The sequence below is a fragment of the Streptomyces incarnatus genome, from assembly GCF_001027185.1.
GTDB classification, from domain to species: domain Bacteria; phylum Actinomycetota; class Actinomycetes; order Streptomycetales; family Streptomycetaceae; genus Streptomyces; species Streptomyces puniciscabiei.
The window spans coordinates 7,467,180-7,522,126 of the sequence record NZ_CP011497.1 but is presented as its reverse complement, the minus strand read 5'-3'; the positions used below and the strand labels follow the sequence as shown (position 1 = coordinate 7,522,126).

Below are 54,947 nucleotides of genomic sequence, written 5' to 3'. Positions count from 1 at the left end.
TTTCCGGCCGAACGTCGTCGTCGCGGGCACCGAGGCCTGGGCCGAGGACCACTGGTCACGGCTCTCCATGGGTGAGGTGGTCTTCCGCGTCGCGAAGGCGAGCGGACGCTGCGTCGTCACCACCGTCGACCAGGACACCGCCATGCGCGGCAGGGAACCCCTGCACACCCTGGCACGTCACCGCAGGGCCGGCTCGAGGCTGCTCTTCGGCCAGAACCTCGTGCCCCTCACGCGCGGCACGATCAGGGTCGGCGACCCGGTGCGGGTGCTGGAGTAGGGCGCGACGAGAGTACGGCGGCCGGGGAACCAGGGGCGGGTCCCGCTCGTTGGGAGGGCATGAGAGATGCGTGAGAAGCCGCGTGCGTGACCGTCCGCGGTGGACGTGATGTCGCTCTCTCTTGCTCCGGGCCGCGGATGCGCTCCCGCGGCAGGGGATATGACGGAGCGGAAGGGGGGTGGGAGATGGGGGCAATCAGTGGCCTGTGGCGCTGGCGGCACAATCCGCTGCGCCGCCCGACCGACCTGGCCGAGGCGTGGGTCGCCCTCGTGGCGCTGGTGCTGATCGCCGTGGCCGCGCCCGTGGCCGGCTGCCTGGTCGGCGCCGCCGCCCACGACTCGCTGCAGCGGTCCGTGCGCGAACAGCGGCACACGCGCCATCTCGTCACGGCCACGGTGATGCGCGACCTGGGCGAGGCCCCGCGGGAGACCGACCCCGACACCACCCCGGCGCGCGAGATCCGCAGGCGCGTCCTCGCGGACTGGACCGCACCGGACGGCACCCACCGGCACGGCCCGGCCCTGGCGGACCTCAAGTCCCCGCACACCGGTGCCCACTTCGGACTCTGGACGGACCCGCACGGCCGAATAACGACCCGCCCGCTGGACTCCCCCACCGCCACGACACACGCGGTGCTCGCCGGAATGGGCGCGGCCCTGCTGACCGCGGGCCTGGTCGAAGGCGGCAGGCGGCTGACGGTGTGGCGCATGGTCCACGGCCGGTACGCACGCTGGGACCAGGCCTGGGACCGGGCGGGCCCGGACTGGGGCAAGGCGGGCACCGGCTGCTGACGGCCTTCCGGCTCTGGTCAGTCCACCGTGCACGCACACGCTACGGTGGACCGGCCGAAGCGCATTCGGCGACAACCCGCGGGTGAGCGAACCGCAGGGGCGCGCGCAGGTTTTCGGGAGCGCGGACGCGCACCAGCCCCAGAGGCTGAGCACGGTCGTGGTCCCGGCACCGGCGGCAGGTCCCCCGTGGCAGCGAGCCATCAGTACGACGAGGTGGGGGCACAGCAACGCCATGGCACAGGGCACGGTCCAGGTGACGCACACCGGTACGTCGCGGTGGCGGCGCCGCACAGGCGAGTACGCGTCGCTCGCCGCCGCCCTGGAGGCCGCCACCGACGGCGACGTCCTCACCATCGCCCCGGGCACCTACCGGGAAAACCTCGTGGTCCAGCGGGCGGTGACGCTGCGTGGCCCCGAGGGCTCCCCCGGCTCGGTGCGGATCGCGCCCGTGGACGGTGTGCCGCTCACCGTACGCGCCTCGGCCGTGGTGCAGGACCTGCACGTGGAGGGCCAGGACGCGGCGGCACCCGCGCTGCTGGTCGAGGAGGGCACGCCCGAGCTGATGGACGTGCGGATCGTGACCCGGTCCGCCGCGGGCATCGAGGTGCGCGGTGGCGCCCGCCCGACCGTGCGCCGCTGCACCGTCGACAACCCGGCCGGCATCGGCATCGCCGTACTCGACGGCGGGGGCGGAGTGTTCGAGGAGTGCGAGGTCGTCGCGGCCGGGCAGGCGGGCGTGGCGGTCCGCGGCGGTGCGCATCCGCGCCTGGAGCGCTGCCGGCTGCACCACGCGTCGGGCACCGGGGTGACCGTGACGGGCGAGAACTCCGCGCTGGAGGCGGTGGGTTGTGAGATCTACGAGGTCCGCGGCTCCGGCGTGCAGGTGACCCAGCGGGCCACGGCGCAGCTGACCGACTGCGATGTGCACCGCACCACGGCCGACGGCGTCACCCTGGACACGGACGCCGTGCTCACGCTCGCCGACTGCCACCTGCACGACATCCCGGAGAACGCCGTCGACCTGCGCTCCCGTTCGGTGCTCACGCTGACCCGGACGACGGTCCGTCAGTTCGGCCGCAACGGCCTGTCGGTGTGGGATCCGGGGACCCGGGTGGACGCCCACCAGTGCGAGATCTTCGACAGCACCGGCGACTATCCGGCGGTGTGGGTCAGCGACGGCGCCACCGCCGTCCTCGACTCCTGCCGGGTGCACGACGTGCCGGACGCGCTGTTCGTGCTGGACCGCGGTTCGCGCGCGGACGTCGTGGACAGCGATCTGTCCCAGGTGCGCAACACGGCGGTGTCGGTGAGCGACGGGGCGACCGCGCAGCTCGACGACTGCCGGATCCGGGAGGCGGCGACCGGAGCGTGGTTCCGCGACCACGGCAGCGGCGGCACGCTGAACAACTGCACCCTGGACGGCACCCAGACCGGCGTGATCGTCACCAAGGGAGCCGACCCGACCATCGAGCGCTGCACGGTCGACTCCCCCGCCGAGGCCGGGTTCTACGTCTCGGCCGGCGGCCGCGGCAGCTTCCTGAACTGCCGGGTCAGCGGCAGCGGCGGCTACGGCTTCCATGTGATCGACGGCTGCCGGGCGACCCTGCGCAAGTGCCGTACGGAGCGCTGTGCACGCGGCGGTTACGAGTTCGCCGAGGCGGGCCCGGACGCCGCGTCCGGCACGGGTCCGGTCGTGGAGGACTGCACCAGCGACGAGAGCGGCGGCATGCGGCCGCCCGCGGTCCGCGAGTCCGCCGTGCAGACCGTGTCGCACTCCCCCGGGCTGCTCGGCTCGATCCCCGGGCAGCGCAGCACGGAGCAGGAGCCGCTGATCGCCGCAGCCCAGCCGGCGAAGCCGGTGCGGACGTCGAAGGACGTGCTCGGGGAACTCGACGCGCTGGTGGGCCTGGACAGCGTCAAGCGCGAGGTGCGGGCGCTGACCGACATGATCGAGGTGGGCCGGCGCCGGCAGCAGGCGGGGCTGAAGGCCGCCTCGGTCAAGCGGCATCTGGTCTTCACCGGCTCCCCCGGCACCGGCAAGACGACGGTCGCCCGCCTCTACGGCGAGATCCTCGCCTCCCTCGGCGTGCTGGAGAAGGGCCACCTGGTGGAGGTGTCCCGGGTGGACCTGGTGGGCGAGCACATCGGTTCGACGGCGATCCGTACCCAGGAGGCGTTCGAGAAGGCGCGCGGCGGTGTGCTGTTCATCGACGAGGCGTACGCGCTCTCCCCGGAGGACGCCGGGCGCGACTTCGGCAAGGAGGCCATCGACACGCTGGTGAAGCTGATGGAGGACCACCGGGACGCGGTGGTGGTGATCGTCGCCGGCTACACGGCGGAGATGGAGCGCTTCCTGTCCGTCAACCCCGGTGTGGCCTCCCGCTTCTCCCGCACCATCACCTTCGGCGACTACGGCCCCGAGGAGCTGCTCAGGATCGTGGAACAGCAGGCCGACGAGCACGAGTACCGGCTGACGCCGGGCGCCTGCGAGGCGCTGCTGAAGTACTTCACGGCGATCCCGAAGGGCCCGGCGTTCGGCAACGGCCGCACCGCCCGGCAGACCTTCGAGGCGATGGTGGAGCGGCACGCGAGCCGCGTCGCCCAGCTGGCGGACCCGAGCACCGACGACCTGACCCTGCTGTTCGCCGAGGACCTGCCGGAGCTGCCCTGAGCGTCCGGCCGCACACACTTCCTGGAGGATTTCGGTCATGAAGGCCCTGGCGACGCTCGCCCGGCTCTACGTGGACGACCTGGACGAGGCGCTGCCCGCCCTGCGCGCGCTGACGGGCCAGGACGTCCGCACCCGCTTCTCGCACGCGGGCGTGGAGGTCGCGAGCATCGGCGGCTTCCTGCTCGTCGCGGGCGACGAACGGGCGCTCGCCCCGTTCCGTGAGGTGCAGAGCACGGTGCTCGTCGACGACCTGGACGGGCTGCAGGCGCTCCTGACGGCCCATGGCGGGACGATCGTCGACGGCCCGAACAAGGTGCCCACGGGCCGCAACGCGACCGTGCGGCACGCGGGCGGAGTCGTCATCGAGTACGTCGAGCACTCGGCCTAGCCGGGCCTCACCGCGGGGCCCGGCGCTGCGGTCGTGGTCCAGGAAGCTCCGGACGCAGGCGGCTCAGCAGACGGGCCCGCTCGCGGGCGAAGGCGGGGTCCGCCTGGTAGTCGCAGTGGCCGAGGACGGGCGCCGGGAGCGGATGCTCGGGAGTGCGGCCGTAGGCGAGCGGGTCCCGCAGGGGGCCGTGGTCGACCTCGGGCGTGCCGTCGGCGGGGACGCGGACGGGGCCGCCGATGGGGTCGGTGCCGCGGTAGAGGTTGCCCCAGCAGGCGACGTCGCGGTGCAGGGCGGCGAGCGCGGGCGGCCCGAAGTGGGCCGGGAACCAGCGGCCGTACAGGCGTTCCAGCGGGCAGCCGTAGGTCAGCAGCGCGATCCGGCCGCGGACGGACGGGGGCAGCTGCCAGGCGGCGGCCGCGGCCAGGACACTGCCCTGGGAGTGCCCGGAGAGAACCAGGCGGCCCCCGGTGCGCCGGGTCCAGGTGGCCATGCGCCAGGTCAGGTCGGGCACCGCGCGCTCGGCGTAGCACGGTGGCGCGAAGGGATGCGCGGCGCGCGGCCAGAAGGTGCCGACGTCCCAGAGGATGCCGATCGTGCGCCGCGCCGAGGCGTCCTTGTAGGCGCGCCTGCCCCAGGTCACGAAGAGCACGAAACCGAGGCCGACCAGCCAGGACCCCAGCGCCTGCGAGGTCTCGGCGACGGCCTGTACGGCGTCGGGGGTGCGGCGGGCGGCCGCGTCGGGGGTCTTGCCGGTGGCCAGCGCGCCGGCCAGCGCCGCGGCGCCGAGCAGCAGGGTGGTCGCGGTGAGCACGGCGACGACGAGGGGTGCCCGGTCGGTGAGCGTGGCCATGGCGCGGGCGCGGGCGATGTCGCGGGTACGGCCGGGATCCTCCGGTTCGCCGGGGTGTTCGTGGCGGATCCGGTCGCGTTCGGCGCGGGCCAGCCGGGCGGTGCCGAGGCCTAGCCGGGCGGCGAGGAGCAGCAGGACCGCGAGGACCGGCGGGACGGTGGACGCCTGCCAGGTGAGCAGGACCGGCGGCCCGGGGAGCGCGGCGTGGGTGCCGTCGAGCCAGCCGGCGACGCGCTGGGCGACCCCGCCGGACAGCACGCCGCCCAGCGCGCAGGCGAGCAGTACGACGGCCGGTCCGCCCTGGCCGCGCATACAGGCACGCGGATCGGGGCTGCGGCGGTGGAGGCACCCGGCCACGACGGCGAGCGCGACCACCAGCAGCCCCTGAGCCGGCATGAGGGCGCCGAAGGCCAAGTCGCCCGGCAGCCGCCCGGTGGACCGCCAGCCGGGCCGGGCCCAGCCGGCGTAGACCACGGTGAGCACCAGCAGGGCGAGCGCGCCGAGCGGCAGCAGGCGTACGAGGTGCCGGTCGAGCCGCTCGTCGAGGCGGTTCTCGGTGCGGCCACGGCGGCAGACGACACCCACGGCCACCGCGGCCCAGGCCGCCAGGGCCGAAGTGAGCAGCCGGCCCAGGACGTCCAGGGCGGCGGGTCCGCCGTGCCGGTGGTCGAAGCCGGCCGCCGGGGCCGCGACGGCGACGGCGACGGTCAGCAGGGCCGCGGCGGTGTGCGCGGCACGCAGCCGGGCCACGAGCCGGCGCCCGTACCAGAAGCCGGGCCTGGTCAGCGCGCTGCCGCCGGGGTCCGGCCCGGGGTCGTGGGAGAACGGCCGGTGGGACTCGTACGCGCTCCAGGTCCGGCGGGAGAGGTACCAGAGCAGGACCGTCAGCGCGGTCGGCACCAGTGCGGCGAGCGCGAGCCGGCGACCGGGCGGGCTCCACCAGGTGGCGTGCCCGCCGGGGGCCGTGAACGCCGGGGGCGTGAGGAAGGCCGGCCAGGAGTGGCGCCGGGCGCAGGACGGGACGCCGGCGCACTGCCAGGCCACCAGGTCCAGGGCGACCTCGCAGGCGGCGGCCACCAGCAGCACGGTCAGGCTGAGGGCGGCCAGCCGCACGAGGAGGCCGTACAGGCGGGCCGTGCGGTGCCGGCCGGCCGCGGCGGGGCGCATCCAGTGGGCGAGGTTGACCACCATGAACGGCAGCAGCAACAGCCACAGGGCGCGGCTGCTGTCACCGGAGGTGAGGTTGCACCAGACATACGCCTCCTGGACCGGCCCGTGCCGCGGATCCTTCCCGGCCCCTGCGTCCTCGGCGCGCCGGAAGACAGCCGCCGTGTCGTCGCCGGTGACCCGGACGGTGTGCGGGTCGCCGAGCATCTGCCCGGGAGTGGTCCCGCCCACCCCGTGCACCAGTAGCTCCAGCTCGGCGTCCCTCCGCCGCGCGCTGCGGCGTGCCTGTGCGCGGTCCACTCGCACCCCCGTGACGCACCCGAAGGACTGTGTCGATGCGGGCTTCAGGATCTCCGGTCAGGGGGCGGTGTGCATCACTCGTCATGGAATATCCCCTGTCCGGGTGACGGTGGCCGGGGCGGCCGGGCGGGACGTGGCATGTGCGCGTCGTGACAGGTAGTGGCGCAACCGGTGCCGACCCGTGAAAAGATGGGACGCCCGCGCATCTCCGGCCGGCCGGAATCTCCTGGTCGGGGCCGGCGCGCCGGGCGTGTCGGACGGTTGGCGGCGAAAGGACCGGAGCGTACGTGAGCGAGAATCAGAACCTCCTCGCCGAGCAGCGCCGCGCCCTGATCCTGGACGAGGTTCGGCGCCGGGGCGGTGTGCGGGTCAACGAACTGACCCGCAAGCTCGGCGTGTCGGACATGACCGTGCGCCGTGACCTGGACGCCCTCGCCCGCCAGGGCGTGCTGGAGAAGGTGCACGGCGGCGCGGTGCCGGTGGTCGAGGCCAGCACGCACGAGCCCGGCTTCGAGGCGAAGTCGGGTCTGGAGCTGACCGCCAAGGAGGACATCGCGCGCGCCGCCGCCAAGCTGGTCAGCCCGGGCACGGCGATCGCCCTGTCCGGCGGTACGACGACGTACGCGCTCGCCCAGCAACTGCTGGAGGTGCCCGACCTGACCGTGGTGACGAACTCGGTGCGGGTCGCGGACGTCTTCCACGCCGCCCAGCGCACCTCGGGCCAGCGGCAGGGCGCGGCCACGGTGGTGCTGACCGGCGGTGTGCGCACCCCGTCGGACTCGCTGGTGGGGCCGGTGGCCGACCAGGCGATCGCCGCCCTCCACTTCGATCTGCTGTTCCTCGGCGTGCACGGCATATCGGTCGAGGCCGGTCTGTCCACGCCGAACCTCGCCGAGGCGGAGACGAACCGGCGGCTGGTGCACTCCGCGCGCCGGGTCGTGGTGGTCGCCGACCACACCAAGTGGGGCACGGTGGGCCTGAGTTCCTTCGCCGCGCTGGAGCAGGTGGACACGCTGGTGACCGACGCGGGCCTGCCCGCCGAGGCCCGCGCGGAGATCTCCGAGCACCTGCGGGTGGTCGTGGCGGGCGAGCCCGGAGAGGACGACGCAGACATCTGACGCCATGTCAGCTATGGTGGGCCGCCCGGTCGACCGCCCCGCGGGAGGGGCACAAGGGGGTTACGTCCATGACTCGTCGGCTGCGCCCGGTGGACCTCGGCTTCGTCGGGGCCGCGCCCGTACGTCTGGTCTTCGCCCGGGAGGTCTCCGCCTCCCCCGAGCAGGTCTTTCACTCGCTCGCGGAGGACGTGCCCGGCTGGGCCCAGTGGTTCTCGGCGGTGACGCTCGCCCGGGCCACCGACGGCGGCGCCGGGCGGGAGATCCGGCTCAGGGGCGGGACCCGGTTCGCGGAGACGGTGCTCGCGGCGAAGGCACCCGAGCTGTACGCCTACCGCGTCGACGCCACCAACGCGCCGGGCCTGCGCGCCCTGGTCGAGGAGTGGCGCCTTGCTCCTCAGGGCACCGGCACCCGGGTGCAGTGGACCTTCGCCGCCGACGGTGCGGCGCCGTTGCGGTTCGTCCTGGGTCTCGCCCGGCCCGGCCTCGGGCGCGCCTTCCGCGACGCGGTGACGGCCCTGGACCGGCGTCTGGCGGGGCGCTGATCAGCCGGCCCCGTGGGCATGGTGCGTCTCGGTCATGACCGCTGCCATCAGTTCCGCGTCCAGCACGGAGACGTCGGCCAGGCGCGAGGCCGCGGACAGCGAGTTGAGCAGGGTCTTGGTGACCCGCAGCGCCGCCCGGGGCCGGCGGACGACGGGCCTGGCCCAGGCGGCGACGGCCGCGTCCAGCTCCGCCGCGGGGACGACCTTCTGCAGGATGGACAGGGACTGCGCCTCCGCCGCGGTGATGGCCCGGCCGGTCAGGACGATCTCGCGGACCCGGGCGGCGCCGACCTCGCTGATCAGGCGGGGCAGCAGGCCGCCCCACGCGGTGGGCAGCCCGAGCGCGAGTTCGGGCAGCCGGAAGGTCGCGTCCTCGGACCCGACCCGCAGATCACAGGCGAGCGCGAGGGCGAAGCCCGCCCCGACGGCCTTGCCGTGGACACGCGCGATGGTGACGGCCGGGTTCGCGGTCAGGGCCTCGCAGACGCGTCGCGCCTTGGCCCCCGACATGCGGATGCCGCCGCCCGTGGGGTCGTGGGCGAGTTGCCGGGCGGACTCGCCGCGGTCCCCGCCGAGGCAGAAGTCGTCGCCGCTGCCGGTCAGCACGAGCACCCGGACGGCCGGGTCCTGGTCCTGGAGGACCGCCCAGAGGTCGTCGAGCAGCGCGTCGGTGACGGTGTTGCCGTGCTCGGGGGTGTTCAGCTCGACGGTGAGGACGGGGCCCTCCCGGTGGGTGCGCAGGGTCCGCCGCAGGGCGCCGGCCGGGAGGGTGGTGAGGGGGAGGGCGGTCATGTCGTCACTTTCAGCGAGGTGATGCGCCGGAAGACCATCCGGTTCGCATAGGTCGGGCCCGCGGACGGCCGCAGGGTGGGGAATCGTTCCAGCAGACGGGTGAGCAGGAGGCGGGCCTCCAGACGGGCCAGGCCCGCGCCGAGGCAGTAGTGGACGCCGCCGCCGAAGGTGAGGTGGGCGCCCTTGCGGCGGATGTCGAAGAGGTGCGGGTCGGGGTTGCGGCGGGGGTCGTGGTTGGCGGCGCCGTACAGCACGTGGACGGTGGTGTCCCGGGCGATGGGCACGCCGGCGAGGACGGTGTCGTCGGCGGCGAAGCGGGAGTTGAGGTGGATCGGCGGGTCGTAGCGCAGTGCCTCGTCGATCGCGTCGTCGACGTGCTCGGGGTGCCGGCGCAGCCAGCCGGCCCGGGCGGGGTCCTGGGTCAGGAACCACACGGCGTTGGTCAGCAGGGTCGCCGTGGTCTCCAGGGAGGCGATGGTGAGGAACATCGTCAGGTCGTAGAGCATCTGGTCGGCCGCCGCGCGGTCGCCCGGGTACTGGGCGTCCCAGTAGCGGATCCAGCCGCTGAGGACATCGTTGCCAGGGTGGGCGCGCCGGTGGGCGACGAGACCGGTGAAGTAGGCCCGCATCTCCACGGTGGCCCGTGCCGACACCGCGAGTTCGCTCTTGGTGGGGATCAGTTCCTGGGCGTGCACCTGCCGGTGGGTGAAGTCCAGGATGTGCGGGTAGTCCCCGGCCGGGATGGCGAGCCAGTGGCCGACGGTGTGGATGGGCAGCCGGTCGCCGACCGTGGCGACGAAGTCGGCCTCGCCGTGGGCGCGCAGCTGTGCGTCGAGACGGTCCAGGAGCTCGGTGACATGGGCGGCGATCCGGGGCCGCATGGCCTCGAGGGTGCCGCGGTCGAAGAGGTTGCCCAGGGCCCGGCGCCGGAAGGTGTGCTCGGGCGGGTTGAGGCGGGACAGCGTCCGTGTCATCTCCTGGGTCGCCGGGTCCTGCCAGCGCGCCGTGCCGGGCCGGCGCTGCTGCCAGGCGAAGTCCGGCACGAGCCAGTTCCGGTCGCGCAGGACCTGGTTGCAGGCGTCGAATCCGGTCACGAAGTACCCGCCCCAGGGAGCCCGCACCACGTCACCCAGTGCCCGCAGTTCGTCCCAGACGGGCACGGGGTCGGCCTGGCCCTCGGCGGAGCGGAGGCGACGGAGGAGGGGGATGACGGCTCGGCGGTCGGTGGGGGTGGTACCGCGTATGACGCCAACGGCGGTCACGCGAAGCTCCTTTGTGGCTGGGCGCTACCGTTACCGCCGGAACCTACCCTTCCTCTCTCCGTCGCCATGCGCCTGAGAGTGTTGCTCCCGTCACATGCCGCACATGAGACGCTCACAACTCGACGCTCACACGCGGAAGATGTCCAGGAAGGTGCTCCAGAAGCCCTTCTTCCTGACCGGTTCCTGACGGGCCGCGGTGACCGGTGCGGTGGGCAGCGGCTGCTCCCCCGCGGCGGGGACGGTACGGCTCTGCAGCGCGGCGGCGACATGGGTGGCCGGTGCCGGGCTGAAGGCCACGGGCAGCGCGACCAGCGCCCGGTGGAACGGGCCCGGCCGCCAGTCCAGGTCCTTCTCGGGGACGGTCAGCACCAGGTCGGGCAGGGCGTTGAGCAGCTTCTCGATCGCGGTGACGGCGATGACCTGCGCCGGGTCCTTGGCCGGGCAGGCGTGCGGACCGGCTCCCCAGGCCAGGTGGGCGCCCGTGCTGTGCTTGCGGCGGGCCTCGGCCAGCGCGGGGTCGGTGTTGGCGGCGGCGAAGCTGATGACGACCGGCGTGCCCGCCTCGGCCACCACTCCCCCGAGGTCCACGTCCTGGACCGGGTAGTGCGTGGCGTAGTTGGCGATGGGCGTCTGGTTCCACAGCACGTGGTCGATCGCCTCCTGGATCAGCAGCCCGGAGTCGCGTCCGCTGGTGTCGGGGGACAGTAGCAGGAGCAGGGCGTTGCCGATCAGGTTGCGCTCGGGTTCCACACCGGCGCCCATCAGCATGACCAGCTGGTCCTTGAGCTCCTCGTCGGTCAGTCCCGCGGGGTGCTGGATCAGCCAGGAGGTGACGTCGTCGCCGGGCCGGCGGCGCTTGAGGGCGATCAGCTCCATGAGGCAGGCCGTGAGCTCCTCGTTGGCGCGCAGGGCGTCCTTGCCGTCGAAGATCGCCGACATGGCGCCGGTGAGGGTGTCACCGATGTCCGCCGGGCAGCCGAACAGCTTGTTGAACAGCAGCAGCGGCAGCAGCTTGGCGTAGTCGTTGAGGAGGTCGGCACGGCCGCGCTCGCAGAACTGGTCGATGAGGTAGTCGGCGATGGGCTCGACGTCACGGCGGATGCGGGTGATGTTGAGCCGGGCGAGGCTGTCCGTGACGGCCTTGCGCAGCCTGAGGTGCACGGCGCCGTCGGTGAACAGGCAGTTGGGCCGGTACGCCATCATCGGCAGCACCGGGTTGTCCAGCCCGATCCGCCCTTCCGCCAGGGCCTTCCAGCGGCGGGAGTCCCGGGCGAAGAGGGTGGTGTTCTGCAGCACGCGCAGGGCCGTCTCGTGCCCGACGACCAGCGTGGCGTCGACGCCGGGTGCGAGTTCGACCGGTCCGGCCGGACCGTGGGCGCGCAACCGGTCGTAGACCTCGTGGGGGTCGGCGGCGAACGCGGCGTCGTGCATGGGGCATCTGGCGGGGGCGGGGACTGACTGGCGGTCCATGGGGTTCCTTCTGCTGGCTCCGGGCCGCGGATCCGGGGAGGCGGGCCGGGGGTGGGGTCCGGGGGGAGATGTCCGGGGGTGTGGTCCGGGGATGGTCGGGTCAGGCGGCTCGGGTGAGCAGGTGGCGGACGAGCTCGATCAGCGCGTGGGCGGAGGACTGCCGGTCGCGGGCGTCGCAGTAGACGACGGGGGTGTCCGGGAGCAGGTCGAGGGCCTCGCGCACCTCCGCCTCCTCGTAGACCTTGTCCGGGTGGAAGCCGTTGACCGCGATGGCGTACTCGAGGCCGTAGCGCTCGACGAGGTCGATGACGGGGAAGGTCTCCTCCAGCCGGGCCGGGTCGACCAGGAGCAGTGCGCCCAGCGCGCCGCGGGCCATGTCCTCCCACAGCTGCATGAAACGCTGCTGTCCCGGGGTGCCGAACAGGTACAGCACGAGGTCGTCGCCGAGCGTCAGCCGGCCGAAGTCCAGGGCCACGGTGGTGGTGCTCTTGTCCGCCACGCCCCCGAGGTCGTCCACGTGGACAGACGCCTGCGTCATCTTCTCCTCGGTGCGCAGCGGGGTGATCTCCGACAGCGAGCCGATGAACGTCGTCTTGCCCACGGCGAAATGCCCGACGACAAGGATCTTGGCGGCGTTGGTCACCGCGCTGGAGACGTAGATGGATCCAGGGGCCGTCTCAGCCGATGAGGGATTGGAGTCCATTCAGAACCTTCTCGAGGGTCGCTCTGTCAACGTTCTGAGCCCGGGGCGGCTCGGCGCGGCGCAGGAGGTGGCCCTGCTCGAATAAATCGGTCAGCAGCAACCGGGCCACCCCCACCGGCAGTCCCACATGGCCCGCGACCTCGGCGACCGACAGGTAGCCGCCCGCGCACAGCCGCCAGATCGCCATCACCTCGGGGCCGGCCCCCAGCGGCGGGGTCCGCTCGGGAGCCAGGGTGACCAGCGTGTGCAGCGCCAGGTCGTCCGAGGCCGGCAGGGTCCGTCCGCCGGTGATGACGTACGAGCGGACGAACTCGCTGGTGACGGAGGCTCCCTCGCCGGGCGTGGTCATACGCCCACGCCGTTGTCGGAGCGCGGAGCCACGCTCATCGCCTTACTCAGTGCGGCCACCGTCTTCTGCATGCGGAAGGACATGGCCTCCATGTCGACGTCCAGCGCGGCCGAGACGGCGAGGTACGAGCCCTGGCCGGCGGCGATCAGGAAGATCCAGCCGCCGTCGTACTCCAGCAGCGTCTGCTTCCAGATGCCGTGTCCCGCTCCCACGAATCCCGCGACGGCCCGGCTCAGCGACTGCATCGAGCTCATCGCGGCGGCGTTCGTCTCGGCGTCGTCGCGTCCGATGTCGTCCGAGCGCTGCAGCAGCAGGCCGTCTCCCGAGACGAGGATCGCGTGCCGGGCTCCGCGCACCTCGAGCACGTCGTTCAGCACCCAGGACAGGTCGGTCTTCACTGGTTGTCAGGTCCTTCCGTGGTGTTCGTGGTCCGCCCGAGCTGAGTACCGCGCGCGAACGCCCCGATCCGCGACGCCGTCACCTCGCTGACCGGTTCGAACGTCCCCTCCTGGCCGTCGGTGCCGGGGGACGGGACCACGGTGACGGGGCGCTCCCGGCGCCGGCGTTTGGGCAGACCTCCCGAGGTCGTTCCCACCACGTGCGAGGGGCCCACGACCGGGACGGGCGCCAGTCGCTGGGGGGCGGCCTCCGGGGCCGCGGCGTCCTGGGCGCCGGCCGCCGGGGAAGGAGTGTCGGCCGAGAGCAGACTTTCGGGCACACGAATCACTGCACGCACTCCGCCGTAGGGGGAAACGGAACCGACGGAGACGGCGAAGCCGTAGCGGGCGGCGAGCATGCCGCACACGGCGAAGCCGAACCGCGGCGGATCGCCGAGCCCGGTGATGTCGACGGGACCGTCGACGGACAGCAGGGCCGCCGCCCGGTCCTTGGTCTCCTGGTCCATGCCCAGTCCGGCGTCGTCGACGATGAAGCACACACCGGTGGGCACGGCCTGGATGTTGATCTCGACCCGCGTTCCGGGTGCGCTGTAGTTCGTCGCGTTGTCCAGCAGTTCGGCCAGCACGACGGCCACCGGCTCGACCGCCTTGCCGACGAGGGAGACGTTGACCTGCGAGTGGACGCCGACCCGGTCGAAGTCCTTGATCCTGCCCTGGGCGCTGCGGGCGACGTCGTAGACGGTGGCGGCGCCCTCGCGCCGGCCCAGCCATCCGCCGCACAGCACGGAGATGCCCTTGGCGCGGCGGCCGAACTGGCTGCCGGTGTGGTCGACCGTCATCAGGTCGGCGAGCACGTCCGTGGTGTCGCCGTACTTCTTCAGCAGGCTGTCCAGGAGCACCTGCTGTTCCTCGGCGAGCGACTGGAGTGTGCCCATGGCGGACTTCAGCACCGCCTTGGTGGCCGCCTCCGCGTCGGCGCGCACGTCCGCGAGGTCACGCTGGTGCTGTGCGGTCAGCGCGGCGATGTGCGTGTGGAGCTGCCCGACGTCGCCGCGGGCCTGCCCCAGTCCTGCCTCCAGGTCCTTCCTCGTTCTTCGGAGCGCCATGTTGGTTCTCCGGGCCCGCAGCACTGCGACTACCGCAGCGACGAGCACCACCAGCAAGATCCACAGCAGTGGATCCGTGGTCAATGACGTCATGAGACTCTCTTCAAGTCGCATCGCGCCAGGAGCGTGCGAGCGCGATGGTGCCTTTGAGACTGTCCCCCCGTACGTGTTGTTGACACGCCGTCAGCCCACCGAAAAGTGGGATGATCTTATCAGTCACACAGGCACAACACGCTTGCCCAGAACCTCAATTGAGACGTCACCAAACCCTCACAACCCCGTCACCCGGGCGTTGGGCACCGGCCGCCGAAGGGGCCGGGTACCGGCTCAGTCCGGCCACACCCCCGAGGCCAGCAGGGTGTCGATCGCCGCGGTGTACGGCGCGATGTCCAGGCCCTGCTCGGCGAGCCAGGCGTCGGAGTAGTACTTGTCGAGGTAGCGGTCGCCCGGGTCGCACAGCAGGGTGACGACGCTGCCCCGGCGGCCCTCGGCCACCATCTCGGAGACGATCTTCAGCGCGCTCCACAGCCCGGTGCCCGTGGAGCCGCCCGCCTTGCGGCCGATGGCCCGCTCCAGGGCGCGTACGGCGGCGACGCTGGCCGCGTCCGGGACCTTCATCATCCGGTCGATGGCCCCGGGCACGAAGCTGGGCTCCATGCGCGGCCGGCCGATGCCCTCGATCCGGGAGCCGCAGTCGCAGGTGACGTCCGGATCGCCGGAGGTCCAGCCCTCGAAGAAGCAGGAGTTGTCCGGGTCGGCGACGCAGATGCGGGTGTCGTACTGCATGTAGTGCACGTAGCGCGCGAGGGTCGCGGAGGTGCCGCCGGTGCCGGCCGTGGCGACGATCCACGTCGGCTCCGGGAAGCGCTCCAACTCCAGCTGGCGGAAGATGGATTCGGCGATGTTGTTGTTGCCGCGCCAGTCGGTGGCCCGCTCGGCGTAGGTGAACTGGTCCATGTAGTGGCCGCCGGTCTCCACCGCGAGGCGGGCGGACTCCTCGTACATCTTCCGGGAGTCGTCCACGAAGTGGCACTGTCCGCCGTGGAACTCGATCAGGCGGATCTTCTCGGCGCTGGTCGTGCGCGGCATGACCGCGATGAAGGGCACGCCGATCAGCTTGGCGAAGTAGGCCTCGGAGACGGCCGTCGAGCCGCTGGAGGCCTCGATGACGGGACGGCCGGGACGGATCCAGCCATTGCAGAGGCCGTAGAGGAAGAGGGAGCGGGCGAGGCGGTGCTTGAGGCTTCCGGTGGGGTGCGTCGACTCGTCCTTGAGGTAGAGGTCGATGCCCCAGTGCTCGGGGAGGGGGAAGCGCAGCAGATGCGTGTCCGCCGAGCGGTTCGCGTCGGCCTGGACCTTGCGGACGGCCTCTTTCAGCCAGTCACGGTAGGCGGCGTCGCTGCGGTCGACGTCGAGGGTGGCGCCGGTCCTGCTCTGGTGGGTGGTGCTCACGGCGGTGCTCCTTACGCTGGGCGCCGACGACGCCTCGCGAGGCCGGCCCCTTGAGCATAGGCATCTTTCACACCGCTTCCCACCTGCATAAACGCATCTTTGAGCCACCCAAAGCGGCACTGGGGCACAGGCGTACGAGGCATGCGGGGGCGCATTGGCGGGAGTGCTCCGGGCGGGTTCGGCGGGCGCCTCGCGTGTACTGGTGCTCCCGGCCGCATCGGGGCAGACTGCACGCGACGGGACGATCGTCCCGAACCCAGGCGCACACTGGACCGGGAGCGGGCGCACACTGGATCGCGGAAGCACACGGGCAAGGGGGCGGCCAACGATGGCGGAGCCGGAGTTCACAGCCACGGGCGTGCGGATCGGCAAGCGGCTGCGTTCGCTCACCCGGGCCGGTCAGGTCCGGATCAACGACGGCAGGCTGGAGTTGCTCACCAGCTACGGCAGCGAGATCGACAGCGCCCCCGTGCAGGCGGTGCGCGCGTCCCGCCCGTGGTTCCGGCCGGACGACAAGGCGCTGGCCGACCTCAACGGCAAGCGGTACCTGCTGACACTGGGCGAGCGGGATCCCGCTCCGGGCGAGCCGGGTCCGCCCGCGGCACGCCGGTTCATCGAGGCGGTGCGCCGGGCCGCCGGGCGCGGCGGCTGACCGTCGTACGGCCGCCGGCCGGGGCGGAGCCGGTCGCGTTACTCCGAGCAGCGGTCCGTCGCGGCGAGTTGCGGGACCGCATCCGCTGCGTCACGCTGGTCTCACGTCACTCTGGGTTTACCGGCGATAACGCTGCGAACCAGCCCGCCGGCCATGCAGCAGGCGGACGTTTGGACGCAAGCACCCTGCTGGATCCGTTGTTCTCCGTGTTCTTCCGGTCCCGTCGGACCTCTACATCGGGGAGTCGCAGCCGTGATCAGTCACCCAAGCAGGCACTGCACGGTGGAGCTCCAAGCCCTGCCGTCGCGGATCGGCCAGGTCCGCAGAATCGTATCTGCGCAGTTGCGCTACTGGCACATGGACGCGTTGATAGACCGAGCCGCGCTCGGTGTGACGGAGCTGCTCAGCAACGTCCACCGGCATGCCAGGCCCGACAAGTCGTGCACGGTCGAGCTCGAGCTGGCGCCGGACCGGCTCACGGTCTCGGTGCGCGACAACGATCCACGGCTTCCGGTGCCGGCCGACGTCGCCGACCTGCCGGACGGCGGTCCGCTGGCCACCTGCGGGCGGGGGCTGGCGATGGTGGCGGCGGTGAGCGAGAGCTGGGGCGCCCGGCCGGACGGCGAGAACGGCAAGGTCGTCTGGTTCACGCTGACCGCCCCGGCGGTGGTACGGCCGTATCCGGCCCATGTCCCGCGCCGTGCCGCGGCGGTACGGCCCGCGCCGGAGCCGGTCCGGGTCGGGACGGCGGCCAAGGCACCGGCGGGGACACGGGTCGGTGCCGGGGTCACGTTGACCGCCGAGGCTCCCGCCGCGGCGGCTCCGGTGGCGAACGCGACCACCGTGGCGACCGCGTCGCCCGCTCCCGCCGGCGCCGGCCCCCAGACTCCCGCCCGGTCAACCGTTCCCGGCTGACCGGGCGGTGACCCTGCCCGCGCCGGGGGCGACGACGACTCGCCCACCGGCGCCGGCAGGGTGCGGAGCGCTGGCGCCGGCCGCGGTGGGGTCACTCCCCCGGCACCGACCGGGTGCCGCTGCGCCCACCCGCGCCGCCCCAGCGGCACGACTGCCCGCAGCGGCGGCGGAACCTGGCAGCCGACGGCACCGCAGCGCCCCAGAGGGGCGCGGGGAACTGCGCGATCAGCCCCCACGCACCCGCACCCGCGCACGGCCTCACTCGGCCCACCCCCGTAGGCGCCCCGGCCAACGCGACGCAGTCACTCCGTCGCGATGGCCCGCAGCACGTCCAGCCGTGCCGCACGGCCGGCCGGGCGGAGGCCCGCCAGTGCGCCGGCGGTGAGGCCGACGAGGGCGACCACCGCAAGCCGGGCGGGCGGCAGGGCGAAGGCGAAGGCGGTGTCGCTCGCGCCGTCGGAGGCCTTGACCAGCACCCAGCCGAGGAAGGCGCCGAGTCCGAGACCGCCGGCCGTACCGAACCCGGCGACCAGGACCGACTCCCAGCGGACCATGGCCCGCAGCTGGCCGCGGGTCTGGCCGACGGCCCGCAGCAGGCCCAGTTCCCGGGTGCGTTCGTGCAGCGCGAGGGTCAGTGTGTTGGCGATGCCGAGCAGGGCGATGACCACCGCGAGGGCGAGCAGCGCGTAGACGAGGGTCAGCATCATGTCGATGCCGGCCGCCGAGGACTGCGCGTACTCGTCCCGGGTCTGCACGGACGGGTTGCCGTACCGCGCGGCGACCCTCTTCACCGCCGCCTTGCCCGCGTCCGTGCTCACCCCGCGCTTGAAGGTGACGGCGATCAGCGAGTCGGCGTCCTGGGTGCGGTGCGGGGCCCAGGCGGCGCGGGTGATGACGTAGTCGCCGGCGAGGTCCGACCGGCCGTACACGGCACGGACGGTGAAGTCGTCCCTCCGGCCGTCGGTGAAGGTCAGCCTGGCCGTGTCGCCGGTGCTCGCGGGTGAGGGCGATGCCGTCGGTGCCGAGGTCGCGCAGCGAGCCGGTGACCATGCCGAGGTCGAAGGTGCGGGCGAGCGCGACCGGGTCCGTGACGGTCAACGCCCTTCCCCGGCCGTCGACTTCGGCGACCCCGCGCCCCAGGCCCACGGCCGTGTCCACCTGGGGCAGCCGCTGGAGTGCGGGGGCGAGCCGGGGGCTGAGTCCACTGCCGCCCGCGCCGAAGGAGGGACTGCTGACGGCGACGTCGCCGGCGAAGGACCGGGACACCGTGCGGTCCATCGTGGCCTTCAGCGAGGCCCCGAAGACGGTGAACAGCGCCACGACGGCCACACCGATCATCAGCGCGCTCGCGGTGGCCGCCGTCCGCTTCGGGCTGCGCAGGGCGTTGCGCCGGGCCAGCGAGCCGGTGACCCCGCGCAGCCGGTCCAGGGGCCCGCCGAGCAGCCGTACGGCCGTGGTGGCGGCGACCGGGCCGAGCACGACGAACGCCGCCAGGGCGAGCACCGCGCCCACTCCCGCCAGCCACACGGACGGGGAGACCAGGACGCCGGTCAGGGTCGCGGCGAGCGCCGGCGCGCCGAGGCCACCCCCGGCGATCGCACGGACGCGGGAGGCACCGGAGGCGTCGACGGCCGTCTCGCGCAGGGCGGCGAGCGGTGCCGTCCGTCCGGCGCGCCGGGCCGGCAGGAGCGCGGAGCCCAGGCAGACCACGATCCCCACCGCGAGCGGCAGCACCATCGACATCGTCTTGATCACCAGGGCGCCGTCGGGGAACGGGAATCCGATCGCCGGGAACAGCGCCTGGAGCCCTGCGGCGATGCCGATGCCGCCCGCGAGTCCGGTGAGGGACGCGGTGACCGCGACCAGGCAGGCCTCGGCGAGGGCGGCGGCGGTCACCTGGCGGCGGGCCGCGCCGAGGGCACGCAACAGGGCGTTCTCACGGGTGCGTTGGGCGACCACGATGGCGAACGTGTTGTGGATGGAGAAGGTGGCGACGAGCAGGGCGACACCGGAGAACACGAGCAGGAAGGTGGTGAAGACGGTCAGGAACTGGCTGGAGATCATGTCGGTGTTCTCCTGAGCCGCCTGCTGTCCGGTGATGGCCTCGACTCCCTCGGGCAGCACCGGAGTCAGGCGCCGGACCAACTCCCGCTGGCTGACTCCGCGTTCGGCCCGCACCACGATGGACGCCGCCCGGCCGGGCCGGGCGGTGAGGTACTTCTCGGCGTCGGCCCGGGTCATGCCGGTGAACGTCACCTGGGCCATGCCGTCCTGCCCGCCGAAGGTGGCGAGGCCGACGACGGTGACCCTGACCGGATCCGGGGTGCGCAGGGTCGTGGTGTCACCGATCTTCAGACCGCCCTTCTCGGCGGCACCCCGGTTGACCACGACCTCGCCCGGCCTGGCCGGAGCCCGGCCTGCGGCGAGCCGGTACGGGTTGAGCCGCGCGTCGGTGATCCAGTTGCCGGCGACGGTGGGCGGTCCCTGGCCGCCGACCGGCTTGCCGTCGGAGCCGACCAGCTGGCCGGCGCCCTGGATGTCCGGTACCGCCGCGGCCACACCGGGCACCCGCTCGACGGTCTTCACCAGCGAGGTGTCCACCGGGCGCCGTACGCCCTGGGCCTCGCCGGGTGTGGTGATGGCGTCGGCGCCGCGTACGACGGCGTCCGTGCCGCTGGTGGCCTCGCCGAACATGCTGCCGAAGCTCGCGCGCAGTGTGTCGCCCACGACGAGGGTGCCGGTGAGGAAGGCGACGCCGAGGAACACCGCGAGGAAGGTGCCGGTGAACCGGCGCCGGTGCGCGCGCAGGGAGGTGAGGCCGAGCCGGAGCGAGGCGCTCATGTCCGCACCTCGAAGGCCTTCATGCGGTCCAGGACCCGGTCCGCGGTCGGCGACTCCATCCGGTCGACCAGCCGTCCGTCGGCGAGGAAGAGCACCTCGTCGGCGTGCGCGGCGGCCACCGGGTCGTGGGTGACCATGACGACCGTGCGGTCCATCCGCCGCACCGCCCGGCCGAGGAGCCCGAGGACCTCGGCGCCGGAGCGGGAGTCGAGGTTTCCGGTCGGCTCGTCGGCGAAGACCACGTCGGGCCGCGCGGCGAACGCCCGGGCCACGGCGACGCGTTGCTGCTGGCCGCCGGAGAGTTCCGAGGGCCGGTGGTGCAGCCGGTCGCGCAGGCCGACGACGTCGACGAGGGCATCGATCCACTCCCGGTCACCGCGCCGTCCGGCCAGGTCCAGGGGCAGCGTGATGTTCTCCGCGACGGTCAGCGTCGGCACCAGGTTGAACGCCTGGAACACGAAGCCGATCCGGTCGCGGCGCAGCAGGGTCAGGCGCCGGTCGTCCAGCGCGCCGAGTTCCGTGTCGCCGATCCAGGCGGCGCCGGAGGTGAGCGTGTCGAGGCCGGCCGCGCAGTGCATGAGGGTGGACTTGCCGGAGCCCGAGGGGCCCATGATGGCCGTGAAGCGTCCGGCGGGAAAGGAGACGTCGACGCCGTCCAGGGCGCGTACGGCGGTGTCGCCACCGCCGTACACCTTCACCGCGCCCACCACACGGGCCGCGGCCCGCAGTGCGGTCGTGGTCATGCCGCGCCTCCCTTGCCCGTACGGCCGAACCGCTCCTCCAGGACGGACAGACGGCGCCAGTACTCGTCCTCGTCGATCTCACCGGAGGCGAAGCGGCGGCCGAGGACCGCGAGCGGGGAGTCACCCGCGGGGCGTCCGCCGTCCATGGGCCGCCAGGGGCCGCCGCGGCCGCGCCACCCGGTGCGGCGCAGGAACGTGACGGCGCCGGCCACCACGGCCGCCCAGATCAGCGGGAAGAACAGGATCCACGGGCCGGGACCGCCGTCCCAGTCGGCCAGGGTCTGCATCTCGGGTCATCTCCCTTGTCGGTTTCTCTCTGCCGGGATGTCACGAGAGTCCCTTCGGGAGGGGGTCCGGGTCGTCGTGCGGCCGGCGGCAGTGCGGGTACCTCGCGGGGAGTACGGCGGGGGCGGCGGGCTGCTCCCCGGGGACCGCGGGCGGCTTCCGGGCGGCTCGCGGGCGGCTTCGGGGCGAGTCGCGAGCGGCTTCGGGAGGCTGGCGATTGTAACTACTAGTATGTACAGTGACTGCATGAGCACCTCGGAACGACTGATCGAGTCCACGCGTGAGCTGCTGTGGGAGCGCGGCTACGTGGGCACGAGCCCCAAGGCGATCCTGGAGCGCGCGGGTGCCGGCCAGGGCAGCATGTACCACCACTTCAAGGGCAAGCCGGAGCTCGCCCTGGCGGCGATCCGGCGCACGGCCGAGGAACTGCGCGCCACCGCGGAGCGGGTCCTGGGCGGTCCGGGCACCCCGTACGAGCGCATCGAGGCGTATCTGCTGCGCGAGCGTGACGTGCTGCGCGGCTGCCCGATCGGGCGGCTGACCATGGACCCGGACATCATCGCCAGCGACGAGCTGCGCGCACCGGTGGACGAGACGATCGCGTGGATCCGGGAGCGGATCGCCGGGATCGTCGAAGAGGGCAAGGTACAGGGGCAGTTCGCACCCTCGCTGGACGGCGAGGAGATCGGCGCGGCCGTCCTCGCCACCCTGCAGGGCGGCTATGTCCTCGCCCGCGCCGCCGGCTCCCCCGCCGCCTTCGACGCCGGGGTGCGCGGTCTGCTCTCCCTGCTCGCACCCCGAACTCCCGGACAGGAGAACTGAGTCACGTGCACATCACCAGACGGCGTCCCGACACCCGGCAGGGCCCGGCGGAGAACTTCACCGGCACGGTCTGGCTGGACGAGCTGGCCGCGCCCCCCGCGCCCTCCCGGCTGCGCTTGTTCAACGTCCACTTCGCCCCGGGCGCCCACACGGCCTGGCACCGGCACCCGCACGGCCAGGTGCTGCACGTGCTGGAGGGCGAGGGGCTGGTGCAGCGCAGGGGCGGTGCGGTGGAGGCGATCCGCGCGGGCGACACGGTGTGGATCGAGCCGGACGAATGGCACTGGCACGGCGCCGCGCCCCGCACCTTCATGACCCACCTCGCGGTCGTGGAGGCCGCCGAGGACGGCACGACCACCGAGTGGCACGCGCACGTGGACGACTACCCCGCCTGAGAAGGGACACACGACATGCACGCCATGCAGTACGAGTACACCCTGCCCGCGGACTACGACATGGGCGTCATCCGCTCCCGCGTCGCCGGTGTCGCGCACCTGCTGGACGACTGGGACGGCCTGGGCATCAAGACGTACGTGCTGCGCGAGCGCGGGGTGCACGGCTCGCCGGCGAACCAGTACGGGCCGTTCTACCTCTGGAACACCATGGAGGGCATGAACAGCTTCCTGTGGGGAGGTGCCTTCCAGAGGCCGGTCGACGACTTCGGGCGGCCGGCGATCCGGCAGTGGACCGGCCTGGCGTTCGAGGAGGGCGCCGCCGGCGGGTCCGCACCCGCCTTCGCCGTGCGCCGACGGCAACCGGTGCCCGAGGGCGTGGAGTTGGCCGCCTTCATGGCGGACGCGGCCGCCGAGACCGGGCGGCTGGCGGCGGAGGACGGCGCGGTCCTCGCGGCGGCGGCCGTGGACACGCGCGCGTGGGAGCTGGTCCACTTCTCGCTCTGGGAGCACGACACGCCCAAGGCCGACGGCGACCTCTACCAGGTGCTGCACCTGTCCGCGCCCGGCCGCGCCCGGCTCCCGCGCGGGCGGCAGTGGTGAGCCAGGTCCGTACGGTCCTCGGTGACATCCCGCCCGAGGAGCTGGGCGTGTGCGACGCGCACGACCATCTCTTCCTGCGCAGCCCGCGGTTGCCCGGCCAGGAGCTGGACGACCTGTCGGCCGCGCGGGCCGAGCTGGCCGCGTTCCGGGCGGCGGGCGGAGCGGCCGTCGTGCAGTGGACGCCGTACGGCATGGGACGGCGGGCGGCGGACCTGCCGGAGCTCTCCCGGGCCACCGGTGTACGGCTCGTGTGCGCCACGGGCCTGCACCAAGCCGCCCACTACGACCCCGAGTTGCTCGACAAGCTGCGCGGCGGCGGCCTCGCCGGGCTCTTCGTGTCCGAGCTGACCGACGGCATCGGTACGACCGGGGTGCGAGCCGGGCTGATCAAGGTCGCGGGCGGTTTCCACGCGCTCGACACGCACGCCCGCTGGACCATGACGGCGGCGGCCGAGGCACACCACGCCACGGGTGCGCCCATCGCCGTCCACCTGGAGATGGGCACCGCCGCGCTGGACGTGGTCGAGCTGCTGTGCGGCGAGTTGGGCGTCCCCGGGCACCGGGTGATCCTGGGCCATCTGAACCGCTTCCCCGACCCGGTGGTGCAGCGGCAGGCCGCCGAGTCCGGGTGCTGGCTGGCCTTCGACGGGCCCTCCCGCGCGCATCACGCCACGGACTGGCGGATGCCGGAAGCGGTACGGGCTCTGGCGGACGCCGGCTTCGCTGACCGGCTGCTGCTCGGCGGGGACACCGTGGTCGCCGGGTCCCGCTCGGTCGACGGCGGGCCCGGCATGCCGTATCTGCTGCGCAGGGCTTGGCCGCGGCTTGAGGTGGAGCTGGGTGCGGAGTTGGTGGCGCGGATGCTCATCGAACATCCTGGGCGGGCGTTTGCTGTCGACTGGCGGTAGGTGTCCTTCGCCCTTGAGGGGCGCGATCACGCCACGGAAATGCCGACGAATGGGCGGAGTTTCGCCGCCGAAGCCAGGGCCTCGTGCACCGGGTGTTCGGTGAAACGCGTCAAAAGACCCTGGTCCGAGGGGAGTTCCGACAGCGGATAGGCGATCTGCTCACATGCGGACTGAAAGCGCGGACCCCAGCGGCGGGCGCCGAGGCGGGCCGAGCGGGAGCAGTTGTCGACCATGTGGGCCACGTCGGTAACCCGGCAGCGGGCCGGAATGACCCTGATTTACCGCTTCTGCCGAGGCCCCCTCACATGTATTCCAACGCTGTGCGCGACGGTGATCGTTCCCGTTTCGGATGTGACTCTTCCCCCGCCGGCCGGGGCTTTTCGTGGCTGCCCTGAGCTCCGCATACTCGCCCGTCGGCGGTACTGACGACGGCGACGAACGACGGCCGGGAACCGGGGGTTTGATGAGAACGGAAGCAGCCAAGGGCGAGCGCCGGGAATCCTGGCTGGTCGCGCGCGGCATCATGCTGGAGCGAGGCCCTCGGCGCACGCTCGCCGCCGCCAGCTTCGTGAACATGCTCGGCAGCAGTGTGTTCACACTGACGGCCGCCCTCTACTTCACCCGCTGTGTGGGCCTGTCGGCGGCGCAGGTCGGTCTCGGCATGGGCGTCGGCGCGCTGGTGGGGCTCCTCGCCGGGGTTCCCGTGGGACGGATAGCGGACCGGCGCGGGCCGCGCGGGGTGTACCGGGCGACCCTGACGGCTCAGGCCGTCGCCATGGCGCTGCTGGTCCTCGTCCGTTCGTTCTGGCTCTACACGGCGCTGCTCTGCCTCACCGAACTCGCCGGCTCGGCCGCCCAGGCGGCCCGTGGGCCGCTCGTGCGCGGCCTGGGCGGACCGCGCCCCGCGCGGTTCCGGGCCTATCTGCGTGCCGCCGTCAACCTGGCCTCCACGCTCGGCGCCCTGCCGGCGGCGCTCGTCGTGCAGCTGGATTCTCGCCCGGGGTACGTGTGCCTCGTGCTGGGCAACGCCCTCAGCTACCTGGTCACCGCAGTGATCGTCGGCCGGCTGCCCGATCTGCCGCCGGTGCAGGCACCGTCGGGCACCGGCCGCCGGTCGGCGCTGCGGGACCACCGGTACCTGGTGATCACCGCGCTCAACGGCGTGCTGTCCATGAACGGCGCGGTCCTGGTCTTCGCCCTGCCGCTGTGGATCGTGGGTCACACCCACGCCCCGCGCTGGTTCGCCGGCACCAGCGTGCTGCTGAACACCGTCATGGTGATCCTGCTGCAGGTCAGGACCGGCCGGAGTGTCGACTCCGGCGCCCGGGCCGCACGCGCGTGGCGGCAGGCGGGCTTCGCGTTCCTGGCCGGGACGACCCTCATCGCCTGCGCCTCCGGAATGCCGGCCTGGTCCGCCGTCCTGCTGGTCCTGCTCGGCGTGGGCGTGCACACCCTGGGCGAACTCCGCCATGCCGCCGGTTCCTTCGAGCTGCGCTACGCCCTCGCTCCGGCGCACGCCCAGGGCCAGTACTCGGGCGTCTTCCTCTTCGGCAGCGGCCTGGCCGGCGTCGCGGCACCGTCCGTCCTGGCCTGGCTCTGTCTCGCCCGGGGCGAGCCGGGCTGGATATGCCTGGGCGCCGTGTTCTGCTGCGCGGGGCTCGTGGCGCCGTCGGCGGCCCGCTGGGCGCTGCGGTCCCGCCCGGACGAGCTGCCGGGCGGCGCTGCCGGGTGACGGAGAGGCCCCGCCGAGGAGGACGGTACCGCCGTCAGCGCAGCGCCCCGAGCGGGTCGTCCAGGACCGGCTGCCAGGCCAGTTCGGCGGCTCCGACCAGGCTGTTGTGGTCCAGGGTGCAGGGCAGGATGGGCACCCCGCCGCTCTGGCCCCACAGGCTGCGGTCGGCGACCACCGCGCGCAGCCGGCCGGGGTCGGCGTCCAGGAGGGTGCGGTGCAGGCCGCCGAGGATGATGCGGTCGGGGTTGAGGATGTTGACCAGTCCGGCCAGCCCCAGGCCCAGGCGGTCGATCAGGGCCTCGGCGGCCGCGCGGACGGCCGGGTCGTCGTACTGGGTGCGCAACAGGTCGTTGGCCTGCTGGAGCAACGACACCTCGGGGCCCGGCTCGCGGCCGGCCTCGACCAGCAGGGCCAGCGGGTCGGCCTCGACGTCCAGGCAGCCGCGGCTGCCGCAGTGACAGGGGCGGCCCTCCGGGTTGACCGTGAGGTGACCGACCTCCAGGGCGAGCCCCGAACTGCCGGTGTGCAGGCGGCCGTCCAGTACCAGAGCGCCGCCGACACCGCGGTGTCCGGTGGCCACGCACAGCAGGTCCCGGGCGCCCCGCCCCGCGCCGTGCCGGTGTTCGGCGAGGGCCGCGAGGTTGACGTCGTTGCCGGCGAAGGCGGGCCCGGTGATGCCCGCCGCGCGCACGCACTCGGCGAAGATCCGCCGGACCGGGGCTCCGACGGGCCAGGCCAGGTGGAGGGGGTTCAGGGCGAGACCATCGGGCTCGGCCACGGCGGACGGTACGGCGAGTCCGGCGCCCACGCACCGGCGTCCGGTCGCGCGCAGGAGTTCCGCGCCCGCCTCGACGACCGAGCCGAGCACCTTCGCCGGGTCGGCGTCGACGGTCTCGCAGCCGGGCGCGGTCGCCACGATCCGCCCGCCGAGTCCGACCAGGGCCGCTCGGAAGCCGTCGGAGTGGACCTGCGCGGCCAGCGCCACCGGGCCGTCCTCGGCGACCTGGAGCCGGTGCGAGGGGCGGCCCTGGGAGCCGGCCGCGGCGCCCGGCCGGGCGTCCACCCGGATCAGCCCGAGCGCCTCCAGCTCGGCGGCCACCGCCCCGGCGGTCGCCCGGGTGACCCCGAGTTCCGCCGTGAGCACGGCCCGGGTCGGCGCCCGCCCGGTGTGCACCAGCTCCAGCGCGGGCCCGAGCGCTCCGCGCCCCCGGTCCAGCCGCGCCCTCGAGGTGGTCCTCTCCCCTGCCGCCCGGGGATCCGCCTTGCCGCTCATGAGGGCGAGTCTCCCATGATCCGCAGATGATGCGGCCTACAGGCCGCTGACCCGAAGTGTGATGTTCAGCCGACCGGACAGGCCCAACTCGGTCGGTGCGGTGCGCCCGTACACCCGCGGAACCCCATGGAACGCGAGCCGCGACGGGCCGCCGAACACGAACAGGTCGCCGCTGCGCAGTTCGACGTCCGTGTAGGGCCTGGCCCGCGTCTCGGTGTTCCCGAACCGGAAGACACAGGTGTCGCCCAGGCTCAGCGACACCACCGGCGCGTCCGACCTCTCGTCGCTGTCACGGTGCATGCCCATGCGCGCGTCGCCGTCGTAGAAGTTGATCAGCGCGATGTCGTACGCGTACGGCTCCTGCGGGCCCAGCGCGGCGACGGCGGCCCGGCGGCCCAGCTCGCCGAGCCAGGCGGGGAACGGCTTCACGGGGGCGCCGTCGCCGTCGACGGCCGTGCGGGCGTAGCCGTACGGGTACCAGTGCCGGCCAGGGCACCCGGGATTGTCCCGTACCGCCCGCCCGCAGTTCGGGCACCTGCGGACAGGACCCCAGTGCCAGCCGAGGCACACCTGGCGGGCGGTCATGGTGCCGCCGCCCGGTGTGCGCACGGTGCGCAGTCCGGCCGGTGGGAGCGCCCACTGGCGGCAGGCGGCGAGCAGCTCGCGCTGCGCGTCGGCGTCCAGCCAGTCCGGGACGTGCACGGCGCCCGGCGCGACGCGAGCGCGCTCCCGGGGAAACAGCTCGTCCTCCATGCGCTCCATCGTGCCGCAGGCCCGTCCCACCGGCGCTGAGCTGCGGCTCCGCTAGCCTGGGAGGCACGATGAGCGACCGTATGACGACACCGTGGGGCGAGGTCGAGCTGTCCCGCTTCCCCGAGGATCCCCGCGACCGGCTGCGCGCCTGGGACGCCTCAGACGCGTACCTGCTGCGCCACCTGGCCGAGGAGGGGGTGCCGCTCGCGGGCGCGGTCGTGGTGCTCGGGGACCGCTGGGGCGCGCTGGCCACGGCGCTCGCGGAGCACCGGCCGACGCAGATCACCGACTCCTTCCTGAGCCAGGAGGCGACCCGGGCGAATCTGGCCCGGGCCGGTGTGCAGCCCGGTGCCGTGCGGTTGCTGACCACCCAGGATCCGCCGCCGCAGCGGGTGGACGTGCTGCTGGTGCGGGTGCCGAAGAGCCTGGCGCTGCTGGAGGACCAGCTGCTGCGGCTGGCGCCCGCCGTGCACGCCGGCACGGTGGTCGTCGGCACCGGGATGGTGAAGGAGATCCACACCTCCACGCTGCAGCTGTTCGAGCGGATCCTCGGCCCGACCCGGACCTCACTGGCCCGCCAGAAGGCCCGGCTGATCTTCTGCACCCCCGACCCGGCGCTGGAGCGGCCGGCGAACCCGTGGCCGTACGGCTACGACCTGCCGGACGGCATCGGGGCGGTCTCCGGCCGCCCGGTCGTCAACCACGCCGGCGTCTTCTGCGCCGACCGCCTCGACGTCGGCACCCGCTTCTTCCTCCAGCACCTGCCCGCCCCGGGCGCGGGCCGCGTGGTGGACCTCGGCTGCGGCAACGGCGTCGTCGGTACGGCGATGGCGCTCGCGGACCCGTCGGCCGAGGTGCTGTTCGTGGACGAGTCCTTCCAAGCGGTGGCCTCGGCGGAGGCGACCTACAAGGCCAACGGTGTGCCCGGGCACGCCGAGTTCCGGGTCGGGGACGGACTGGCCGGGGTGGCGCCGGGCAGTGTGGACCTGGTCCTGAACAACCCGCCGTTCCACTCCCACCAGGCGACGACCGACGCGACGGCGTGGCGCATGTTCACGGGGGCACGGCGCTCGCTCAGGCCGGGGGGTGAGCTGTGGGTGATCGGGAACCGGCACCTGGGCTACCACGTGAAGCTGAGGAGGTTGTTCGGGAACTGCGAACTGGTGGCCTCCGACCCGAAGTTCGTGGTGCTGAGGGCGGTCAGGAAGGGCTAGGGCGGTCAGGAGCCGGGCCGGTCAGGACAGGACCCCGATGATCCGGCGCACTTCGCAAGCCATCGCCTCCCGCCCCACGCTCAGGTACTTACGGGAGTCGACCGCCTCCGGGTGCGCCGCGAGGAAGTCGCGGATCGCGGCGGTCATGGCCACGTTGAGGGCCGTGCCGACGTTGACCTTGGCAATGCCGCCGGCCACCGCCGTGATCAGGCCGTCGTCCGGCACCCCGGAGGAGCCGTGCAGGACCAGCGGGACGGACAGCGCGGCGGACAGCCGCCCCAACAGGCCGTGATCGAGGGCGGCGGTGCGGGTGGTCATCGCGTGCACGCTGCCGACGGCGACGGCCAGCGCGTCGACACCGGTGCCCGCGACGAAGTCACGGGCCTGGTCGGGGTCAGTGCGGGCGCCGGGTGCGTGGGCGTCCAGCGCCGGCCTGCCGTCCTTGCCGCCGATCTGGCCCAACTCGGCCTCGATCCACAGCCCTTGGGCGTGGGCCCAGTCGGCGGCGGTCCGGGTGGCGGAGAGGTTCTCGGCGTACGGCAGCCGGGCCGCGTCGTACATCACCGAGCTGAACCCGGCGTCGGCCGCCTGGCGCAGCAGGTGGTCGCTCTGCACGTGGTCCAGGTGCAACGCGACGGGCACGGTGGCGCGTTCGGCCGCGGCGACGGCGGCCCTGGCGAGCGGCAGCAGCCGCCCGTAGCGGAACTTGACGGCGTTCTCGCTGACCTGGAGCACGACGGGCGCGCCGGCCGACTCGGCGCCGGCGATGACGGCCTCGACGTGCTCCAGGGTGATGATGTTGAACGCGGCGACGGCGGAGCGGGTCGCGGCGGCTGAGGTGACCAGCTCGCCGGTGGACGCAAGGGGCACGTGGGGTGTTCCTTCCGGGCGCGGCTCGGGGTTCAGGGGGCGAGGATCACCGAGCGGGTCAGATGGCGCGGCTGGTCGGGGTCGAGTCCGCGCGCGGCGGCGACGGCCACCGCGAGGCGCTGGACCCGGACGAGTTCGGCGAGCGGATCGAGGCCGCCCGCTATCCACAACCCGCCGGTGGTGCGGACCTGTGCGGCGAGCCCGTCCGGCGCCTCGCCGAGCATCCAGGTGGCCGTGCCCTCGGTGGTGATGCTGATCGGGCCGTGCCGGTACTCCATCGCCGGATACGCCTCCGTCCAGGACAGCGAGGCCTCCCGCATCTTCAGCCCGGCCTCGCTCGCGAGCCCGACGGTCCAGCCGCGCCCGAGGAAGGTGAACTGGGTGCAGGCGGTCAGCCCTTCGGGAAGAGGGGTGGAGAGGGCCGTGCGCGCATCGGTGACGACGGCGTCGGTGTGCAGGCCGAGATGGGTGCGCAGCAGGGTGAGCGCGGTGGTGGCGAACCGGGTCTGGACGACGGAGCGTTCGTCGGCGAAGTCCAGCACCACGAGGTCGTCGGCGGCCGACGCCACCGGGGTGTCCTGGTCGCCGGTGATGGCCGTGGTCCGGGTCCTTCCCCTCAACTCGCCCAGCAGCTCCAGCACTTCGGTGGTGGTGCCGGAGCGGGTGAGGGCCACCACCCGGTCGTAGACGCGCCCGTACGGATACTCGGAGGCCGCGAACGCGTCGGTCTCGCCCTGGCCCGCGCCCTCGCGCAGGGCGGCCACCGCCTGGGCCATGAAGTACGAGGTCCCGCACCCCACGATCGCGACCCGCTCCCCAGGCGCCGGCAGCGCGTGCCGGTACCGCCCCGCCTCCTGGGCCGCCCGTATCCAGCACTCCGGCTGGCTGTTCAGCTCGTTCTCGACATGGGTCATGCCCACCCCTCCCCTTGCTGCTTGTTCCTGCAAGATACTGCGCTATTTCGAGCATAATCAAGCATCTGTGCGCAGGGCGAGGTGCGCTAGGGTCACCGGGAACACTTCGGAACGGAGGCTGCGGATGTCCCGGGACGCCCGCTGGAAGGCGCTGCTGGAACTGCTCGTCGAGCGCGGCCGGCTGGACGTGGAGGAGGCGGCGGCCGAGCTGGAGGTGTCGGCGGCGACGATCCGCCGGGACTTCGACCAGCTCGCCGAGCAGCAGATGCTGGTGCGCACCCGGGGCGGCGCGGTGGTGCACGGGGTGTCGTACGAACTCCCGCTGCGCTACAAGACGGCCCGCCGCGCCTCGGAGAAGCAGCGCATCGCCAAGGCCGTGGCCGAACTCGTCGCGCCGGGCGAGGCGGTGGGGCTGACCGGCGGCACGACCACCACGGAGGTGGCCCGCGCCCTGGCTGTACGCGGCGATCTGTCCACCGGATCGCCCGCGCTGACCATCGTCACCAACGCGCTCAACATCGCCAACGAGCTCGCCGTGCGGCCCCAGTTCAAGATCGTGGTGACGGGCGGCGTGGCCCGCCCGCAGTCCTACGAGCTCATCGGCCCGCTCGCGGACGGGGTGCTCGGGCAGATCACGCTCGACGTGGCGGTGCTCGGGGTCGTCGCCTTCGACGTCACGCACGGCGCGGCGGCGCACGACGAGGCGGAGGCCGCGATCAACCGGCTGCTGTGCGAGCGCGCCGAGCGGGTGGTGGTCGCCGCCGACTCCAGCAAACTGGGCCAGCGGGCGTTCGCCCGGATCTGCGGGGCGGAGCTGGTCGGCACCCTCGTGACGGACACGGCGGTGGGACAGGAGACGGTACGCCGCTTCGAGGAGGCGGGCGTCCGGGTCCTCACGGTGTGACGACGGCACCGGCACGGGCGGGCGTGTGCGGGCCCCGGCTCGGGGAGGGCCTCGCAGGCGTGCACCAGGCGCGGCTCCGGCGCGTCCGTGGGGACACCGGCCCGAGCAGGTCCTCGCGGGCGACGGCGCGAGTGATCCATGCGGGTGCGGGCTCGGGCAAGCCCCTCGCTCCCCGCTCAGATGCCGCCGAGATCGGCCTTCACGAAGCCCGCGCCACGCTGGTCGTTGCAGCCCACCGGCGGCCGGTCGAGCGGGTCGGGCCAGGTCTGCTGGGCCTGGAGCGCCACGCTCACCAGGGTCAGCAGCAGGTCGACGTCGCTCGCCGCGTCCAGGCGCAGGGTCACCCACTGCGAGCCGGGCACGATCCTGATCGCGCCGGAGCCCCGGAGATCCTTGGCGAACCGCCGGATCGCCCGGTCGGTCAGCCGCAGGTCCACATCGCGGTCCGAGTGGAAGTGGGCGATCTCGCCCTGGGCCGAACTCACCGCCTGTCCAAGGCCGCAGCTCGGGACCGCCCGGCTCAGGTCGGGCCAGGTCGCCAGTTGCGCGAGCGCGCGCGAGGCCAACGTCATGGGCCCATCATGGACCGCTCACCCCTCGGCAACCAGCTCGTGAGCAAGCATTAACCGACCTGTATCCGGCCACGGAACGCGCAGAGACGCCCGCACGGAACCCCCAAAGCGGCACATTCTCCGCCGCGTTGATGCCGCCACCGGCGCCAGTCGGCTCAAGTCGATGCAGGTCAAGGCCACATGGCCGGCTCTCGGCCAAGCGCTCCTCGTTCACCCGGCCGCCGGGGCAGCCGAAGCGTGACAGGGAGCCGTCGTCGCCGAAGCGGGTGACGGCGCGGATCCGGCTGTCTCGCATCGTGAGAGCAACAAACCCATGGGAGGGTGCGATCCGGCCGCCGCGCTCACGCGGACAGCTCTCGCCCGCGGGCGCGGCGCGCGGGGATCCCGGCGGAACCGGCCGCCCGCGGGTGACGGGCGCCGCGGCAACCGGGCGGTCGCGGCACGCCTCCCGGCCCTCGAGCGGCTCACCGGACGTCATCGGTGCCCAGCCGGTGGCGCGCGGGCCTCAAGGCCGCTCTGCTCCCTACGGGGGCGTGGGCCGCGTCGCCGACCCGCGCCCTGCCCCGCGCCCCCTCGCCTCGACCGCACCGGCACGCTGCCGCACCCCTCCGGCATATCTCTTGCCCTGCCCCCGCGCACCCACCTAGCCTGACTTTGTGCCGCAAATAAACAAACCCCGTTCGCACAGCGTCGTGCCGGGTGGCAGCCGCGATCTCTCCGGGCTCCGCGCCGCGCTCACCGCCTTCTTCGCCCTCGACGGGTTCGTCTTCGCGGGCTGGGTGGTCCGGATCCCGGCCATCAAGCAGCAGACGAACGCCTCTGCCGGCGCCCTCGGTCTGGCTCTCCTGGGCGTCTCCGCGGGTGCTGTGATCACCATGACGCTGACCGGTCGGCTGTGCCACCGCTACGGCAGTCATCCGGTCACCGTGGTCTGCGCCGTCCTGCTCTCCCTCAGCGTCAGCCTGCCCCCGCTGACCCACTCCGCCCCCGCCCTCGGCGCCGTACTCCTGCTCTTCGGGGCCGCCTACGGGGGGATCAACGTCGCCTTCAACAGCGCCGCCGTCGATCTGGTGGCCGCGTTGCGGCGGCCGATCATGCCGTCGTTCCATGCCGCGTTCAGCCTCGGCGGCATGATCGGCGCCGGTCTCGGCGGACTGGTCGCCGGTGCGCTCTCGCCCACACGGCATCTGCTCGGCCTCACCCTGGTCGGGCTGCTCGTCACGGCCGTCGCCGGGCGCACCCTGCTGCGACAGGAGCCGCCCGCCCCGGCGCAGCGCACCCCCTCCCCGCACCAGGAGGCACCGCCCCCGGAGACACACCGTGCCGCGGCACGGCGGACCGGCGGCCGGGGACTGGTCGTCGTCTTCGGGCTGATCGCCCTGTGCACCGCCTACGGCGAAGGCGCCATGGCCGACTGGGGCGCGCTCCACCTCCAGCAGGACCTCGCGGCGTCGTCCGGTGCGGCGGCGGCCGGGTACGCGTGTTTCGCGCTGGCCATGACCGTGGGCCGGGCGACCGGCACGACCCTGCTGGAGCGCCTCGGCCGTGCCCGCACGGTGATCGCCGGCGGCACCGTGGCGGCGGTGGGCATGCTGCTCGGCTCGCTGGCGCCGTCCGCGTGGGCCGCGCTGACCGGCTTCGCCATCACCGGGCTCGGGCTCGCCAACCTCTTCCCGGTCGCCGTGGAGCGAGCGGGTGCGCTGACCGGTCCGTCCGGCGTGGCCGTCGCCTCGACGCTGGGCTACGGCGGCATGCTGCTCGGACCGCCCGCGATCGGGTTCATGGCCGACTGGTTCTCCCTGTCGGCCGCGCTCACCAGCGTCGCGGCGCTGGCCACCGTCGCCGCGGCCATCGGGGTGTGCACACGGCGGACGCTGGGCGCGTGAGGCGGCGGCCGAAGCGAGCCGGTCACCCGTCGCACCGGAAATGCCGATGGATCGGCGCCCTCCGTCCGGCACACTCACCCCATGAACACTGCCGACTTCCTTCAGATCCTGGACCGCGAGGGCCGGTTGCTCGCGGCGGCCGCCGCCGCGGCTGGGACCGATGCCAAGGTGCCGACCTGCCCGGAGTGGCAGGTGCGCGACCTGCTGCGGCACACCGGCGCGGTGCACCGGTGGGCCACGGCCCTCGTCGCCGACGGCCACCGGGAGCCCCGCCCCTTCGGCGACGCGCCGGACCTGGACGGCGACGAACTGGTGGACTGGTACCGGGACAGCCACCGCCTGCTGGTCGACACCCTGGCCGCCGCGCCCGCCGACCTGGAGTGCTGGACCTTCCACCCGGCGCCCAACCCGTCACCGCTGGCCTTCTGGACCCGCCGGCAGGCGCACGAGACGACCGTGCACCGGTACGACGCCGAGGCCGCGCGGGGTGGTACGGCGTCGCCGGTCGCAGCGGACTTCGCGGTGGACGGCATCGACGAGCTGCTGCGGGGCTTCCACGCCCGCCCGAAGAGCCGGCTGCGCACCGAGCAGCCGCGGGTGCTGCGGGTGCGGGCGCTGAGCGCGGGGCCGGACACCGGGCCGGAGGCGGTGTGGACCGTACGGCTCACGGCCGAGCCGCCGGTGACCGTACCGGACGCGGCCGGCGAGGCGGAGGCCGAACTGGCCGGGCCCGCCGACGAGTTGTATCTGGCCCTGTGGAACCGGAAGCCGGTGCCGAACGTGTCCGGCGACCCCTCACTCGCCGCCTTCTGGCGGGAGAACAGCGGGATCTGACGCCCGGCCGCCCCGCTTCGGTCAGCCGTCTTCGTCAGCCGTCTCCGTCAGTCGGCCTTTTGCAGCCGTCTTCGTCAGCCGACTTCGTCAGTCGGCCTCGGCCAGCATGCGGGTCAGTACCGCGCGCTGCACCGGCCGTACCTCGCCGTGCAGCGCGCGCCCCTTCGCCGTGAGCGCCACGCGCACCCCGCGCCGGTCCTCGGCGCACATGGCGCGCTCGACCAGGCCGTCCTTCTCCAGGCGCCCGATCAGCCGGGACAGCGCGCTCTGGCTGAGATGGACGCGCTCGGAGATCTCCTGCACGCGGTAGGCGCAGCCACCGTCCGCCGCCGCGCCCTCCGCCAGCAGGTCCAGGACCTCGAAGTCGCTGCCGCACAGGCCGTGTCCGTGCAGCGCCCGGTCCAGCTCGCACTGGGTGCGGGCGTGCAGGGACAGGATGTCCCGCCACTGCTCCACGAGCGCCCGCTCGGCCTTGTTCGACGCCATGGCCGCACCGTAGCAGAGAAACAAGATTATTGCATCGGAATTAAATGCATTTGCATTCGATGCGTATGCATGTAGTGTCGTCGGCATGACCTCTCCGCTCACCACCCCCGCGTCCCCGTCCTCGGCGGTTCGCTGGACCCCCCGGCTGTGGGGCACCCTGCTGGTGCTCTGCGCGGCGATGTTCCTGGACGCGCTGGACGTGTCGATGGTCGGCGTCGCGCTGCCGTCCATCGGCTCCGACCTGCACCTGTCCACCTCGACGCTGCAATGGATCGTCAGCGGCTACATCCTGGGCTACGGCGGCCTGCTGCTGCTCGGCGGCCGCACCGCCGACCTGCTCGGCCGGCGTCAGGTGTTCCTCGTCGCCCTCGGTGTCTTCGCGCTCGCCTCACTGCTCGGCGGACTCGTGGACTCCGGTCCGCTGCTCATCGCCAGCCGTTTCATCAAGGGCCTGAGCGCGGCCTTCACGGCTCCGGCCGGCCTGTCGATCATCACCACGACGTTCCCGGAGGGCCCGCTGCGCAACCGTGCCCTCTCCATCTACACCACCTGCGCCGCCACCGGCTTCTCCATGGGCCTGGTGCTCTCGGGCCTGCTCACCGAGGCCAGCTGGCGCTTCACCATGCTGCTGCCCGCCCCGATCGCCCTCCTCGCGCTGCTCGCCGGCCTCCGGCTGCTGCCGCGCAGCGCCCGCGAGGAGAACCACGACGGCTACGACATCCCCGGCGCCGTCCTCGGCACCGCGGCGATGCTGCTGCTGGTGTTCACCGTCGTGCAGGCGCCCGACGCCGGCTGGGCCTCGGCCCGCACGCTGCTGTCCTTCCTGGCCGTCGCGGTGCTGCTGACCGTCTTCGTCCTGGTCGAGCGGCGCTCGCCGAGCCCGCTGATCCGGCTGGGCGTGCTGCGCTCGGGCAGCCAGGTCCGCGCCCAGCTCGGCGCGATCGCCTTCTTCGGCAGTTACGTCGGCTTCCAGTTCCTGACCACCCTGTACATGCAGTCCCTGCTCGGCTGGTCGGCGCTGCACACGGCGCTCGCGTTCCTGCCGGCGGGCGCGCTGGTGGCGGTGTCCTCCACGAAGGTCGGCGCGATCGTCGACCGGTTCGGCACCCCGCGCCTGATCGCCACCGGCTTCGCCTTCATGGTCCTCGGCTACGCGCTGTTCCTGCGGGTCGACCTCGACCCGGTGTACGCGGCCGTGATCCTGCCGTCCATGCTGCTGATCGGCGCGGCCTGCGCGCTGGTCTTCCCGTCGCTCAACATCCAGGCCACCAACGGCGTCGAGGACCACGAGCAGGGCATGGTCTCCGGTCTGCTGAACACCTCGGTGCAGGTGGGCGGCGCGATCTTCCTGGCGGTGGTCACGGCCGTGGTGACCGCGAACAGCCCCGCGCACGCCACCCCGCGGGCCGTCCTGGACAGCTACCGGCCCGGGTTCATGGTCGTCACGGGCGTCGCGGCGGCCGGTCTGCTGATCACCCTCACCGGTCTGCGCGGCCGCCGTACGCAGCGGTCCCTCGTGGTCGCCAGGTCCACCGTGGAGGAGGCTGAGGCGGAGCGCCTGGCGGTCCGCGACTAGGGGGAAGCCTCCAACAGCGCGCCCGGCGGGGCCGATTGCCCCGCCGGGCGCGCGTCTGTGAAGCTGGGGGAATGAACACATACGGGGGACGCCGCACCAGGGCACAGCAGGACGCGGCCACGGTCGAGACCGGCTACGCGCTGGTGAGCGCCGCCTTCGCGGCGGCGGTGCTGTTCGGGGCCGTGGCCGGGCCCGCGCTGCTCTTCGACCTGCCGCACCCGCTGTCCCTGGTGCTGCTCCGGCTCGGCACGGCGGTCGCACCGGTGGTGTTCGTGGCCCGGGTGATCAGCGTGCTGGTGCGCTTCCGGCAGGCGGGTCAGCCCAGCCAGCCGGGCCGTACCAACCCCGACTCGTAGGCCAGCACGACGAGTTGGGCGCGGTCCCGCGCGCCCAGCTTCACCATCGTGCGGCTCACATGGGTCTTGGCGGTGAGCGGGCTGACCACCAGCCGGCGGGCGATCTCCTCGTTGGACAGGCCGATGCCGACCAGCGCCATCACCTCCCGCTCCCGCTCGGTGAGCCGGCCGAGCGCGTCCGCCGCCGCGGGCTCCTTGGAGCGGGCGGCGAACTCGGCGATCAGCCTGCGGGTGACCCCCGGCGACAGCAGCGCGTCCCCCTGGACCACCGCCCGCACCGCGCGCAGGAGTTCGTCCGGTTCGGTGTCCTTCACCAGGAAGCCGGAGGCGCCGGAGCGGATCGCCTCGAAGACGTACTCGTCCAGCTCGAAGGTGGTGAGCATGACCACCTTCACGTCCTGCAGGTCCGCGTCGCCGGTGATCCGCCGGGTCGCGGCGAGGCCGTCCAGCAGGGGCATGCGGATGTCCATCAGGACGACGTCCGGCCGCAGTTCGCGCACCAGGCGCACCGCCTCCTCGCCGTCGGCCGCCTCCCCGGCCACCTCGATGTCCGGCTGGGCGTCGAGCAACGCCCGGAAACCGGCCCGCACGAGCGACTGGTCGTCGGCGAGCAGTACCCGGATCACTGGTCCTCCCTGGTGTGCGACGGCAGTACGGCGAGTACCCGGAAGCCGCCGTCGGGGCGCGGGCCCGCCTCGATGGTGCCACCGAGCGCGGCGGCCCTCTCGCGCATGCCGGCCAGCCCGTTGCCGCTGCCCCCGGCGTCGGCGCCGGTGGCCGGGCCGTCGTCGTCGATGCGCAGCCGCAGCGCGTCGCCGTCGTGGGCGAACCGCACGCGCGCGTGCCGCGATCCGGAGTGCCGTACGACATTGGTCAGGGCCTCCTGCACGATGCGGAAGGCGGCGAGGTCGGCGCCGGGCGGCAGCCGGGGTGGTTCACCCTCGATCTCGACGGTGAGTCCGGCAGCGGCCGCCTGTTCCACCAGCTCCGGAAGCCGGTCCAGGCCGGGGGCGGGGGTGCGCGGGGCGGCGCCGGGGGCGCGCAGGGTGTCGAGGACCTGGCGCACCTCGCCGAGCGCCTCCTTGCTGGCGGCCTTGATGGTGGTGAGCGCGGTGCGCGCCTGCTCGGGGTCGCTGTCGAGCAGGGCGAGACCCATGCCGGCCTGGACGTTGATGACGGAGATGCTGTGCGCGAGGACGTCGTGCAGCTCGCGGGCCATCCGCAGCCGTTCCTCGTCGGCGCGGCGCCGCGCGGCCTCCGCCCGGTCGGCGCGCTCCCGCGCCCACTGCTCGCGCCGCACCCGGACCAGTTCGGCCAGGGCGACCACGGCCAGCACCCAGGCGCCGATGCCGATCTCCTGATAGACGTTCCCGCCCCTGTCGCCCGCGGGCGGGAGCCGGCGGTAGAGCCACAGGGCGAGCAGGGCGTGCCCCGCCCACAGCAGGCCGAGGGCCCCCCAGGCGGCCCGCCGGTGCCCGGCGACGACCGCGCTGAAACAGCCGACGGCGACGGTCAGGAAGACCGGCCCGTAGGGGTAGCCCGCGGCCAGGTAGCCGAGGGTCGCCACCGCGGTGCCGTAGGCCACGGCCACCGGGTGCCGGTGCCGCCACAGCAGCAGGACCGAGGCGACGAGCAGCAGCAGGCGCGCGTAGCCGTCCAGGGGCACGCGATGGAGCTGGCCGTGGGCCGCGAAGTTGGTGCCGACGAGGACGAACACCGTGAGCAGCACGGTGCTGCGCCACGGCCAGTGGACCCGGAGCGGCTCCGCCTCGTCCGGGGCACTCCGCCACGGCGGCCCGTGCCACCACCACGGACCGGGGGCGCGCTGCTCTTCCATGCAGGCCACGGTAGAGGGCGACGGACGGCCCGGGCGTCAGCCGGACGCGGTGATCACCCCTACTCCCCGGGGAGTACGGGCGCCCGTCCGCTCAGTCCTCGTACCCCAGGGCGTCCACCTCGGCGGTGAAGAGCAGCTCCGGGTCGAAGCCCATGCCGGTGAAGTGGCCGGCGAGTTCCAGGGAGAGGATCCCGTGCAGCCGGGTCCAGAACGCCAGGGCCCGGCGCAGCACCGCCGGCGGGGCGGGGTGGTCGCCGGCCCAGCCGCGATGGTCCGCGAGGTGGGTCTCGAGCGCGTCGGGCGACGCGGCCCGGGGCTCGTCGGCCGCGCAGACGTCCAGCAGTGCGGCCATGATCTCCCGGGCGAGCGCGGTGGTGTCGTCCGGTGCGCGGTAGCCGGGGACGGGCGTGCCGTAGACGAGGAAGTAGCGCTGGGGATCCTCCAGCGCCCAGCGGCGCAGCTCCCGGGCCAGGCCGGACGGCCCCGCGCCCGCGTCGGCCGCGGCGCGGAAGGTGTCCGCGAGGCCGCGGTAGGCGTCCCGGACCAGTTCGGTGATCAGGTCGTCCCGCCCGGCGAAGTACCGGTACAGCGCCGGGCCGCTCATGCCCAGCTCCTTGGCGATGGCGTTGAGGGACAGCCCCGACGCGCCCGAGACGGCGATCTGTTCCCAGGCCTTCGCCTTGATCTCGGCCCGCACCTGACTGCGGTACCGCTCCCGGGGACTCGCCGCGCCTGCCGCCATCGCCTTCACGCTCCTTGCCACTGGTTTCAACCTATCACCACCGAGAGAGGCCATAACAGGCCTTTGGCTGTGACGCCTTGACACTCAAGCTAGCTATGGTCATTTTAGTTATAGCTTCTAACGCAAGCGAAGTGGCCTCTCTCGCCGCACGGCGCACCGGCACTTCTCTCCGACCCGGAGGTCGTCATGGAAAGCAAGAAACTCGTCGAGGTCGTCCTGCCGGGCACGGTCGAGCCGGAGGAGTTGCAGCTCCGGCACCGGGACGTGCCACTGCCCGGGGCCGGGCAGGTCGTGGTCCGGGTGGAGGCCACCGGGGTGTCCTTCGCCGAGCAGCAGATGCGCCGGGGCCGCTACTACGACCAGCCGCCCTTCCCGTTCGTGCCCGGCTACGACCTGGTCGGCACGGTTCTCACGGCCGGCCCCGGCGTCACACCGGGCCTGGTCGGCAAGCGGGTGGCGGCGCTGGTCAAGGTCGGCGGCTGGGCCAGTCATGTGGTGCTCGACGCGGCCGACGCGGTGGAGGTGCCCGCCGGGATCGGCGCGGCGGAGGCGGAGACGCTGGTGGTCAACGGGATCACCGCGTGGCAGATGCTGCATCGCGAGGCCCGGGTGCGCAGCGGCGGAACGGTCCTGGTCCACGGCGCCAACGGCGGTGTCGGCACGGTCCTGGTCCAGCTCGCGCGTGCGGCCGGCCTGAAGGTGATCGGCACGGCGTCCGCGCGCCACCACGAGGCACTGCGCGAACTGGGCGTCACCCCCGTCGACTACCGGACCGAGAACGTCCCGGCCCGGGTCGGTCAGCTCGCTCCCGGCGGGGTCGACGCCGTCTTCGACCACCTCGGCGGGCGCAGTGTCACCGACTCCTGGCGGCTGCTCGCCCCCGGCGGGACCCTCGTCGCCTACGGCAGCGCCACCACCCGGGACGACTCGGGCTCCAAGCAGTGGCCGGTCCTGAAGATCCTCGGCCGGGTGTGGTGGTGGAACGCGCTGCCCAACGGCCGCCGCGCCTGCTTCTTCAACGTCTGGGCGGGGCGCGCCCTGAACAAGGACCGCTTCCGGACCCGGCTGCGCGCCGACCTCACCGAGGTGTTCCGCGCCCTGGAACGCGGCGAGGTCACCGCCAGGATCGCCGCCCGGCTGCCGCTCACCGAGGTCGCGGAGGCCATGCGGCTGGCCGAGTCCGGCACGGTGACCGGGAAGGTCGTACTCGTGCCCGGCGACTAGGCGTACTCGGCCAAGAGGTCGGTGACTCGCGTCGGTTAGGTGTGGGAGGTGGCGTCGCGGGGCTGGGGGCACCTCCCGGCCAAGGCCGGGGAGGGAGGCCGACGACAGGGCCTGGACCCGAGCCCGGCCCGGTCTCCGGGCGTCACGCGCCGGCCAGTCCCACCTCCCGGGCGAGCCGGGCCGCCGCATGCCGGAAGAAGGCCTCCCGGTCCTCCACCACCCGGTGGAACTGCCCGAACAGCTCGAAGCCGACCAGCCCGAACAGCTGGGACCAGGCCGCGACCAGCGCGACGGCCGCCTCGGGGGGCAGGTCGGGTGCGAAGTCGGCCACCATGCGCTCGGCCTCGGGACGCAGCTCGGCGGGGAGGGGGAGATCGGCGAGGCCGGGATTCCGGAAGGCGTCGCGGACGATGCCGATGAGGAGCAGGCCGACGCGCGAGGCGGCCGGGACGGTGGCCTCGGGGGCGGAGTAGCCGGGCACCGGCGATCCGTAGATCAGGGCGTACTCGTGTGGATGGGCGAGTGCCCACGCCCGCACCGCCTCGCACACGGCCGTCCAGCGCCGCACGTGATCCGCGCCCGCGGCCGCCGCGTGGGCCGCCTCCGCCGCCTCGCCGAGGGAGTCGTAGGCATCGATGATCAGGGCGGTGAGCAGCTCGTCGCGGCTCGGGAAGTAGCGGTACAGCGCCGAGGAGACCATGCCCAGCTCGCGCGCGACGGCCCGCAGCGAGAGCCTGGCCGCGCCTTCCTCGCCCAGCTGTCTGCGCGCCTCTTCCTTGATGGCTGCCGTGACTTCCATCCTGGCCCTTTCGCGGGCGCCGCGTGCGGTGCTCATGCGTGCAGTGTGCCACGACCGGAGAGCAGTGCCCACAAAAGAGAGCACCGCTCTTGCTTCGGAGCACCTGTCTCCCCCACACTGGAGTCAGGCGAGAGCACCGCTCTCCAAACCGTGGGGGTCACCATGTCGACACACGTCAAGAAGCCGGGCTGGTTCACCGTCAACGTCTTCAACCGGGCGGTCGCCTGGCTCACCCGGCGCGGGATCAGCGTCTGGGGCTCCCGGGTCCTGGCGGTGCGCGGACGCAAGAGCGGTCAGTGGCGCACCACTCCGGTGAACCTGCTGACGGTGGACGGCCGGCAGTACCTCCTCGCCCCGCGCGGGCACGTCCAGTGGACCCACAACATGCGGGCGGCCGGCGGCGGCGAGCTGCGGCTGGGCAAGAACGTGGACGTCTTCACCGCCACCGAGATCGCCGACGACGACAAGGTCCCGCTGCTGCGGGCCTACCTCCGGCGCTGGAAGGCGGAGGTCGGAGTCTTCTTCGACGGCGTCGGCCCCGACTCCCCGGACGCGGACCTGCGCCGCATCGCCCCCGACCACCCGGTCTTCCAGATCACGGTCACGAACTGACCGGATGCTCGGACGGATCGGCGCTCCCGGCTGCGGACCGGCGTCGTCCCCCACAGCGGCGCGGTCCGCGCGCATCTCCCGCCGGTCCGGTCAGGATCCGGCCGGCTCCTCGGCCGGAACCGCCCGGCCCCGGTCCAGGGCGGTCAGGGCGCGCTGGGCGACGGGGTGGGTGCGGACGATCTCGCCCAGGGAGGTCGAGCCCTGGGTGATGTCCCGGAAGGCCTTCCAGGCGGGGCGGAAGCCGGTGAGGGCCGCGTGGAAGAGGCCGGGGCGCCTCTCGAACACGGTCAGCAGGCTCTTGCCGACGCTCATCTCGACGCCGAGCCCGGCCTTGATCGCGAACGCGTAGTTCAGGGCCTGGCGGCGGGCGTCCACCGCGTCGTGCGCCTCGGCGATGCGCACCGCCCACTCCCCCGCGAGCCGGCCCGAGCGCAGCGCGAAGGAGATGCCCTCGCGGGTCCAGGGCTCGAGCAGCCCGGCCGCGTCACCGCAGACCAGCACCCGGCCCCGGGACAGCGGCGAGTCGTCGGCGCGGCAGCGGGTCAGATGCCCGGAGGAGATGGCCGGCTCGAAGCCGGCCAGGCCCAGCCGGGCGGTGAAGTCCTCCAAGTACCGCTTGGTGGCGGCGCCTTCACCGCGCGCGGAGATCACACCGACCGTCAGGGTGTCGCCCTTGGGGAACACCCAGCCGTAACTGCCCGGCATCGGGCCCCAGTCGATGAGCACCCGCCCCTTCCAGTCCTCGGCGACGGACTCCGGCACCGGGATCTCCGCCTCCAGACCGAGGTCCACCTGGGCCGGCTTCACCCCGACATGCGCTCCTATGCGGCTGGCGCTGCCGTCGGCGCCGACGACCGCGCGGGCCAGCACCGTCTCGCCGCCCTGGAGGACCACGGCGACCGTGCGCCGGTCGGGGACCGCCGTACCGTGCTGCTCGACCCGCTGCACCGTGACGCCCGTACGCAGCCGGGCGCCCGCCTGCTGGGCGTGCTCGACGAGCTGCTGGTCGAACTCCGGCCGGTTGATCAGACCGAACAGCATCTGCTTGGAGCGGCGGGTGCGGGTGAAGCGGCCGTTGTTCGAGAACGTCACCGCGTGCACCCGGTCACGGAAGGGCAGCTCGAAGCCGGGCGGCAGCGCGTCGCGCGAGGGTCCGATGATCCCGCCGCCGCAGGTCTTGTAGCGCGGCAGCTCGGCCTTCTCCAGCAACAGCACGCGGCGTCCCGCGACCGCCGCCGCGTAGGCGGCCGAGGCCCCCGCGGGTCCCGCGCCCACCACGACGACGTCCCACACCCTCTGCACGTCGTCCGCCGAAGAGTTCTCGCCGCTCACGTTGGTCTACCGCTCCGATCAAGCCGCTGCCGTGGTGTCCCCCGCATCCTACGGCGGCGGTCGTCGCAGGCCACTGTGGGAGTATCGGGTTACCTACCCTGTTCAACCTGTGCAACGTCGCACCCACGAGGAGCGTGCCCATGTCGTCGAATCCGGTCGCCGAGACCGTCGCCTCGCTGATGCCCCGGGCGAAGGCGGAACTGGCCGAGCTGGTGGCCTTCAAGTCGGTGGCGGACTTCACCCAGTTCCCGAGGAGCGAGAGCGAGGCCGCCGCGAGCTGGGTCGCCGACGCGCTGCGCGCCGAGGGATTCGTCGACGTGGCCCTGCTGGACACCCCGGACGGCACGCAGTCCGTCTACGGCTACCTGCCGGGCCCGGAGGGTGCGAAAACGGTTCTGCTGTACGCGCACTACGATGTGCAGCCCCCGCTGGACGAGGCCGCGTGGACCACCCCGCCGTTCGAGCTGACCGAGCGCGACGGCCGCTGGTACGGGCGCGGGGCCGCCGACTGCAAGGGCGGCGTGATCATGCACCTGCTCGCCCTGCGCGCCCTGAAGGCGAACGGCGGCGTCCCGGTCAACGTCAAGGTGATCGCCGAGGGCTCGGAGGAGCAGGGCACGGGCGGCCTGGAGCGCTACGCCGAGGAGCACCCGGAGCTGCTGGAGGCCGACACCATCGTGATCGGCGACGCGGGCAACTTCCGCGTCGGCCTGCCGACGGTCACCACCACCCTGCGCGGCATGACCCTGGTCCGGGTGCGGATCGACACCCTCGCGGGCAATCTGCACTCCGGCCAGTTCGGCGGTGCGGCCCCGGACGCGCTCGCCGCGCTGATCAGGGTCATGGACTCGCTGCGCGCCGAGGACGGCTCGACGACGGTCGACGGTCTCGACGCCACGGGGACCTGGGACGGCCTGGAGTACACCGAGGAGCAGTTCCGCGCCGACGCCAAGGTGCTCGACGGGGTCGGGCTGATCGGCGACGGCTCGGTCGCCGACCGCCTCTGGGCCCGCCCGGCCGTCACCGTCCTCGGCATCGACTGCCCGCCGGTCGTCGGTGCCACCCCGTCCGTGCACTCCAGCGCCCGCGCGCTGATCAGCCTGCGGGTGCCGCCGGGGGTGGACGCGGCGGAGGCGACCAAGCTGCTCCAGGAGCACATCCAGGCCCACACTCCCTGGGGCGCCCGGGTCACCACCGAGCAGATCGGCCAGGGCCAGGCCTTCCGCGCCGACGCCACCAGCCCCGCCTACCAGGCGATGGCCGACGCGATGGCGGTCGCCTACCCGGGCGAGACGATGCAGTACGCCGGTGAGGGCGGCTCCATCCCGCTGTGCAACACCCTCGCCGGCCTGTACCCGCAGGCGGAGATCCTGCTCATCGGCCTGAGCGAGCCGGAGGCGCAGATCCACGCGGTCAACGAGAGCGTGTCCCCGCAGGAGCTGGAGCGGCTGTCGGTCGCCGAGGCGCTGTTCCTGCGCAACTACGCGGCGGGCTGAGCCCTTCTGCCGTCGGCAGAGCGCCCCCGCCCACCGGCGGGGGCGCCGCCCACGGTCGGCGCATGGACGTCATCGAGCTTCTCCCCCGGCTCCGTCTCCTGCGTTTCCCCGTCGGACAGGCCTGTCTCTGGTGCGACGACGAGGAGTTGACGCTGATCGACGCGGGCACGGTCGGCGCCGGGCGCGCCATCGCCGAGGCGGTCGGGCGGCTGGGGCGCGCACCGGGGGACGTACGGCGGATCGTGCTGACCCACTTCCACGAGGACCACGCGGGCGGGGCGGGCGAGTTCGCCGCGCTCAGCGGCGCCGAGGTGCTGGCGCACCACCTGGACGCGCCGATCGTACGAGGTGAACTCCCGGGCCCGCCCCCGCGGTTCGAGGACTGGGAGGTGCCGATCCACGCGGCCGTGGTCCAGCACCTCCCCGACGGTGCGCCGGTGCCGCCCGCCGCGGTCACCGGCGTGTCGGACGGCGACCTTCTGGACTTCGGCGGGGGCGCCCGGGTGAGCCACGTGCCGGGGCACACCGACGGCGGCATCGCGCTGTTCCTGCCCGAGGCGGGCGTGCTGTTCACCGGGGACACGGTGGCGGCCTCGCCGGTCGACCGGTCGGTGAGGCCGGGGGTGTTCAACCTCGACCGACCCCAACTCCTCACCTCGCTCAGGCGGTTGGCGGAGCTGGAGGCGGACGTGGCGTGCTTCGGGCACGGAGACCCGGTCGTGGGCGGCGCCGCTGGCGCTCTGCGCGAGGCGGAGGGCGCCCGCTGATCGCACGGCCACCGGCGACCGGCTCAGCCGACCGGCACCCCGGCCTCCAGATACAGCGCTGTACCGCGCTCGCGGGCCCGCAGCGCCCAGCGCAGCCGCTCGTAGCGGACCGGCGGCAGCATCCCGGCGGCCTCCTGCTCGGTGGCGAAGCGCCAGCCGCGCAGCTCCGGTCCCGGCAGCAGCACCCGGGAGGCCTCGCCGGACTCCAGCCGGCCGCCGTCGAACAGCAGCCGCAGCCCGCCGAAGCCGGGCGGCACCGGCCGCTCCCAGTCCACGACCAGCAGCCGGGGCACCTCCCGCAGCCGTATCCCGGTCTCCTCGGCGACCTCGCGCATCCCCGCGCGGGCCGGTGCCTCGCCGCGCTCCACCACACCCCCGGGGAACTCCCAGCCGGGCTTGTAGGTGGGGTCCACGAGGAGCACCCGGTCCTGCTCGTCGAAGAGCAGCACCCCGGCGGCGAGGGTCTCGGCGGTCGGCTCGGGGGTCTGCACGATGTCGCAGGGCGGTACGGCACCGCTGCCGACGGCGTCGGCGATACGGACGGCGGTGGCGTACGGGGTGAGGGCGCTGGTGTCCACGAGGTGGGCGTCGGCGGTGAGCCAGGAGGCGAGCGCGGCGCGGTAGGGCTCGATGTGGTCGTAGGCCCACTGCCGAGTCCGGATCTCCCCGTCGGGCAGGTCCGGCGGCACCTCCCGGCCGGCTATCCGCTCGCGCAGGATCGTTTCGGCCGGGGCCAGGAGCAGATGGTGCACGGATATCCTGCGGGCCGCGAGGCCGCCGAAGATCTCGTCGCGGTACTCCTGGCGGAGCAGGGTCATCGGCACCACGAGGGTCCCGCCCAGCTCCGCGAGCAGCGCGGCCGCCGTGTCGACCACGAGCCGGCGCCAGATCGGCAGGTCCTGGAAGTCACCGACCTCGGCGAGCCGCTTGGCCGGCAGCAGGTGCGTGAGCCCCGCGCCGATGACCTCGGGGTCGAAGAGCGTGCTGTTCGGGATCAGCTCGATCAGCTCCCGTGCGGTGGTGGTCTTCCCCGCACCGAACGCGCCGTTGATCCAGACGACGGTCACGGACTCCCCCTCTTGTGTTGGCCCCCTGTGGCTTGCCCGCTCCACCCTGCCACGGAAACCCCGGCCCGGTGAGGGCGCCGGAACGGCGGTGCCGGTGCCCCCGAGGACCGGGGACACCGGCACGCGCGCCGTGGGCCGCCGGGCCTACTGCTGCCCGTGGGGCTGGTCGTCGAAGGTGAAACCGTCCAGGGTGACCGGGTGGCCGCCGGCCGAGTCGAGCGTGTCCGAGACGTTCAGGCCGTCGACGGGCAGCCCGGTGGACACCTTGTCCGCCGCGTGGGAGGGGGTGACGGCGGCCACGACGAATCCGGTGGCCAGGGTGGCGATGGCGAGCATGCTGCGCTTCTTCATGCGCTGATCAACTGCCGAGGGGGCCAGGGGTCACGCGGATACCTGCGAGCGGACGAGCAAGGGGTACCGGCCGGGCGGGGAGCCGGGTCGGGGACGGACTGCTCGGCCCGAGCGCGTCATGTGCCCGCCATCGCCCGTCGACCAGGCCCGGGCGGAGCGGGCAGCCGCCCATCACCGTGTACTGACAAGGCTGTTCGCGGCGCCGTAAAGCTGCCGGCCCTGCCGAAATCCGCTGGTCCGCTTCTCGGTGCGCCCGGTAACGTCCGACGTCCCGACCTGCCCGCCGGCCACGACAGGCCCCGACCGGAGAGACCGACATGACCAGCCGGCCCCTGACGACGACCCTCTGGCGCCCGACGGGCCCCGGGGAACTGGAGCTGGTCCGCGCGCTCGACTGGCGGGCCTGGCCGCCGCGGCTCCCGGAGCAGCCGATCTTCTACCCGGTCCTCAACGAGGACTACGCGATCCGCATCGCCCGGGACTGGAACGTCAAGCACGACGGCGCCGGTTTCGTCACCCGGTTCGAGGTCGACACGGAGTTCCTCGCCCGGTATCCGGTCCGGCAGGCCGGTGGCGAGACGATCCTCGAACTGTGGGTCCCGGCCGAGGAGTTGGACGAGTTCAACGCCCATGTCGTCGGACGGATCGAAGTCGTGCGGGAGTTCCGGTGAACCCCGCCGCGCACCGCGTGGGCGAACGCGTCGAGGACGTCGTACGCTCGGGCGACCGGCTCGTACGGGCCGCGGCCGGCCTGTCCGACGCCGGGCTGCTGGCCCCGTCGGGGCTGCCGGGATGGACGCGCGGCCAGGTGCTCGCCCACGTCGCCCACAGCGTCGACGCCTATGTCTGGCTGCTGCGGCTCGCGCACACCGGCCGCGCACCGGGGCCGCGCGCGGACGCGGCGACGCTGTCGGCCGCGATCGAGCGGGACGCGGCGCTGTCCGCCGGGCGGCTCGCGACCCTGCTGCGCGAGAGCCTGGACCGGTTCGCGGCGCAGGCGCGCGCGTTGCCCGCCCCCGCCTGGGACCGTCTGGTGCCCGCGCTGGCCGGCTGGCGGCACCCCGCCCGGTACCTCCTGCTGCGCTGCCTGCGGGAGCTGGAGACGCATCACCTCGACCTGGGCGTCGGCCACGGCACCGCGCAGTGGCCCGACAGCTATGTCTCCTGGGCGCTGGACGACACCCTCACCACGCTGCGGATCCAGGGCTTTCCGCTGGCCTCGGTGGCGGCCGTGGATCTCGGCCGGCGCTGGTCCATGGCGACGGAGGGACCCTCGGTCGCCGGGGCCGGGCACCAGGTGCTCGGCTGGCTCAGCGGACGAACCCCCGCCGGCGTGCTGACGATCGGCGGTCCGGCCCCTGCGCTCCCCGACCCGCCCGCGTGGCCGCAGCCGCCGCTGCCCGGCTGGGGCCGCGTCGACGACGAGGCGTGAACGCCGGAAGCGAACACATCCGAACACCGGACAGTGGTCAAGGAGCCAAACCATCCTGTCGTCAAGCCCTCTGACGGGATCTGAGGGGACATCGAGCGGTCGGGTCACACCTCTTCCAACAGAGTCAGACACGTCCTACCGTAATCGCGCACAGCTGACACCCATATGACGCCCAGGCACCGCCCTGCCGTCAGCCACCTTTCGCGAGTCGGGAGGAACGTCAACGATGCGTCACCCTCACACCGGCACACCCCGCACCACCCGCACCACCCGCCGAAGAGTCGTCGGAGCACTCACCGCGGGCCTGCTGTGCGCGGCGGGCCTCGCCGGCCCCGCGCTGGCGGCCCCCACCCAGGACCCGGCGGCCCCGGCGGCCCCCGCCCTGGCCGACGGTCTCGCCCTCACCCCGCCCATGGGCTTCAACAACTGGAACTCCACCCACTGTCGCGCCGACTTCGACGAGAGCATGGTCAAGGGCATCGCCGACCTCTTCGTGGCCAAGGGCCTGAAGGACGCCGGCTACCAGTACGTCAACCTGGACGACTGCTGGGCCCTGCCGCAGCGCGACGCCGCCGGAAAGCTGGTGCCCGACCCGGCCCGCTTCCCGAACGGCATCAAGGCCGTCGCCGACTACGTCCACTCCAAGGGCCTCAAACTCGGCATCTACACCAGCGCCGGCACCAAGACCTGCAACAGCGCGGGCTTTCCCGGCGCGCTCGGCCACGAGTACAGCGACGCGCGGCAGTTCGCCGACTGGGGCGTGGACTACCTGAAGTACGACAACTGCAACAACCAGGGTGTCGACGCCAAGCAGCGGTACACGACCATGCGCGACGCGCTCAAGGCGACCGGGCGGCCCATCGTCTACAGCATCTGCGAGTGGGGCGAGAACAAACCCTGGCAGTGGGCGTCGGGCGTCGGTCATCTGTGGCGCACCACGGGCGACATCAGCGACAGCTGGGGCTCGATGCTGTCCATCCTGAAGCAGAACCTGCCGCTCGCGCCGTACGCGGGACCCGGCCACTGGAACGACCCCGACATGCTGGAGGTCGGCAACGGCGGCATGACGGACACCGAGTACCGCTCGCACTTCTCCCTCTGGTCGGTCATGGCCGCGCCGCTGCTGATCGGCACCGACCTGCGCAAGGCCTCACCCGCGACCTTCGGCATCCTGGCCAACAAGGAGGTCGTCGCCGTCGACCAGGACCCGCTGGGCAAGCAGGGGACGGTCGTCTCCTCGGCGGGCGGGCGCTGGGTGATCGCCAAGGAGATGAAGGACGGCAGCCGCGCCGTGGCCCTGTTCAACGAGTCCGGGACCGCCCAGCGGATCGCCACCACCGCGGCCGCCGTCGGCCTTCCCGACGCCTCCGCGTACACACTGCGGGACCTGTGGGAGCACAGGAGCTACAACACCGCCGGCACCATCGCGGCGGCCGTCCCCGCCCACGGCACGGTCCTGCTGCGCGTCTCGGCCGACTCCCACTGGGCCGCGTATCCACCCGCCGCCGAACTGGGCCTGGACGGCAGCCCGTTGGTGGCGGCGGGGACGCCGGCCACGCTGACCAGCACGGTGACCGACCTCGGCCGCACCGCCGCGCGGCAGGTGTCCGTGTCCCTGACCGGCCCCGACGGGTGGACCGTACGGCCCACATCGCCGACTTCGGCCCCCGCCCTCGGCACCGGCGGCACCCTGCGTACCGGCTGGAGCGTCACCGCACCGCCCGGAACGGCGACCGGGTCATACGGCCTCACTCTCCAGGCGCGCTATCTCTCACCGTCCGGCCAAGGCGTCACCAGCACCCTTCCGTTGACCGCGTCCGTCGTCGTCCGGCCGCCCGCCGGGACGTCGTACCTCAGCGACCTGCCCTGGTTGTCGGCGACCAGCGGCTGGGGGCCGGTGGAACGCGACACCAGCAACGGGGAGAGCGCCGCGGGTGACGGTCACCCGATCACCATCGGCGGCACCGTGTACGCCAAGGGCCTCGGCGTCCACGCCCCGAGCGACGTCTCGTTCTACACCGGCAAGGCCTGCGACAAGGTCACCGCGGACGTCGGCGTCGACGACGAGAAGGGCGCGAAGGGAACCGTCACCTTCGAGATCTGGGCCGACGGCACGAAGGTCGCCTCGACCGGCGTCCTGACCAACACGATGCCGGCCCAGCCGCTCACCGCCGGCATCACCGGCGCCCAGGTGATCGACCTGGTCGTCACCGACGCGGGAGACGGCAACGACTCCGACCACGCGGACTGGGCGAAGGTACAGGTGAGTTGCTGAGCGGCAGAAGCGCCGTTGCCCTGTGGGCCGTCTGCCGGGTGCGGGTGTGTGGTGGGCTGGTCGCGCAGTTCGCCGCGCCCCTGGGGAGTTGCAGCCGCCGCACCCGCATGCGCGCCGTGGCTCCACCCAACCCCGGCTCACACCCCCGCCGTGGCGTCCGGCCTCCGCGCCAGCGCTGCCGCCGCCGCGCCGACCAGTCCCGCGTCCGTGCCCATCTGCGCCGGCACGACCGTCAGCCGCTGGACGAAGGAGAGGGTCGCGTAGTCGGTGAGCGCCTTGCGCAGGGGCGTGAGGAGGATGTCGCCCGCCTTGCCGACGCCGCCGCCGATCACGGCGATGTCGATCTCGACCAGGGTCGCGGTGGCCGCGATGCCGGCGGCGAGCGCCTGCGCGGCCCGCTCGAAGGAGGCCACGGCGACCGGGTCGCCCTCGCGGGCGGCGGCGGCCACGGCGGCGGCGGAGGTGTCGCCGTCGGGGCCGGGCCGCCAGCCCTGCTCCAGGGCCCGGCGGGCGATGTTCGGGCCGCTCGCGATCCGTTCCACACAGCCGCGCGAGCCGCACGGGCACGGGTCGCCGTCGAGATCGACGCTGATGTGGCCGATGTGACCGGCGTTGCCGGTCGGCCCGGGGTGCAGCCGCCCGTTCAGGACCAGGCCGCCGCCCACCCCGGTCGACACCACCATGCACAGCGCGTTGTCGTGGCCGCGCGCGGCCCCCTGCCAGTGCTCGGCCGCCGTGATCGCGACGCCGTCGCCGATGAGCTCGACCGGCAGCCCGCCGGCGGCCGCGCGCACCCGCTCGACCAGGGGGAAGTCCCGCCAGCCCGGCACGTTCACCGGACTGACCGTGCCCGCCGAGGCGTCCACCGGGCCGGCGCTGCCGATGCCGAGGGCGCCGGCACGGTCCCACAGCGGTGACCCGGCGAGCTCGGCGAGCACGTCCTCGACGGCCCCCATGACCGTCTCGCCGTCCTGCTGGGCGGGCGTGCCGCGCTGGGCCCGGGCAAGTATCCGTCCGTCGCCGTCCACCAGCGCGCCGGCGATCTTGGTACCGCCGATGTCCAGGGCCGCCACGAGGTCGGTGTGCATCAGAGTCAGACTCCCCGTTGAAGCTTGCAAACCAAGAAAAGGAGGCCGGTCAAGCGGTGGGGGCGCAGGCCGGGGACAGCGCTGGACAGTGTCTCTCGCAGCTGACAACGTTGTCCAGGCTCTATGCTCGACGCCACATCCTCATACAAACCGAGGATCGACGCACCATCCCGTTGACAAGTCGGACAAGTCGTACGACAGGACAGGACCCCGCATCGTGCCCGAGACCACCCGCCGCACAGACAGCCTTTCCGGGACCCGTTACGGCAACCGCCCGACCATGAAGGACGTGGCGGCGCGGGCCGGTGTGGGCCTGAAGACGGTCTCCCGGGTGGTCAACGGCGAGCCCGGCGTCACCCCGGACACCGAGCGCCGGGTGCAGGAGGCGATCGACGCGCTGGGCTTCCGCCGCAACGACAGCGCCCGGGTGCTGCGCAAGGGCCGTACGGCGAGCATCGGCCTGGTCCTGGAGGACCTCGCCGACCCCTTCTACGGCCCGCTCAGCCGCGCCGTGGAGGAGGTGGCCCGGGCCCACGGCGCCCTGCTGATCAACGGCTCCAGCGCCGAGGACCCGGAGCGCGAGCAGGAATTGGCGCTGGCCCTGTGCGCCCGGCGGGTGGACGGTCTGGTGGTGATCCCGGCCGGGGACGACCACCGCTATCTCGAACCGGAGATCAGGGCGGGCGTGGCGACGGTGTTCGTGGACCGTCCGGCCGGGCGCATCGACGCCGACGTGGTCCTCTCCGACAACTACGGCGGTGCCCGGGGCGGCGTCGCCCATCTGATCGCGCACGGCCACCGCCGGATCGGCTTCATCGGCGACATGCCGCGCATCCACACCGCCGCCGAGCGGCTGCGCGGCTACCGGGCGGCCATGGAGGACGCGGGGATACCGGTGGAGGACGCCTGGATGTCCCTCGGGCAGACGAACCCGGAGCGGGTGCGCCGGGCGGCGGAGGAGATGCTCTCCGGGCCCCACCCCGTCACCGCGATCTTCGCGGGCAACAACCGGGTGACCGTCACCGTGATCCGGGTGCTCGCCGAGCAGTCGCGGCGGGTCGCCCTCGTCGGCTTCGACGACATCGAACTGGCCGATCTGCTCCAGCCGGGTGTCACGGTCGTCGCCCAGGACGCGGCCGCCCTCGGCCGTACCGCCGCCGAGCGGCTGTTCCGTCAGCTGGACGGCAGCCTCGTCGCACCGGAGCGCATCGAACTGCCCACCCGGCTGATCACGCGCGGCTCGGGCGAGCTGCCGCCGGCCGACTGAGCCGCCCGTGACCGGCCGCACCCTGGCGGAGCTCGGCCTCGCCGGCGCTCCCCGCGACCATCCGCTGACCTACCCCGGCGCCTGGCCCGCCGACTCCGGGCTGCTGCGCGGCGACCGGATGCTGCCGCTGGAGCGCCTGGTGTACGACGACCGGGTGCCGGTGCTCGCCGTCGGCTCCAACGCCTGTCCCGGTCAACTGCGGCACAAGATGGACGAGTTCGGGATCGACTCGCCCGTGCCGATGGTGCGGTCGCGGGTGTCCGGGCTCGACGTGGGCGTCTCGGCGCACGTCAGCCGCCTGGGCTATGTCTCCGCGTCCCCCGTCAGGTCACCGCGCTCGTTACGGGAGTTGTTCGTCATCTGGCTGGACCGTCCGCAGCTGGAGGTGATCGACGCCAGCGAGCCGCACTTCCGGCGGGCCTGGCTGCCCGCGCCCGAGGTGCGGATCGAGCTGCCGGACGGTTCCGGGCTGACCGGTGCGTACGCCTACGTCAACCGGCACGGCGTGCTGCACAACGGAAGCGGTGCGCCGCGCCCGCATCCCGGCGACCAGCGCGCCCTGCTCGGCGAACTCCTCGTGGGATCGGCTCCGTTGCGCGAGCTGTTCGGGGTCACGCCGGAGGAGTTCTGCGCGCGGGCCCGCCGGGACCCCGGGCTCTGCGCACGGGGCACCCGGCTGTTCGCCGAGCAGAAGTGGGTAACGGAGTCGGGTCTCGAGCCGTACGCCGACGGTCAGCAGGCCGGGAGCCCGGGCACCGGCTGGTCGTTGTTCCCGCCCTTGAGGTAGACGTCACTGACGTAGACGCCGGTGTTGCCGCTGTCGTCGTCGGTCTTGGCCCACCACACGTTCGTCCACCGGCCGTAGGTCTCCCGGCGGCCCAGGTTCGCCTGGCAGTAGAAGTAGTCCGTGCCCGCGTTCAAGGTCCCGGCCGCGGTGCCGGAGGCGGTGTAGGACGCGGCGGTGCGCCAGACCTCGCAGTCGTACTTGCCGCCGCCGAGCGACCGGCAGGCTGCCGCCGGAGCGGAGGTGGTCCCCGAACTGCCGGTCGGGCCCGGGGCGGTGGAGGGGTGGTCCGGTGCCGGGGCGGAGGCGGAGGCGGGCGAGGACGGCTCGGTGTGACCCGCGCCCCTCGCCGTCCCGCTGGGCGCGGCGCTCTTCCCGCCGCCCCCGCGCGACTTCCCCGGCTGCGGGGACCGCGCGGTGCCGGCCCGTTCCGTGGCCGCGGCCGGGGAGCGGGACGCGGCCGGCGCCGAGTCGGTCTTCGGCGTTCCCTGGTCGCGCACCAGGGCCACGGTGACCCCGGCCAGCGCGAGGACGACGGCGCCGGCCCCGGCGGCGAGCAGGGCGCGGCCCTTGCGGCGGGAGGAACCCGGTGGGGTGCCCATGGACCCGGTGGGGGCACCGGACGGCAAGGCGGACCCCGGCCCGGTGGGAACGCCGGGAGCCCCGGCGGAGCAAGGCACCGAGGCCACCGGAGCACCGGCCGGAGC

At 73.4% G+C, this 54,947-nt stretch carries 55 protein-coding genes and 1 pseudogene (1 of these 56 only partly in view); 28 read left to right on the top strand and 28 right to left on the bottom strand.

The window, feature by feature from the left end; all coding sequences use genetic code 11:
- From ABB07_RS34185 to ABB07_RS34170, 4 genes are all read left to right on the top strand, one after another.
- On the top strand, positions 1-277 hold the 3' end of the coding sequence (locus ABB07_RS34185) for an MOSC domain-containing protein (protein ID WP_208902336.1). It extends 548 nt beyond the left edge of the window; only the last 277 of its 825 coding nucleotides appear in the window; the start codon falls outside the window, past its left edge; its stop codon occupies positions 275-277.
- A 185-nt stretch (positions 278-462) separates the two neighbouring features.
- Complete coding sequence (locus ABB07_RS34180) at positions 463-1,068, top strand: Rv1733c family protein (RefSeq protein ID WP_208902335.1); 606 nt, start codon at positions 463-465, stop codon at positions 1,066-1,068.
- A 232-nt stretch (positions 1,069-1,300) separates the two neighbouring features.
- Positions 1,301-3,739 (top strand): right-handed parallel beta-helix repeat-containing protein, encoded by a 2,439-nt coding sequence (locus ABB07_RS34175; protein ID WP_208902334.1) that lies wholly within the window; start codon positions 1,301-1,303, stop codon positions 3,737-3,739.
- A 37-nt stretch (positions 3,740-3,776) separates the two neighbouring features.
- Positions 3,777-4,127, top strand: coding sequence for a VOC family protein (locus ABB07_RS34170; protein WP_208902333.1), 351 nt, complete (start codon positions 3,777-3,779; stop codon positions 4,125-4,127).
- 7 nt (positions 4,128-4,134) lie between these two features.
- Here ABB07_RS34170 and ABB07_RS34165 read toward each other — a convergent pair whose 3' ends face one another.
- Entirely contained in the window at positions 4,135-6,444 is a 2,310-nt protein-coding gene (locus ABB07_RS34165; protein ID WP_208902332.1) for a hypothetical protein, read from the bottom strand.
- Between the two features lie 287 nt (positions 6,445-6,731).
- Between ABB07_RS34165 and ABB07_RS34160 the strand changes: the two genes are divergently transcribed.
- Together ABB07_RS34160 and ABB07_RS34155 are read left to right on the top strand one after the other, a co-directional pair.
- Positions 6,732-7,562 (top strand): DeoR/GlpR family DNA-binding transcription regulator, encoded by an 831-nt coding sequence (locus tag ABB07_RS34160; protein ID WP_208902331.1) that lies wholly within the window; start codon positions 6,732-6,734, stop codon positions 7,560-7,562.
- Positions 7,563-7,630: 68 nt separating this feature from the next.
- A complete protein-coding gene (locus tag ABB07_RS34155) occupies positions 7,631-8,104 on the top strand; it encodes an SRPBCC family protein (RefSeq protein ID WP_208902330.1) in 474 nt (157 codons plus the stop codon).
- Here the strand turns inward: ABB07_RS34155 and ABB07_RS34150 are convergent, their stop codons facing one another.
- From ABB07_RS34150 to cds1, 8 genes are all read right to left on the bottom strand, one after another.
- On the bottom strand, positions 8,105-8,896 hold the full coding sequence (locus tag ABB07_RS34150) for an enoyl-CoA hydratase/isomerase family protein (RefSeq protein WP_208902329.1): 792 nt from the start codon (positions 8,894-8,896) through the stop codon (positions 8,105-8,107).
- The gene (locus tag ABB07_RS34145; protein ID WP_208902328.1) at positions 8,893-10,158 is read right to left on the bottom strand and encodes a cytochrome P450; all 1,266 of its coding nucleotides are present in this window, start codon (positions 10,156-10,158) and stop codon (positions 8,893-8,895) included. The genes ABB07_RS34150 and ABB07_RS34145 overlap by 4 nt, the downstream gene beginning before the upstream one ends.
- Positions 10,159-10,284: 126 nt before the next feature.
- Positions 10,285-11,628, bottom strand: coding sequence for a cytochrome P450 family protein (locus tag ABB07_RS34140; RefSeq protein ID WP_425264783.1), 1,344 nt, complete (start codon positions 11,626-11,628; stop codon positions 10,285-10,287).
- 100 nt (positions 11,629-11,728) lie between these two features.
- Entirely contained in the window at positions 11,729-12,331 is a 603-nt protein-coding gene (locus ABB07_RS34135) for a GTP-binding protein (RefSeq protein ID WP_208902327.1), read from the bottom strand.
- Complete coding sequence (locus tag ABB07_RS34130) at positions 12,306-12,680, bottom strand: DUF742 domain-containing protein (protein WP_208902326.1); 375 nt, start codon at positions 12,678-12,680, stop codon at positions 12,306-12,308. Before ABB07_RS34130 ends, ABB07_RS34135 begins: the two co-directional genes overlap by 26 nt.
- Positions 12,677-13,078 (bottom strand): roadblock/LC7 domain-containing protein, encoded by a 402-nt coding sequence (locus ABB07_RS34125; protein WP_208902325.1) that lies wholly within the window; start codon positions 13,076-13,078, stop codon positions 12,677-12,679. Before ABB07_RS34125 ends, ABB07_RS34130 begins: the two co-directional genes overlap by 4 nt.
- Complete coding sequence (locus ABB07_RS34120; RefSeq protein WP_208902324.1) at positions 13,075-14,277, bottom strand: ATP-binding protein; 1,203 nt, start codon at positions 14,275-14,277, stop codon at positions 13,075-13,077. Before ABB07_RS34120 ends, ABB07_RS34125 begins: the two co-directional genes overlap by 4 nt.
- Before the next feature lie 234 nt (positions 14,278-14,511).
- Positions 14,512-15,636 (bottom strand): L-cysteine desulfhydrase Cds1, encoded by a 1,125-nt coding sequence (gene cds1, locus ABB07_RS34115; protein ID WP_208902323.1) that lies wholly within the window; start codon positions 15,634-15,636, stop codon positions 14,512-14,514.
- Positions 15,637-15,964: 328 nt separating this feature from the next.
- Between cds1 and ABB07_RS34110 the strand changes: the two genes are divergently transcribed.
- The gene (locus ABB07_RS34110) at positions 15,965-16,288 is read left to right on the top strand and encodes a hypothetical protein (protein WP_208902322.1); all 324 of its coding nucleotides are present in this window, start codon (positions 15,965-15,967) and stop codon (positions 16,286-16,288) included.
- Positions 16,289-16,540: 252 nt separating this feature from the next.
- Complete coding sequence (locus ABB07_RS34105) at positions 16,541-17,203, top strand: ATP-binding protein (protein ID WP_208902321.1); 663 nt, start codon at positions 16,541-16,543, stop codon at positions 17,201-17,203.
- A gap of 302 nt (positions 17,204-17,505) precedes the next feature.
- Here ABB07_RS34105 and ABB07_RS34100 read toward each other — a convergent pair.
- From ABB07_RS34100 to ABB07_RS34090, 3 genes and pseudogenes are all read right to left on the bottom strand, one after another.
- Positions 17,506-20,044 (bottom strand): annotated as a pseudogene (locus ABB07_RS34100) (ABC transporter permease).
- Positions 20,041-20,787 (bottom strand): ABC transporter ATP-binding protein, encoded by a 747-nt coding sequence (locus tag ABB07_RS34095; RefSeq protein ID WP_208902320.1) that lies wholly within the window; start codon positions 20,785-20,787, stop codon positions 20,041-20,043. The pseudogene ABB07_RS34100 and the gene ABB07_RS34095 overlap by 4 nt, the downstream one beginning before the upstream one ends.
- Positions 20,784-21,074: an SHOCT domain-containing protein gene (locus ABB07_RS34090; protein ID WP_208902319.1), complete on the bottom strand. Its 291-nt coding sequence runs from the start codon at positions 21,072-21,074 to the stop codon at positions 20,784-20,786. Before ABB07_RS34090 ends, ABB07_RS34095 begins: the two co-directional genes overlap by 4 nt.
- A gap of 229 nt (positions 21,075-21,303) precedes the next feature.
- Between ABB07_RS34090 and ABB07_RS34085 the strand changes: the two genes are divergently transcribed.
- The 4 genes from ABB07_RS34085 to ABB07_RS34070 are packed head-to-tail and all read left to right on the top strand — an operon-like array spanning position 21,304 to position 23,797.
- Positions 21,304-21,894: a TetR/AcrR family transcriptional regulator gene (locus ABB07_RS34085; protein WP_208902318.1), complete on the top strand. Its 591-nt coding sequence runs from the start codon at positions 21,304-21,306 to the stop codon at positions 21,892-21,894.
- Between the two features lie 5 nt (positions 21,895-21,899).
- Positions 21,900-22,289 carry a (R)-mandelonitrile lyase gene (locus ABB07_RS34080; protein ID WP_208902317.1) on the top strand — a complete coding sequence of 130 codons (390 nt, stop codon included), beginning with the start codon at positions 21,900-21,902 and terminating at the stop codon, positions 22,287-22,289.
- Between the two features lie 15 nt (positions 22,290-22,304).
- On the top strand, positions 22,305-22,889 hold the full coding sequence (locus tag ABB07_RS34075; protein WP_208902316.1) for a DUF4865 family protein: 585 nt from the start codon (positions 22,305-22,307) through the stop codon (positions 22,887-22,889).
- Positions 22,886-23,797, top strand: a complete 912-nt coding sequence (locus tag ABB07_RS34070) for a phosphotriesterase family protein (RefSeq protein WP_208902315.1) — start codon at positions 22,886-22,888, stop codon at positions 23,795-23,797. Before ABB07_RS34075 ends, ABB07_RS34070 begins: the two co-directional genes overlap by 4 nt.
- Positions 23,798-23,823: 26 nt before the next feature.
- Here ABB07_RS34070 and ABB07_RS34065 read toward each other — a convergent pair whose 3' ends face one another.
- Positions 23,824-24,039 carry a hypothetical protein gene (locus ABB07_RS34065; RefSeq protein ID WP_244189602.1) on the bottom strand — a complete coding sequence of 72 codons (216 nt, stop codon included), beginning with the start codon at positions 24,037-24,039 and terminating at the stop codon, positions 23,824-23,826.
- A gap of 221 nt (positions 24,040-24,260) precedes the next feature.
- Here ABB07_RS34065 and ABB07_RS34060 point away from each other — a divergent pair, with 221 nt between their 5' ends.
- A complete protein-coding gene (locus ABB07_RS34060; protein WP_208902314.1) occupies positions 24,261-25,529 on the top strand; it encodes an MFS transporter in 1,269 nt (422 codons plus the stop codon).
- 34 nt (positions 25,530-25,563) lie between these two features.
- Here ABB07_RS34060 and ABB07_RS34055 read toward each other — a convergent pair whose 3' ends face one another.
- Together ABB07_RS34055 and ABB07_RS34050 are read right to left on the bottom strand one after the other, a co-directional pair.
- Entirely contained in the window at positions 25,564-26,802 is a 1,239-nt protein-coding gene (locus ABB07_RS34055; RefSeq protein WP_208902313.1) for an ROK family protein, read from the bottom strand.
- 36 nt (positions 26,803-26,838) lie between these two features.
- Positions 26,839-27,555: an alpha-ketoglutarate-dependent dioxygenase AlkB family protein gene (locus tag ABB07_RS34050; RefSeq protein WP_208902312.1), complete on the bottom strand. Its 717-nt coding sequence runs from the start codon at positions 27,553-27,555 to the stop codon at positions 26,839-26,841.
- An 80-nt stretch (positions 27,556-27,635) separates the two neighbouring features.
- Between ABB07_RS34050 and ABB07_RS34045 the strand changes: the two genes are divergently transcribed.
- Positions 27,636-28,769, top strand: a complete 1,134-nt coding sequence (locus ABB07_RS34045) for a methyltransferase (RefSeq protein WP_208903730.1) — start codon at positions 27,636-27,638, stop codon at positions 28,767-28,769.
- A gap of 21 nt (positions 28,770-28,790) precedes the next feature.
- On the opposite strand, the gene ABB07_RS34040 is transcribed toward ABB07_RS34045, so the two are convergent.
- Positions 28,791-29,639 carry a class II fructose-bisphosphate aldolase gene (locus tag ABB07_RS34040; protein WP_208902311.1) on the bottom strand — a complete coding sequence of 283 codons (849 nt, stop codon included), beginning with the start codon at positions 29,637-29,639 and terminating at the stop codon, positions 28,791-28,793.
- A 32-nt stretch (positions 29,640-29,671) separates the two neighbouring features.
- Positions 29,672-30,553 carry an SIS domain-containing protein gene (locus tag ABB07_RS34035; RefSeq protein WP_208902310.1) on the bottom strand — a complete coding sequence of 294 codons (882 nt, stop codon included), beginning with the start codon at positions 30,551-30,553 and terminating at the stop codon, positions 29,672-29,674.
- 124 nt (positions 30,554-30,677) lie between these two features.
- Here ABB07_RS34035 and ABB07_RS34030 point away from each other — a divergent pair, with 124 nt between their 5' ends.
- Positions 30,678-31,457 carry a DeoR/GlpR family DNA-binding transcription regulator gene (locus tag ABB07_RS34030; RefSeq protein WP_208902309.1) on the top strand — a complete coding sequence of 260 codons (780 nt, stop codon included), beginning with the start codon at positions 30,678-30,680 and terminating at the stop codon, positions 31,455-31,457.
- Positions 31,458-31,633: 176 nt separating this feature from the next.
- On the opposite strand, the gene ABB07_RS34025 is transcribed toward ABB07_RS34030, so the two are convergent.
- Entirely contained in the window at positions 31,634-32,029 is a 396-nt protein-coding gene (locus ABB07_RS34025; RefSeq protein WP_208902308.1) for a luciferase domain-containing protein, read from the bottom strand.
- Between the two features lie 692 nt (positions 32,030-32,721).
- On the opposite strand from ABB07_RS34025, the gene ABB07_RS34020 reads away from it, so the two are divergent.
- Positions 32,722-33,915, top strand: a complete 1,194-nt coding sequence (locus ABB07_RS34020; protein WP_208903729.1) for an MFS transporter — start codon at positions 32,722-32,724, stop codon at positions 33,913-33,915.
- A gap of 81 nt (positions 33,916-33,996) precedes the next feature.
- Positions 33,997-34,749, top strand: a complete 753-nt coding sequence (locus ABB07_RS34015; protein ID WP_208902307.1) for a maleylpyruvate isomerase family mycothiol-dependent enzyme — start codon at positions 33,997-33,999, stop codon at positions 34,747-34,749.
- Between the two features lie 87 nt (positions 34,750-34,836).
- Here the strand turns inward: ABB07_RS34015 and ABB07_RS34010 are convergent, their stop codons facing one another.
- Positions 34,837-35,235 carry a MarR family winged helix-turn-helix transcriptional regulator gene (locus ABB07_RS34010; protein WP_208902306.1) on the bottom strand — a complete coding sequence of 133 codons (399 nt, stop codon included), beginning with the start codon at positions 35,233-35,235 and terminating at the stop codon, positions 34,837-34,839.
- An 85-nt stretch (positions 35,236-35,320) separates the two neighbouring features.
- Between ABB07_RS34010 and ABB07_RS34005 the strand changes: the two genes are divergently transcribed.
- Both ABB07_RS34005 and ABB07_RS34000 read left to right on the top strand, forming a co-directional pair.
- Entirely contained in the window at positions 35,321-36,811 is a 1,491-nt protein-coding gene (locus ABB07_RS34005) for an MFS transporter (RefSeq protein WP_208902305.1), read from the top strand.
- A 71-nt stretch (positions 36,812-36,882) separates the two neighbouring features.
- The gene (locus tag ABB07_RS34000) at positions 36,883-37,167 is read left to right on the top strand and encodes a DUF6332 family protein (protein ID WP_208902304.1); all 285 of its coding nucleotides are present in this window, start codon (positions 36,883-36,885) and stop codon (positions 37,165-37,167) included.
- Here ABB07_RS34000 and ABB07_RS33995 read toward each other — a convergent pair.
- The 3 genes from ABB07_RS33995 to ABB07_RS33985 all read right to left on the bottom strand — a co-directional run bounded on the left by ABB07_RS33995 (position 37,128) and on the right by ABB07_RS33985 (position 39,746).
- Positions 37,128-37,793, bottom strand: coding sequence for a response regulator transcription factor (locus tag ABB07_RS33995; protein ID WP_208902303.1), 666 nt, complete (start codon positions 37,791-37,793; stop codon positions 37,128-37,130). The genes ABB07_RS34000 and ABB07_RS33995 overlap by 40 nt on opposite strands.
- Positions 37,790-39,013: a sensor histidine kinase gene (locus ABB07_RS33990; RefSeq protein ID WP_425264782.1), complete on the bottom strand. Its 1,224-nt coding sequence runs from the start codon at positions 39,011-39,013 to the stop codon at positions 37,790-37,792. The genes ABB07_RS33995 and ABB07_RS33990 overlap by 4 nt, the downstream gene beginning before the upstream one ends.
- Before the next feature lie 82 nt (positions 39,014-39,095).
- Entirely contained in the window at positions 39,096-39,746 is a 651-nt protein-coding gene (locus tag ABB07_RS33985; protein ID WP_208902301.1) for a TetR/AcrR family transcriptional regulator, read from the bottom strand.
- A gap of 186 nt (positions 39,747-39,932) precedes the next feature.
- Here ABB07_RS33985 and ABB07_RS33980 point away from each other — a divergent pair, with 186 nt between their 5' ends.
- Positions 39,933-40,970, top strand: coding sequence for a medium chain dehydrogenase/reductase family protein (locus ABB07_RS33980; RefSeq protein WP_208902300.1), 1,038 nt, complete (start codon positions 39,933-39,935; stop codon positions 40,968-40,970).
- A gap of 142 nt (positions 40,971-41,112) precedes the next feature.
- On the opposite strand, the gene ABB07_RS33975 is transcribed toward ABB07_RS33980, so the two are convergent.
- Positions 41,113-41,805, bottom strand: coding sequence for a TetR/AcrR family transcriptional regulator (locus ABB07_RS33975; RefSeq protein ID WP_208902299.1), 693 nt, complete (start codon positions 41,803-41,805; stop codon positions 41,113-41,115).
- Positions 41,806-41,931: 126 nt separating this feature from the next.
- Here ABB07_RS33975 and ABB07_RS33970 point away from each other — a divergent pair, with 126 nt between their 5' ends.
- Positions 41,932-42,381, top strand: a complete 450-nt coding sequence (locus tag ABB07_RS33970; RefSeq protein ID WP_208902298.1) for a nitroreductase family deazaflavin-dependent oxidoreductase — start codon at positions 41,932-41,934, stop codon at positions 42,379-42,381.
- A gap of 90 nt (positions 42,382-42,471) precedes the next feature.
- Here the strand turns inward: ABB07_RS33970 and ABB07_RS33965 are convergent, their stop codons facing one another.
- Positions 42,472-43,713, bottom strand: coding sequence for a geranylgeranyl reductase family protein (locus ABB07_RS33965; protein WP_208902297.1), 1,242 nt, complete (start codon positions 43,711-43,713; stop codon positions 42,472-42,474).
- Between the two features lie 140 nt (positions 43,714-43,853).
- Here ABB07_RS33965 and ABB07_RS33960 point away from each other — a divergent pair, with 140 nt between their 5' ends.
- Both ABB07_RS33960 and ABB07_RS33955 read left to right on the top strand, forming a co-directional pair.
- The gene (locus tag ABB07_RS33960) at positions 43,854-45,209 is read left to right on the top strand and encodes a dipeptidase (protein WP_208902296.1); all 1,356 of its coding nucleotides are present in this window, start codon (positions 43,854-43,856) and stop codon (positions 45,207-45,209) included.
- A 62-nt stretch (positions 45,210-45,271) separates the two neighbouring features.
- On the top strand, positions 45,272-45,976 hold the full coding sequence (locus tag ABB07_RS33955; protein WP_208902295.1) for an MBL fold metallo-hydrolase: 705 nt from the start codon (positions 45,272-45,274) through the stop codon (positions 45,974-45,976).
- 23 nt (positions 45,977-45,999) lie between these two features.
- Here the strand turns inward: ABB07_RS33955 and ABB07_RS33950 are convergent, their stop codons facing one another.
- Positions 46,000-47,043: an NUDIX hydrolase gene (locus ABB07_RS33950; protein WP_208902294.1), complete on the bottom strand. Its 1,044-nt coding sequence runs from the start codon at positions 47,041-47,043 to the stop codon at positions 46,000-46,002.
- Between the two features lie 144 nt (positions 47,044-47,187).
- Positions 47,188-47,394, bottom strand: coding sequence for a hypothetical protein (locus ABB07_RS33945; RefSeq protein WP_244189601.1), 207 nt, complete (start codon positions 47,392-47,394; stop codon positions 47,188-47,190).
- A 317-nt stretch (positions 47,395-47,711) separates the two neighbouring features.
- Here ABB07_RS33945 and ABB07_RS33940 point away from each other — a divergent pair, with 317 nt between their 5' ends.
- The 3 genes from ABB07_RS33940 (at position 47,712) to ABB07_RS33930 (ending at position 51,101) form a co-directional block, all read left to right on the top strand.
- On the top strand, positions 47,712-48,065 hold the full coding sequence (locus ABB07_RS33940; RefSeq protein WP_208902293.1) for an ADP-ribosylation/crystallin J1: 354 nt from the start codon (positions 47,712-47,714) through the stop codon (positions 48,063-48,065).
- Positions 48,062-48,826, top strand: coding sequence for a maleylpyruvate isomerase family mycothiol-dependent enzyme (locus ABB07_RS33935; RefSeq protein ID WP_244189600.1), 765 nt, complete (start codon positions 48,062-48,064; stop codon positions 48,824-48,826). Before ABB07_RS33940 ends, ABB07_RS33935 begins: the two co-directional genes overlap by 4 nt.
- 226 nt (positions 48,827-49,052) lie before the next feature.
- A complete protein-coding gene (locus tag ABB07_RS33930) occupies positions 49,053-51,101 on the top strand; it encodes an NPCBM/NEW2 domain-containing protein (protein ID WP_208902292.1) in 2,049 nt (682 codons plus the stop codon).
- Between the two features lie 137 nt (positions 51,102-51,238).
- Here the strand turns inward: ABB07_RS33930 and ABB07_RS33925 are convergent, their stop codons facing one another.
- A complete protein-coding gene (locus ABB07_RS33925) occupies positions 51,239-52,189 on the bottom strand; it encodes an ROK family protein (protein WP_208902291.1) in 951 nt (316 codons plus the stop codon).
- Positions 52,190-52,406: 217 nt separating this feature from the next.
- On the opposite strand from ABB07_RS33925, the gene ABB07_RS33920 reads away from it, so the two are divergent.
- Both ABB07_RS33920 and ABB07_RS33915 read left to right on the top strand, forming a co-directional pair.
- Positions 52,407-53,456 (top strand): LacI family DNA-binding transcriptional regulator, encoded by a 1,050-nt coding sequence (locus ABB07_RS33920; RefSeq protein WP_208902290.1) that lies wholly within the window; start codon positions 52,407-52,409, stop codon positions 53,454-53,456.
- A gap of 7 nt (positions 53,457-53,463) precedes the next feature.
- Positions 53,464-54,243, top strand: a complete 780-nt coding sequence (locus tag ABB07_RS33915; protein WP_208902289.1) for a hypothetical protein — start codon at positions 53,464-53,466, stop codon at positions 54,241-54,243.
- Here the strand turns inward: ABB07_RS33915 and ABB07_RS33910 are convergent.
- The gene (locus tag ABB07_RS33910; protein WP_208902288.1) at positions 54,189-54,842 is read right to left on the bottom strand and encodes a hypothetical protein; all 654 of its coding nucleotides are present in this window, start codon (positions 54,840-54,842) and stop codon (positions 54,189-54,191) included. The genes ABB07_RS33915 and ABB07_RS33910 overlap by 55 nt on opposite strands.
- Positions 54,843-54,947: the final 105 nt, after the last annotated feature.

What these genes read in the sequence shown, in the direction of transcription:
- ABB07_RS34025 (WP_208902308.1), bottom strand. Translation starts at nt 32,029, where the DNA reads ATGACGTTGGCCTCGCGCGCGCTCGCGCAACTGGCGACCTGGCCCGAC.
- ABB07_RS34130 (WP_208902326.1), bottom strand. Translation starts at nt 12,680, where the DNA reads ATGACCACGCCCGGCGAGGGAGCCTCCGTCACCAGCGAGTTCGTCCGC.
- ABB07_RS34180 (WP_208902335.1), top strand. Translation starts at nt 463, where the DNA reads ATGGGGGCAATCAGTGGCCTGTGGCGCTGGCGGCACAATCCGCTGCGC.
- ABB07_RS34085 (WP_208902318.1), top strand. Translation starts at nt 21,304, where the DNA reads ATGTACAGTGACTGCATGAGCACCTCGGAACGACTGATCGAGTCCACG.
- ABB07_RS33975 (WP_208902299.1), bottom strand. Translation starts at nt 41,805, where the DNA reads ATGAGCACCGCACGCGGCGCCCGCGAAAGGGCCAGGATGGAAGTCACG.
- ABB07_RS33940 (WP_208902293.1), top strand. Translation starts at nt 47,712, where the DNA reads ATGACCAGCCGGCCCCTGACGACGACCCTCTGGCGCCCGACGGGCCCC.
- ABB07_RS34120 (WP_208902324.1), bottom strand. Translation starts at nt 14,277, where the DNA reads ATGACGTCATTGACCACGGATCCACTGCTGTGGATCTTGCTGGTGGTG.
- ABB07_RS34030 (WP_208902309.1), top strand. Translation starts at nt 30,678, where the DNA reads ATGTCCCGGGACGCCCGCTGGAAGGCGCTGCTGGAACTGCTCGTCGAG.
- ABB07_RS34045 (WP_208903730.1), top strand. Translation starts at nt 27,636, where the DNA reads ATGACGACACCGTGGGGCGAGGTCGAGCTGTCCCGCTTCCCCGAGGAT.
- ABB07_RS34155 (WP_208902330.1), top strand. Translation starts at nt 7,631, where the DNA reads ATGACTCGTCGGCTGCGCCCGGTGGACCTCGGCTTCGTCGGGGCCGCG.
- ABB07_RS33945 (WP_244189601.1), bottom strand. Translation starts at nt 47,394, where the DNA reads ATGAAGAAGCGCAGCATGCTCGCCATCGCCACCCTGGCCACCGGATTC.
- ABB07_RS34110 (WP_208902322.1), top strand. Translation starts at nt 15,965, where the DNA reads ATGGCGGAGCCGGAGTTCACAGCCACGGGCGTGCGGATCGGCAAGCGG.
- ABB07_RS34095 (WP_208902320.1), bottom strand. Translation starts at nt 20,787, where the DNA reads ATGACCACGACCGCACTGCGGGCCGCGGCCCGTGTGGTGGGCGCGGTG.
- ABB07_RS34015 (WP_208902307.1), top strand. Translation starts at nt 33,997, where the DNA reads ATGAACACTGCCGACTTCCTTCAGATCCTGGACCGCGAGGGCCGGTTG.
- ABB07_RS34010 (WP_208902306.1), bottom strand. Translation starts at nt 35,235, where the DNA reads ATGGCGTCGAACAAGGCCGAGCGGGCGCTCGTGGAGCAGTGGCGGGAC.
- ABB07_RS33925 (WP_208902291.1), bottom strand. Translation starts at nt 52,189, where the DNA reads ATGCACACCGACCTCGTGGCGGCCCTGGACATCGGCGGTACCAAGATC.
- ABB07_RS34050 (WP_208902312.1), bottom strand. Translation starts at nt 27,555, where the DNA reads ATGGAGGACGAGCTGTTTCCCCGGGAGCGCGCTCGCGTCGCGCCGGGC.
- ABB07_RS34000 (WP_208902304.1), top strand. Translation starts at nt 36,883, where the DNA reads ATGAACACATACGGGGGACGCCGCACCAGGGCACAGCAGGACGCGGCC.
- ABB07_RS33985 (WP_208902301.1), bottom strand. Translation starts at nt 39,746, where the DNA reads ATGGCGGCAGGCGCGGCGAGTCCCCGGGAGCGGTACCGCAGTCAGGTG.
- ABB07_RS33980 (WP_208902300.1), top strand. Translation starts at nt 39,933, where the DNA reads ATGGAAAGCAAGAAACTCGTCGAGGTCGTCCTGCCGGGCACGGTCGAG.
- ABB07_RS34170 (WP_208902333.1), top strand. Translation starts at nt 3,777, where the DNA reads ATGAAGGCCCTGGCGACGCTCGCCCGGCTCTACGTGGACGACCTGGAC.
- ABB07_RS34035 (WP_208902310.1), bottom strand. Translation starts at nt 30,553, where the DNA reads ATGACCCATGTCGAGAACGAGCTGAACAGCCAGCCGGAGTGCTGGATA.
- ABB07_RS33955 (WP_208902295.1), top strand. Translation starts at nt 45,272, where the DNA reads ATGGACGTCATCGAGCTTCTCCCCCGGCTCCGTCTCCTGCGTTTCCCC.
- ABB07_RS34005 (WP_208902305.1), top strand. Translation starts at nt 35,321, where the DNA reads ATGACCTCTCCGCTCACCACCCCCGCGTCCCCGTCCTCGGCGGTTCGC.
- ABB07_RS33970 (WP_208902298.1), top strand. Translation starts at nt 41,932, where the DNA reads ATGTCGACACACGTCAAGAAGCCGGGCTGGTTCACCGTCAACGTCTTC.
- ABB07_RS34060 (WP_208902314.1), top strand. Translation starts at nt 24,261, where the DNA reads ATGAGAACGGAAGCAGCCAAGGGCGAGCGCCGGGAATCCTGGCTGGTC.
- ABB07_RS34075 (WP_208902316.1), top strand. Translation starts at nt 22,305, where the DNA reads ATGCACGCCATGCAGTACGAGTACACCCTGCCCGCGGACTACGACATG.
- ABB07_RS34150 (WP_208902329.1), bottom strand. Translation starts at nt 8,896, where the DNA reads ATGACCGCCCTCCCCCTCACCACCCTCCCGGCCGGCGCCCTGCGGCGG.
- ABB07_RS34140 (WP_425264783.1), bottom strand. Translation starts at nt 11,628, where the DNA reads ATGGACCGCCAGTCAGTCCCCGCCCCCGCCAGATGCCCCATGCACGAC.
- ABB07_RS33930 (WP_208902292.1), top strand. Translation starts at nt 49,053, where the DNA reads ATGCGTCACCCTCACACCGGCACACCCCGCACCACCCGCACCACCCGC.
- ABB07_RS34175 (WP_208902334.1), top strand. Translation starts at nt 1,301, where the DNA reads ATGGCACAGGGCACGGTCCAGGTGACGCACACCGGTACGTCGCGGTGG.
- ABB07_RS34135 (WP_208902327.1), bottom strand. Translation starts at nt 12,331, where the DNA reads ATGGACTCCAATCCCTCATCGGCTGAGACGGCCCCTGGATCCATCTAC.
- ABB07_RS34090 (WP_208902319.1), bottom strand. Translation starts at nt 21,074, where the DNA reads ATGCAGACCCTGGCCGACTGGGACGGCGGTCCCGGCCCGTGGATCCTG.
- ABB07_RS33960 (WP_208902296.1), top strand. Translation starts at nt 43,854, where the DNA reads ATGTCGTCGAATCCGGTCGCCGAGACCGTCGCCTCGCTGATGCCCCGG.
- ABB07_RS34055 (WP_208902313.1), bottom strand. Translation starts at nt 26,802, where the DNA reads ATGAGCGGCAAGGCGGATCCCCGGGCGGCAGGGGAGAGGACCACCTCG.
- ABB07_RS33910 (WP_208902288.1), bottom strand. Translation starts at nt 54,842, where the DNA reads ATGGGCACCCCACCGGGTTCCTCCCGCCGCAAGGGCCGCGCCCTGCTC.